Below are 57,671 nucleotides of genomic sequence, written 5' to 3' on the forward strand. Positions count from 1 at the left end.
AAATCAAACATCCCAAGTGGCTCAATTTGCTCCGAAATGCTGGCTCAGTTTGTACCGAAATAGTGGCTCAGTTTACTCCGGAATATACATTTTAGAGGCCGTAGAGAGACTTTTAGCTCTTGGCAAGGTAGATCCTCGTTCTTTTTCTTTTAGCGGTCTTAAAGCCTCAGAAAAGGCAAAAGATGGTATAAAGATCATTAAAGTTAGAAAGCTCCAAAACCCAGCCCTTAGCCAATATGTAGTCCACAGAGGTATATCAATAGAGCTAGCTAATCATTATCTGAAAGAAGTTACCTATGAGAGCAAAGGGAAAAGCTATTTTGCAGTAGGCTTCCAGAATGATCTAGGAGGCTTTGAGCTGCGAAGCAAGTACTTCAAGGGAGGTACTTCCCCTAAATGGCTTTCAGTAGTACCAGGAGAAGAACCAGACCATATCAATCTCTTTGAAGGCTTCTTTGACTTTCTTTCCTGCTGTCAGCATCATAAGGTTCTTAGGCTACCTGGCTCAGCACTTGTGTTGAACTCTCTCTCACTACTGCATAGGGCACTTCCTATCCTATCTCGCTACAGGTATATCAATGCCTTTCTTGATAATGATTCAGCAGGAGCCAAAGCTATCGCTAGTATAAAGCAGCAAGGAATGCAAGTTGAAGATTACTCCTACCTATATGCTTCTTACAAGGATTATAGCGATTTCCTTATAGCGAAGTGATTTTACCAGTGATTTAGATAGTGATTTATCCACCGATTTAGACACCGATCTACTACCTATAACGAGTGATTAGTAAAGCATTAACACAACTTTAACGCGTACAAAAATGGACAAGAAAGAACTAAGGGAGGGCAAGAATGGCTTACGAAACTTTGCATTTGAGAAAGTACAGAAGGATAAGGTCATCCACCACTACGACCCCAGGTGGGGCAGTTCGAGAGAGCATATAATAGGGATGTTCTATACAAAGAAGTGTCTATTCTGTAAGAAGCAGTATGAAGCTAGAAGAATCGATTCAACTTTTTGTAGTCAAGGGTGCCAAAAGGCTCATAAAAGGATGAGAAACACCTCAGAGTAAGGTTATATTATAACTATTCATAAATAGTTTCGTACAATTTCAAATCAAACTTTCTGCATCTTTTTTATACCTTCATCCAGATCTCTACATTTTGCACATATCTTATTTAAATCAAAATTATTAATAAGGCCTTCCACTCTCCTACCCTTTTGATAGCACTTGCCAAATTGCTTAAATAAAAGGGAAAGATGCCTATTGTTAAAGTTCTCAAAATTAGCATACTTATTAGGGTTCCTCTTGGAGATTGGAGCCTTTAAGAACTTATATATATTATCAATATCGCTAAAGAACCAGCTCTCTATATCTTGTGTAGCGATTATTAAATCTATACTCTTTAAATATTTACCAAATTTTGACTTTATAAGGTCAGGGCTTATATTGGGCTCAACATCTCTACCACCCTCTCTATCCAAAGCTACAAATACAAATAAATAACAATTTTTATGATTACTTAAAAAGCTACTTATAGCATCTCCAACTTTTGCATTTAAGTTAAAGTTCCCCCCCAAACACTTCATTTTGATCTTGACACCCTTGTCTCTAAGGTCTCCACGCTTATCACGAAGAATCGGCGGGTAGAACTCCCCCTCAGTTTCACCTTCATATAGAAATAATATTGCTTTATCCGGCATTTTATCAGGATTTTAGCTAAAAAAGGTCTTTCATTTCCTCAGTCTCATCCATATTATGGAGAAGAATATCTCCAAAGCTCAAAAAGTTTCTATTTAACTTTTGCTTAAGCTCCTTAATATTTCTTATAGCTTCAATTTCAGCCATTCCGTCAGCATCTATATGTGAGACAAACACTTCCTCTGGTTTAGTTAAATTCAAAAGAGTGACAGAATGTGTGCTTATTAAAAATTGCTTAGTTATACTTGATGCCCTAATAAATTGCATTAAGTCTTGAAGCGCCTTGGGATGAATTGAGTTTTCTGGTTCTTCAATGAATATGATGCAATTATCATTTGTCAATATTTTAGTAATCAAAGCAATTATTAATAACATACCATCTGACAAACTAAAAATCATTTCAATTTTACCATGTATTCTAAATACTAGGTATTTCTTTTCATTTTCGTCACCAGATGAACGGATAGCAACATCATCAATATTAGCAATAGACTTTAGCACTTCCTTAAAATACCCCCACTTATCTGTATCACCAATCTTAATTATTGAATCTACTAAATCAAAGTTCACTAGTCTATGCTCAAAATCGTACTTAGGGTCATAGTCGTTAAACCGTAAAGCATGACTAGACAAATAATATACATCTGTATTCAATAAGGAGATTATTGCTCCTTGGGCTTTTATATATTTATCATACAAATCTTTATCATCTAACAACTCATTTGAGAATAATTCAAGAATTTTAAGAGCACTTGTGTATTTGGACACCTTATTTAAAGAAACAACCCTTTTAAGATCTGCATTGAAAGTAACCTTATCGAGTTCTCGAGTAAAAATCTTAGCTGGCGCTCCTTTCATAGATCTCTTTTTAAAGAAAAAAGATTCTCTTCCTATATTTAACTCCATTCTTGACTTCCCCTTATCGGATCCAGAGATCTTTGCCTTATGTAATTCAATTGAATAGAAGTATAGTGTATTGCTCTTAGTATCCATAAAGTCAATATCTATCCTAAGGCTGGCACTTTCATCTACTATTAAATCATTAGGAAGTAGAAGTCCGAAACGCGCTTTGAACCCATCTATAAGCATACTCGTAACGGATTCGCTTGGTCCTGTAACGAGGTAATGTACAAAGGATAAGACTCTCATAAAGTTGCTTTTACCTGAGCCATTAGGCCCCACAAGCACATTTATATCCCTGAAGGTTACATCAGCTAGCCTAATATTCTTAAAGTTCGATATGGCAATTCTATTCAGCTTTATCATAATGAAGGTCGATTTTCAAGGCAATAAACAAAAAAGCAATTGTATTTCCGCATTTTTTAAGCTAATAACCCTTATTTTATATACTAATTAGAAATTCTAGCCTTTACCAGAACCAGCTCCTGAATGTTTTTTTCGTGTTTGTCACATCTCTTGCCCCTTGAAGTTTCAAAGCAGCCTCTATAGAAACTACCAATTATCATTTCACTATCAGGCAGATCTAAGCCTGTTGAAGATGTTAAATTTTAGAAGTGTGTTGAAAAAGAGGGAAGATATACACACTAGCCATACAGGTGTGAACAAAAAAAGCCTGGTAATCTACTGATTACCAGGCTTTTGCCCTTTATTGGCTCCCGAAGCTGGGCTCGAACCAGCGACCCTCTGATTAACAGTCAGATGCTCTAACCGACTGAGCTATTCGGGAGTTTCGCAACCCAGATTGTTCATCTGAATTGTGGTGCAAATTTAGGCACTCTTTAGGTACAGCGCAATACCTGGCCAAAAAAAAATCTTAGTTTCTGACGTGCTGCAGGATTAACTCTTTGACTCTCTTGGCATCTGCCTTGCTAAAATTGTTCATAATAATTTCAGGACGCATGCGGGGAATGATCCGAATGGTAGCAAACATAACACCGGTCTCGAGTTCTACCCCCGATATATCATTATAAAAAACAAAGTTGTCGGTACTGCTGAACATCTTGCGGACCTTGAAGGTAACCCCCTTCTCACCGAAGATGACCTCATCCGGAAACATAGGATTTTTAAGACTGCTAGCTTTGAAACGTTCGTTCATGCTGGTTGCTTAGTTTAGTAGTAGTTAGGGCCGCAAATATAGAAGACAACCTGATATGCTGCCATGCGTACCTCTATAAAACATCAGTGCCAGTCCCGACGGACTGGCACTGAGGCAAAGACTACTGTTAGGTTGATAGTGTGTGTGTTACTCTTGATAGTGTGTGTTACTTACAATACGTGTGTGCTTGTGTACTTTGAAAAATAGAGTGTGTATAGTGTGTGTAGGTTAAATCGAGCACTTTCCTGATATATTCTGTCAAGAACCTGGATAAAGCCAGATGCCGATTGTTTGTTTTCCTCTGATGCTTCAAAATTACCCTATCTATAGGAGCAGAGGGTAATGTTTCGATAAATGGTAGGCAAGTAGAGATAAACTGCATTAATCACCGATTTTGTGGTAACCACGATGTAGCTTATGCAGGAGGTGTGGTGGTAGTGGGGCTTGCAGTAGCAGCCCCTTATAGGTACCTGTTCAGACCAGAGGTACGTGCAGGACTTTCTTGGTAGTAAAGAATTCTTCATTGAAATAGTCCGACAGCTCGTAGGTATGTACCCTGCGTCCCAGCTCCTGGATCTCTTCGTCCAAATCGCCGCCTTTGAGGTACAGAATGCCGTTTTTGAGGCCATGGAAGGAGTTGCGGCTGATGCTCTTTCGTACCCAGCCCACAAAGGGCGTTAGACGTGTAACCGCCCGGCTTACCACAAACTCGTAGGTATCGTCGAGCTTCTCAGCCCGTACCTGCTGGGCTCTTACATTTTTCAGTCCCAGGGCCAATACTACTTCCTGTACTACCTTTATCTTCTTGCCGATACTATCCACCAGGTGAAACTGTGTATCCGGGAACATCACCGCCAGGGGGACGCCCGGAAATCCACCGCCCGTACCTACATCCAGCACCGTAGTACCCGGGTTGAACTGGATGACCTTGGCTATACCCAGCGAATGCAGAATATGACGCTCGTACAGCGTATCGATGTCTTGTCGGGAGATGACGTTGATCTGAGAGTTCCAGAACCGGTATACCTCGTCCATCTGCGCAAACTGGCTGCGTTGCGTGTCGGTCAGGTCCGGAAAATATTGCAGTATTTGTTCCATGTAGTATTGTGTACTTGTAAAACTATATGATCAGCGCCACTTCGTCTCTTTCTTGGGCTTCCTGAACATCATTAAGCTCATGAATATGTAGTAGATAAAAAACGCCAGATCCATAAATATAAAGGTATGCGCCCCGACGGTGCGGTCAAGCCTCCTGTTGATGCCCCCCAGTACGATCAGCTGCACCAGCCATCTGAAAGCGAATGCCCCTCCCAGTATCTGTAGCAGTAGTAAGTCCTGATTAAGGAGGCCATGGACCAGGCAGGCGATACCCGCCAGCCACAACCCGACGTGTGAGCCAGACAGCAGGCCCAGCAGCGTTTTGTACTTGGGCTTGTAGAGCTTGCCTACGGAAAGATGTCTCCGTTTCTGGGTGAACCAACTGCCCCAGCTGGTCTTGGGCACTGAGTACATAAATGACTCCGGGTCCAGGTTGATTACGGTATTATCAGGGGTGGCGGCCTGATTCATAAACAGATCATCGTCTCCACCGACTACTCCCTTATGGGTATAGAATCCCTTGTGCTCAAAGAACAGAGACTTTTTGTACATCAGATTACGACCGACGCCCATATAAGGCCAGCCAACCCGCGCAAACGACAGGTACTGTACGGCTGTGTAGAAAGTCTCACAACGAATAAACCAGTTGAGTAGCCCCCCTTTTTTCATATACGGTGAGAAGCCAAGTACGATATCCTTCCCGTTGGTAAGCTGCGCTACCATGCTACTGATCCAGTTGTTACCAACCGGTCGGCAGTCCGCATCGGTCATCAGTGCTATCGGGTACTGGGCGTGCTTCATCCCTACGGATAGCGCGTATTTCTTGGGAGTAATGTGCTTGACTTCAGTATCAATCCGGATAAACCGGACATGATCCCAGCCAAAAACGTGCTTTTTCAGGAAGTCGTGGCTACCGTCCGTCGAGCGGTCATCCAGGACCAGTACTTCGAAGGTAGGGTACTCCTGAGCATCAAGTAACGGCAGAAGCTCCTGTAGATTTTCGAGCTCGTTCCAGGCACACACCAGTACGGTTACAGCCGGTGCATCGGGACCGGGTTCAGAGTACTGCTTATACCCGATAAGACGGGTAAACACAAACAGATAATAGAAGAGCTGAATCAGAATAAAAAATCCAAGAATCGCAAGTAGAAGTTCGGCCACGCAGTAGATAGTTAGTCTTCAAGTTTAGGACAAATATACAGTCATTGTCAGGATTCTTTAAGAGCATCCTTTTATTTTTGCGGGCACATCAATAAGTTACTTAATGAATTTTTCACTTGAAGCTCAGGATGCCTCTACGAAGGCTCGCGCTGGACGCATTGAAACCGATCACGGCACCATCCTGACACCTATCTTTATGCCGGTAGGCACGGCCGGCTCGGTCAAAGCTGTACACCAGCGCGAACTCAAAGACGATATTAAAGCCCAGATCATACTCGGTAACACCTATCATCTCTACTTACGTCCGGGCCTGGACATTATCCAGAAAGCAGGAGGTCTGCACAAATTCAATGGCTGGGATCGCCCTATACTGACCGACAGCGGGGGATATCAAGTGTATTCTCTGGCAGGAACGGGGAGAAAAATCAACGAAGAAGGTGTGGCATTTAAGTCACACATTGACGGGTCGCTCCACACTTTTACGCCTGAGCGGGTTATGGACATACAACGGGTCATTGGTGCGGATATCATCATGGCCTTTGATGAGTGCACTCCTTACCCCTGTGAGTACGGCTACGCCCGCCAATCGATGGAGATGACACACCGCTGGTTACGAAGGTGTTGCAACCAGTTTGACAGCACCGAGCCTCTGTACGGATATAACCAAACGTTGTTCCCCATCGTACAGGGAAGCGTTTATAAAGATCTGAGGCAGCAGTCAGCCGAAACCATTGCTTCTATGGATCGTGAAGGTAACGCTATCGGTGGCTTATCAGTAGGTGAACCAGCAGAGATGATGTACGAACTCACTGAGGTCGTGTGTGATATTTTACCAAAGGACAAACCTCGCTACCTAATGGGGGTTGGTACACCTGCCAACATCCTGGAAGGCATCGCACTGGGTGTAGATATGTTCGACTGTGTCATGCCAACCCGCAATGCCCGCAATGGCATGATTTTTACCACAGAAGGGATAATCAATATTCGGAACGAAAAGTGGAAGGATGATTTGTCGCCCATTGATGAAAATCTGGGTGGCTATGTGAGTACCTTTTACTCAAAAGCATACCTTCGTCACCTGATTAAGTCCGATGAAATGCTCGGTGCCCAGATTGCCAGTGTACACAATTTAACATTCTATTTGTGGCTGGTCAAACAGGCCAGAGAAAAAATTATCACCGGAGAATTTCGGAATTGGAAAAGTGAAATTGAAAAAAAAGTAATGCAACGTCTTTGAAAGTTCAGAAAAGGACTTTTTTTTCGGGCTAAAATTGCGCTAATTTAGGTTTTTGAAGCATTTAGGCTAATTTTAACACCAAATCAAAGTTGGTTAACTCAAAGGGTTAACCTACTTTTGCGGCAATTAGTATTCGGTTAAATAAACTGTTGCGCATTGCGGTTGTTAATATTTAGCAGAATCCATGTTCATCTCATAACGCTAACTTGTATAGTATGAAAAAAGTATCCCTGTTGATTAGTTCGCTTGCTTTGGGATCAATACTGGCTTTGCCTCTGAGCGCACAGCCTGCGAGCTCACAGCAACCGCCTCTAACGCAGCCCACACAGCCAAATTCACCGGACTATAATCCAAAGGCTGCTTACGAAGGCCCTTATAAGCTGAATACGTGGTCTATTTCTATTCACGGAGGTCCTTCTCAATTTTTTGGAGACCTGAGAGAATATGACTTCATGCCAGTAACCGAAAACTCGGCTGATAGCTACAGCGAGTGGGGAACATTTCAGGGAGGCTTGACGCTAAACAAACAGCTAACTTATCTTTTTGGCTTACGTGCTGACGTTTCGACTGGTGCTCTGCGTGGTATGAAGCGCCGTTTCTACTATCGCTACTTCCGCGGAACTTACACGGACTTCTCCATTGCAGGTACTGTAAACCTGAAAGGGATCTTCTTCGGTCCTAACAAGATGAAGCACTGGAAGATCGATGGTTACGTGGGAGCCGGTCAGGTATGGTACAACTCTACCGCCTACGAACTGGGTACCGGACGTACTATTCGCAGCACCGATGGCACTACCAACGACTGGATCATACCTTTGGGTCTGAACATCAACTACGAACTGAGCCCACGCTTTGACCTCGGTCTTGATTTCCGTATCAACCACGTTAACTCTGATATCGTAGACGCTACCTTTGGTGGTGACTATTCAAGAGACCCAAGCGATGGAATAAATATCAGTAACATGACGTCGCACCGTCGTGGTAACTCGGCTCTTGATAAGTACGGCTACGGTTCACTGATGCTTACTTACAAGTTCGGAAAGAACGCACTACGTGTACGTAAGACTGACGGAAAATATGAGTACACTCCTGAAGAAGGTTTCTACCACCTGCGCTATACCGACCCACGGGTGCTCGTGAAGCCACCAAAGATCCTGACTCTGGAAGAAATGGACTCAGTTGCTAAGGCTAACCGTCCACCAGATATCGATCCCCGCCTGTTGCTTGATACTGACGGTGACGGTGTATCTGACTTCTTCGATAAAGAGCCTAACTCACCTGCCGGTAGCGTAGTAGACGGTAGCGGTCGTGTGATTGACTTTGATCGTTACGTGAAAGATGCCATTGCCTCAGGTGCTACCTGTAGCGAAATCTTCACTAACGTGATGTTCGACACCGATAAGAGTGTGATCAAACCTGAGTACCGCGAAATGCTGACAAACGTCGCTACCCTGATGAACCGCTCAGGCTGTCGTCTGCAACTGGCTGGTCACGCTGACCGTCGTGCTTCTGACCGCTACAACATGGCTCTGTCACGCCGCCGCGTAGAAGCCGTTAGAGAGTTTATGGTTAACGAGGCTGGTCTGCAGGATGCAAGCAAGATCATTGTTGACTACTTCGGTTCGTTCAAGCCAATAGCTAATGGTGCTACTCGCGAAGGTCTGCAGAGAAACCGCCGCGTAGAACTGAAACTGCTGCCTTAATGAAGGCTTCAGGAATATATTAAAACGAAAAAGGCTCCCCAAAAGGGAGCCTTTTTTCAGTCACTCCATTAAAAGAACAACGCTGTGCGCCCTCGGGGCATGGCCTCCTAAACATAAACTCTGTGTACGACTTACTACTAGCCAAAGAAAAAAAAATAGCGGTTATCGGCCTGGGGTACGTTGGTCTTCCCATAGCCCTTGAATTAGCCAAGAAGTTTAGTGTGCTTGGTTTTGATATCAACCAGGATCGGGTCGAGAAAATGCACCGGGGTATCGATCCTTCCCGCGAGATTCCCTCCGAAGACTTTCAGGATAAAGATATCCTCTTCACCAGCGATGCCGACGACCTGCGGCAGGCTCACTTCTTCATCGTAGCAGTACCTACCCCCGTCGACTCCTACAAAGTGCCGGATCTGAAGCCCCTGCAAAAGGCGTCTGAACTGGTGGGGAGGGCGCTCAAAGAAGGAGACTACGTCATATTTGAATCTACTGTATATCCGGGCTGTACCGAAGATGACTGCCTCCCACTACTGGAAGAACACTCGGGCCTGAAAGTAGGTCAGCACTTCAAGATTGGCTACTCTCCCGAGCGCATCAACCCCGGGGACAAAAACAGGGCGCTCCCTGATATTTTGAAAATAGTTTCGGGAAGTGATGCCGAAGCACTGGAAGAGATCGCTGCTGTATATGGTAGCGTGATCACGGCTGGTATTTATAAAGCCCCCACCATTAAGGTAGCCGAAGCTGCTAAGGTCATCGAAAATACCCAGCGCGACCTGAACATCTCACTGATGAATGAGCTGGCCATCATTTTTGACCGGATGGGTATAGACACGCAGGAAGTGATTAAAGCCGCGGGCACCAAGTGGAACTTCCTCAAATTCTACCCCGGCCTGGTGGGCGGGCACTGCATCGGTGTAGATCCTTACTACCTGCTGCATAAGTCAAAGCAACTGGGTTACGATCCGCAGGTTATTAATAGCGGACGCCGCGTTAATGATACCATGCCGGCCTTTGTCGCCAAGAAGCTGGTACAGATGCTCATTCAGAAGAATAAAAGCCCGCAGAGTGTACGGGTACTGGTCATGGGCATCACTTTCAAAGAAAATGTAGCCGATATTCGTAACTCTAAGGTAGCAGATCTGGTTAAAGAGCTGATGCAGTACTCCGTTCATGTACATATTGTGGATCCGCAAGCTTCTCCCAATGAAGTAGCCCACGAGTACAACCTGACTTTAGTAGATGGCCCATCTAAACGCTATGATGCAGTCATTGTGGCTGTAGCCCATGATGAGTACCGTAACCTTGGAAACGAATATTTTGAAGAAATTTGTCAGCCCGACGCTATCCTGATGGACCTGAAAGGATTATATCCCGAACAGGGCCAGCACCTTACGTACTGGCGTCTGTAACTTTCACCAACAAATAACCTAAAACCTTACAATTAACATTATCTAGATTTATGAAAGAATTCGACTATCTGGTAGTTGGAGCCGGACTTTGGGGATGTGTGTTTGCTCACGAAGCTACCAAGAGGGGAAAGAAGTGTCTGGTTATTGATCGTCGCAACCATATTGGCGGCAATACCTACTGCGAAAATGTTGAAGGCATCAACGTACACAAGTACGGAGCCCATATATTCCATACCAACGACAAAGAGATCTGGGATTACGTCAATTCCTTTGTGGAATTTAACCGGTATACCAATTCACCGGTAGCCAACTACAACGGCGAGCTTTACAACCTCCCATTCAACATGAATACCTTCTATCAGCTGTGGAAAGTAAAAACACCGGTGGAAGCCAAGGCCAAAATAGCCCAGCAGGTAGAGGAGGCTGGTATCAAAGAGCCTAAAAACCTGGAAGAGCAGGCCATTTCGCTGGTAGGGGTAGATATGTACGAGAAGCTTATCAAAGCCTATACCGAGAAGCAGTGGGGGCGTAAAGCTACCGAGTTACCAGCCTTTATCATCAAGCGCCTGCCCGTCCGATTTACCTTTGACAACAACTACTTCAACGACCGCTACCAGGGTATACCCATCGGGGGCTACAATAAGCTGAGCGAAGGGCTGCTGGAAGGTTCAGAAGTACGTCTGGGAGTCGATTTTTTTGCCCGTCGGGAGGAGCTTACCGAGCTGGCCGATACTGTAGTATATACTGGTAAGATAGACGAATACTTTGACTTCCGCTTTGGAGCTCTGGAGTACCGCAGTCTGCGTTTTGATGATGAATTACTAAATATTGATAACTATCAGGGCAACGCCGTAGTTAACTATACTGACTCCGAAACGCCCTATACGCGCATCATTGAGCATAAGCATTTTGAGTTTGGTACGCAGCCCAAGACAGTAGTTACGCGCGAATATCCGCAGGAGTGGACGCCGGGTGCTGAGCCTTACTATCCGATCAATGACGATAAAAACGATCAGCTATTCCGGCAGTACAAAGCCCTGGCTGAGCAGGAACAACATGTGATTTTCGGAGGAAGACTGGCCGAATACCGCTACTATGATATGCATCAGGTGATAGGCTCGGCACTGAAGAAAGTAAGAGTCCATTTTGGTGACTAATCCATACAAAACAACATGATAAAAAGCGTGGGTGGAGTGATTCTGGCGCTGCTGCTACTGAGTGCCTGTCGTACTCAGCAGGCAGGGCCTCCCCGGATCACTTCCCAACAGCTTACACCTCCGTCTATAACGGTCAATAAAGGTGCTTACCTGATCAAGCCAGGTGACAGGCTTCGTATCCGCAACCTGAACTGGCTCACCGACCTGTTTCCGGATCCCAACCTGGTAAAAGATACTCCCGCCGGAGGTGGAAACGAAGGGGGATTTGCGGTATCAGTCAGCTCGGAGGGGCTGATAAGTATGCCCGAAATCGGAAGAGTAAGAGTAGAGGGTTTAACCCGTAAGCAGCTAACCGATACGCTGTCGGTACTGTACCGTGACGTAGTACGCGATCCGCTCTTCGAAGTAGAGATTACTAACCTGCGCGTAAAAGTGCTGGGGGCAGTCAATAACCAGGGACTGATTCCGTTAGAAAAGGAGTACCAGTCGCTGGGCGATGTATTGGCCAAAGCCGGTGGTATCCGGTACGCCGAGGCGGGTAATACCATCCAGATTATCCGGGGCGAAGGTACCGAGCAGCAAGTCGTGCAGTATGACTTTCAGCAACTGGGCAATCCGCTTATTGTAAATCAGTATATTTATGATAATGACATTGTCTACGTTCCGCCTTCCACCGAAAGCTTACGTACAGTCCGAAATCAGCGTACCCTGATACTAGTACAGCCAATGCTGGCAGCACTTAACCTCACCGTGCTCATTATTAACCTCCTCACCCGTTAGTTTAGAAGTTATATGTACCTATGCAAATTTCTCCTGACGAATTACTGGCCAAGGTTGGAAGTGACCTCCATATTCATGTATTACCGGGTATTGATGACGGTGCCGCTACTCTAGATGACAGTCTGGCCCTGCTGGACCTACACTACAAGGCAGGTATACGACGGATTGTGGCTACTCCGCATATCCGTTCTGATTTCTTTCCCAATACGACCGACACGATCCGGGAAGCCTACGCCAAGCTTCAGACCGTAGCCGCGCAACACTGGCCTGACCTGGAGCTCACCTACGCGGCCGAATACTATGCTGACGACTACCTCATGACCCTGATTGAGGCGGATGAGCTGCTTCCCCTGTTTGACCGCTATGTACTAGTCGAGACCTCCATGCGCTCCGAGCAGCCTTACTTCACCCATATCCTGAGGGCACTAATCGACAAAGGCTGGAAGCCGGTACTGGCTCATCCGGAACGGTACCGCCCCTGGCATCAGCGCCCCGAGCGGTATGCCGAACTTTACGAAATGAATGTTATATTTCAAATAAATTTACTGTCGCTGGGCGGGCTGTACGGGTCGGCAGAGCAAGCAGTGGCCGAAAGACTGATTCAGCAAGGCTGGGTAGGTGCCGTAGGATCGGATCTGCACCATGCGACTCAGTACCGCTACATACACCGGGCTACTCAGCATCCTGACTTTGCAATAGTAAGTAGCCAACTCCTGCTAAACCACACCATACTCCAAGCTGATAAAGCATGAAAAACGAAAACGACAGCGCGTTTTTTGAGCAGCTTCTTACTAATACCGACTCTATCAACTTCCAGAAGGTAGTAAAGGTATTTGCTAGTCGCTGGTACTGGATTGTAGGAGCGCTTCTTTTCGCCGGCATACTCTGTTTTCTTTACCTTAAACTGGCTACTCCCAAGTATGTGGTTTCGGTCACCATCAAGTACCTGGACAAGCAGTCCCAGCTGGATGAATTTGCTACTTCGCAGCCTACCTACCTGTTCAACACCGGCAATACTGATTACCTGACCGAAAAGTATAACGTAAAGTCGCAGGAGGTAGTCCAGAATGCTATTACGAAACTGGATTATCCCTTTACCTTCTACCGATTAAAAGACCTACGGCGCGTAGACGTATATCCTAACCGACCACTGGACCTGGAAGTGATCAGCTACGATCCCGAGACCTACGAGCATGGTACTTTCATTCTGGAAGATGACCTCTCACTGACCTACCAGACCGAAACCAACGAGATCCCTATCCGGCTGGTAGAGCGCTCGGTAGTGTCCCTGCGGGGGCTGGTATTCCGCGTCAAGCAGATCAACACCACCAAGGGGTACCGCTTTGAGTTCAAGTTCAATCATCCGGCCCGTATGGTCAACAGCCTGGTGGAGCACATCGACATGAAGGAAGTAGAACAGAACATGCCCGTCATGGATCTATCCTTCCGTTACCACAACCCGGCCTTCACCAAGGACTTCCTCGATAAATTACTGGAAGCCTACCGTGAGTATGACCTGAAGCAAAAGCAGCAGTCATCGGACCTGACCATCCGGTTTATCAACGATCAGGTAGATATCTATTCAGCATCGCTCAAAGAAGCTGCCCGCGAACTCGAACTGTTTAAGCAGCGGAACCAGGTACTGGATATCAGCTCATCCGCCACCGAGATTACCTCCAAGGTACGTGAACTGGAACAGCGTAAGAATGAGCTCGAGATTCAGAAGGCGTACATCAATATGCTCGAGAGTAATCTGGGTAACACCTTTGAGCACATTGACTACCTCTCCATTGGATTAGATGGAACGACGGATGTGGTACTGGTAGAGCTGCTGGAACGCTTTAATACCCTTATCAGGCAACGCAAGGAGCTACTGGTCAAATACAGTCCAAACTCTCCCACCGTTCGTAACCTGGACGAAGAACTGAACAAGTACCGCAGTCAGATCCTGGACAACATACGCCTGCAAAAGCAGAAGAACAACGGTACTATCCGCATTCTGAACGACAACATCGCTGTATTCAGGAGGAGGTTTAATCAGATACCGGCGCTGGAAAAGAACTATATATACCTGCAGAGTAACTTCGAAGTCAACAAGAACATCTACTCCCTGCTGCTGAATAAAGAGATTGAGTCATCCATTGAGCGGGCGGGTATGCTGCCCTCCTTCCTGATAGTGACCAGGCCTGATCTGGACAAAGTTTCGCCTAAACCCTGGCAAATCATAGCCTTGTCCATATTCCTTGGGCTGGGGTTGGGCCTAGGCTCGGTACTGGCAGTTCGCTCCTTCAACCACACCTTTACGGATATCGCGCAGGTTGACAAGCACCCGCGCGTAAGCCTCCTGGGCATCCTGCACCATTTCCCGGGCAGGGTAACCAACAGCAGCCGTGACCTTAACAACTTTCTCAACGACCGCACTGTATTTACGGAATCCATGAGTGCAGTCCGTACGCGGCTGAGCTTTGCAAAAAGTCAGTTGGTGGATAAGAAGGAACCTGGCAAGCAGATCATGATCACATCCGAAAAATCCGGAGAAGGCAAATCCTTTGTAACCGTAAACCTGGCCCTCTCTCTGACCAAGATCGGAAAGAAGGTTGTTGTGATCGGTGGAGACCTTCGGAAGTCTCGTCTGCACCTGTTCTTTGATGAGCACAACCGGTACGGACTCAGCAATCTGCTGCAGGAAGAGAGCCCTGAGAGCCCTGACTTTACTAAATTTATTTACTCATCTACTACCAAAAATCTCGACTATATACCGGCTGGTCCGGCTCCGTTTAACCCCGGCGAACTTCTACAAAAGCCTGTGTTTGAGGAGCTACTGGCTTACTGCCGCACCCACTACGACTATGTACTTCTGGATACCGCTCCGGTAGGATTAGTGGCTGATAACGTGCCACTTCTAAACCAAAGCGATCATGTATTGTTTATAATCAGGTGGCTCTACTCCGAGAAGGAGGCCTACCGCCTGCCGGCACAGTTAGCCGATGAATATGATATCCGAGAAGTTAAAGTAATCGTCAATGATTTTTACCCCGACAACCTGTACAGCAGCCTTACTTCCGGCTCTTACTACGGCTCCGGGTATAGCCATTATCGCTATGACTACGCTTACCGAGACAACGGCTACCTATCAGACTCAAAACCCGGCTGGAAAAAAAGAATCAGGAATATATTCAGTATCCGTTAGGAATAGCTCACCGCTAAATTACTAGGTATGTATTCATTCAACTACAAGAAGCCACGGGCTATATCCGAAATAGGATGTAATCATATGGGGAACTTTGAGATTGCCAAGGAGCTGATTCAGCTATCCAAAGACTGTAAGGCCGACTACGCCAAGTTTCAGAAGCGTCACTCCCGCGAGCTGCTGACAGAAGAGCAGTACAATGCTCCTCATCCAGTTCCTTACAACGCCTACGGTACTACGTACGGTGCCCATCGTGAGTATCTGGAGTTCAGCCTGGAGCAGCACGCCGATCTCAAAAAATATGCCGAGTCCATTGGTATTGGCTATGCCACCTCCGTCTGGGATGTTACTTCGGCCCGCGAGATTATCGAACTGCAGCCCGACTTTATCAAGGTACCTTCGGCCTGCAACAACCACTTTGATATGCTGCATCTGCTGCGTGATACGTACGCGGGTGATGTACATATATCCGTGGGTATGACTACTCAGGACGAAGAAGCCAGCGTAGTGGAATTTTTTGAAGCTACCAGACAGGCCGACCGGCTTGTGATCTATTCCTGCACCTCAGGATACCCTGTCCGGTTTGGCGATATATGTCTGCTAGAGATCCCCCGCCTGCGTGAGCGCTACGAAGGGCGGGTCAAGGAGATAGGCTTTTCGGGACATCACCTGGGCATAGCGGTAGACATTGCCGCTTATACCCTTGGAGCCTGCTGGGTTGAGCGACATTTCACCAAAGACCGCACCTGGAAAGGGACCGACCACGCCGCTTCGCTGGAAGTACCGGGTCTGCAAAAGCTCATCCGGGACCTCCATCATACCTACGATGCACTCCAGTGTAAGTCTACTGAGATCCTGGACGTAGAAGCAGTACAGCGTGAAAAACTTAAGTACCGGAAAAAAGTAGCCTGATGGAAGTACTGGCTATGATACCCGCTCGGGGAGGGAGCAAAGGCCTTCCGGATAAAAATATACTCTCTCTGGCAGGCCATCCGCTAATAGCCTACAGCATCCGGGCCGCGCTGACTACTCCTTCCGTTACGCGTACCATAGTCTCAACTGACTCTCCACGCATAGCCGAAGTAGCGCTCCGTTACGGAGCGGAGGTACCCTTTATGAGGCCCGATGCCCTCGCGCAGGACCTCAGTACCGACTGGGAGGTTTTTGACCACGCGCTGCGCTGGCTGCGCGACCAGCAGGGCTACCAGCCCGACCTTGTGGTACAGCTACGACCTACCTCACCGGTACGCCAGGTCACGTTGCTAGAAAAAGCAATTCAACGTATGGCTCAGGAACCTAAAGCGGATAGCTTGCGGATAGTGACGCCCGCTCCCGTCACACCTTACAAGATGTGGACCCTACCAGTGGGAGAAGACGGCCCCATGCAACCGCTGCTGGAGGCTCCAAGCATAAAGGAACCCTATAATCAGCCCCGGCAGATCCTGCCCCAGGTATACTGGCAGATCGGTACCCTGGATGTCATAAGGCCCCACATAATACTGAATAACCACTCCATGTCCGGCCAAACGATCCTGCCACTGGTAGTACCCAACGAACTCGCGGTTGACATAGACGATCTGGCAAGTTTTGAACGGGCGGAAGCAAGCATCCGGAGTTATGACTGCGTCAAATTTGATGATTAAGTATACAGACGACATACTGGTACTGGGCGGTGGCTCCATTGGTGAGCGGCATATCGGCATCCTGTGGGAGCTGGGCTACCGCAATATACACCTGTACCGGCAGCGCAACCTGCCTTTTCGTACCCTTGATCCGGCACGGGTGCAGGTATTTACTGATTTTGAAAGGGTAGCCGATATAGCCCCCAAAGTTGCCATTATTTGTACCCCTACGGCTCTGCATGTAAGCCAGACGCTGGCCTGCGTGGAGCGGGGAATGCACGTACTGGTCGAGAAGCCGCTGTCGCATACGTCTGAAGGCATTCAGGAACTCCGGCAGGCGGCTCTGAAACAACAGGTGCTGGTACAGGTGGCCTACATGCTCCGCTACCACCCCCTTCTGCAGCGCGTGAAGCATATCATAGAAGATGGTACCTGGGGAAAGCTCCTTTCCATGCAGAGTTACTGGGGCGAGTACCTACCCGACTGGCATCCCTGGGAAGACTACCGTACCTCCTACGCCGCCCGTAAAGAGCTGGGCGGCGGCGCGGCCCTTACCCTCAGCCACGACCTGGACCTCCTCAACTGGCTGGCAGGTTGCGCCTTAGATAGCTGGCAAACTGTAAAGAACTATCGCTCCTCACTGGAAGTAGACGTTGAGGCCGGAGCGGATATACTCCTGTCCTACCAGAGTGGTACTACGGCCCACTGCCACCTCAACTTCTATGAGCGCATACCCAGGCGATACTACCGGTTTGTGCTGGAAGAGGGTACCCTCGAACTGGACTACTACGCAGCAACACTCCGGCTGCTACGTCCTACCAGTTCTGACGTCGAGCGAATAGAGGGCTTTGACCGGAACCAGCTATTTGTAGCACAGACGCGCCATTTTTTTGATACCCTACAAAATGGAAACCTAACTAGCCACACGCAGGAGCAGTTGGACGAATCAGAAACCATCCTGAAAATCTGTAATCAGTAATTTGTATTTATGGATATACCTCAACTACATGCCTCACTCTCCGTTGCTGATAAAGTTGTAATTATCACCGGTGGCTACGGCCTCATCGGGCGTACCATAGCTGAGGCCTTCCTACAGCAGGGGGCGCGGGTAGTGATAGCTGACATCGATGCGTCCCATCACGATACAGTACAGCAGCAGTTGGCGGAGCATTTCGCCCCAGACCGGTTTCTGCTCCACCACCTCGACATTACCAACGAAGCCAGCTGCCGGGCCGTGGTGGAAGCAACTGTGGAGAAATTCAGAAAGTTAGATGTACTTATCAATAACGCCGCTATCGACGCTAAGTTTGACAAAGAAAATACAGGCAAAGTGAATCAAAGTCGCTTTGAGCACTACCCGGTAGACCTGCTGCGCAAGTCGGTAGATGTTAACCTGATGGGTACTGTCATTATGACCCAGCAGGCATGCCGACAGATGCTCGCGCAGGGCCAGGGTAATATTATCAATGTAGCCTCTACCTACTCTATGGTGGCCCCAAACCAGAGCCTGTATGACTTCGGGCAGGGTGTGCAGCAGTACAAACCTATTGACTACATTGCCTCCAAATCATTTATTCCTAATTTCACCCGGTATATCGCTACCTTCTATGCACAGGAAGGTATCCGGTGCAATGCCATTGTGCCGCACGCTATTTTTAACAACCACAGCGAGGCGTTCCTGACTAATTTTAGTCGGCTATCACCGCTGGGGCGCATGTGCGAGCGGGAGGAGCTGATTGGTCCGTTTACCTTTCTGGCTTCGGAGGCATCCAGCTACATGACGGGTTCGGTACTTACCGTAGACGGAGGATGGACGGCATGGTAGCTATAAAACTGTTTCTGACTGACGTTGACGGCGTCTTGACCGACGGCGGTATGTACTATACCGAAAGCGGCGACGAGTTTAAGAAGTTCAACACCCGCGACGGCATGGGCTTTGAACTACTGCGGAAGGCAGGCATCAAAACCGGCATCATTACCTCCGAAAATACGCAGATCGTAGCCCGCCGAGCCGCCAAAATTAAAGCCGACTACCTGCACCAGGGCCAGCGCGACGGAGGCAAGCTGGCCGCTGCTCTGGAAATCTGTAAGCAAGAAGGTATAAGTCTTCAGGAAGTAGCTTACATTGGAGATGACCTTAATTGTATAGAGCTCTTGAAAAAAGCAGGGTTGGCCGCCTGCCCGGCCGATGCCGTAGCCCAGGTCAAAGCTTTACCCAATATTCATGTACTTAAAACCAAAGGAGGCGAAGGCTGCGTGCGCGAACTGGTGGAAATGATCGTTGAAAATACAGAGCAGAAGACCCCTGGATTCATCTGTTGAATCAGCTATTGGCTTTCACTAGTATAGGCAACAGGAGTGATGACATTTAATAATTCCACACTTGAAGAAGCAGATTCTACTAAATACAGTAAGTGCCGTGCTCACGAAAGCCGGTAAGCTGGCAGTGGGCCTGCTTACGGTACCTCTTTTCCTGAATACACTGGGGAAGGAAGGCTATGGTTTTGTGATACTTCTGTCGGTAGTGATATCGCTATCGGCCCTGCTGGAGTTTGGAATACGGGCCGGTCTGGTACGCTACTACACCAAGTCCCTGGTCAACAAAGCCTATGATGAATTTAACAGGTACATGTCTACCGCGCTGGTCATGTACTTCTTAGTGTGGCTTACCATAGCCTTAGTCTTACTGGCGGCCGGCGACCGGCTATTGATTGAAACATTTAATATCTCCGCCGAGTACCAGGATGACGTCATGGACCTGATCCTGTTCTATATTCTGCCAATCGTTTACATCAATTTTACCATACCTATTTTGGGGGCAGTACTATCGAGCCTCCATCGATTTGATATCGTCAACTACCGCGATCTGGTCGTCACCATCCTTACTTTTCCGGCCTACTACATTGCCCTGGTCACGCTGGATACTGGCGTTTGGGGCTGGGTATGGGTGTCGCTGGGGCTTCAGCTACTGCACTTGGTTATCCTTCTTTTTGTGGTAAAGCGCCTGGTACCTTCGACTGCTATTAACCTGCGGGGGCTCCGTTCCTCCTATTTCAAAGATATCTTTTCGTTCGGGGTCATCACCTTTATCGGAAGCATGTCAAGGCGGATGAAGATCGATGCTGACCCGCTCCTGATCTCTGCCTTCAGTGCTCCCGCCGCCGTTTCGCTCTATCGCTCCGGCGTATCTATGCCGGGCCACACCCGACCCATTATCAGCTCCTTTTCCGGCCAGATCTATACGTTTGCTACTGCCGTCCACGAAAGAGGCGAAACAGAAAAGCTAAACCGCTTATTTGACAAGGGAACCAAGTATACCCTGCTCCTGGGCGTGGTAATGCTATGCTTCTTCCTGTTTCTGAGCGATGCTATCGTGTACGTGTGGCTACACAATTCGTTAAGCCCGGCCGACCTGGAACTGGTCTCGCTGTGTATGAAAGGAATGGCAATCATTGACTTCTGCTTCTATCTGGAAGGTACCAGCTACTCTATCCTGTATGGGATCAACCGGCTAAAAAAAATGGCCTATACAGACTTTTTCCTGGGCCTGCTCAACATCGCTTCCACGGCCCTGCTGCTGTACTATTCGGGAGGATTTATTCCACTGGCCCTCCTCCCTACCATCATTCTGGAGGCCATTGCCCGCCCTATCTACCTGTACTATACGGCAGGTGTCATCGGATACAGCAGGAAAGGTGTCTGGACGAATATCTACCTGCCCGTTAGCCTGTGTCTGGGTACCTGCGCCGGTACCATGTACCTTTTCTTCCTGATAGCACCGGGTAACGATAGTACCTACTGGACGGTCCTCCTCACCGGTACAGCTCTGCTCGTGGTGGTATGGACTATATCATGCTATCTGCTGGCCTTTAACCAGAATGAAAAGAGGGAAGTACAAAAGGCGTTGGTTAGCTCTACCAGTTATATCAGGCACCTGTGGGCATAAGTACTTGGTAAGTAAGTTTTATATCCATGATCTAATAGTAAATCTGAATATGAAAATCGGTTTCGTAGTTTCATTCTTTGACTTCAGAAATGATGTAAGGCGTGTTATCACCGAGGTAGCCCGACAACACCAGGTGGTAGTGTTTGGCAAACCCCAACAGGCTGAGGCTATACTACGTCACCTGCCGGAAGGTGTAGAGTTCAGATTCATTGAAGAACAAAAACCTACTGTCTGGAACTCGCTGTGGGAGCGCCTATACCTTCTATTAAAAGCCATTCCGCGTAGCCGTAATAACTATTTCTTGATGGAGCTGTTCAAGGCTTCAATCACTACTAATCCCACCCAACGAAAAAAAGCCTACCAGATCCTTAGCTGGAGTCGCCGGTTACCCAAAGTAGTCTCATACGATACGTACCTCGACCACCTGCAGATCAAGCAACAGACGAAGATTGATGACATTGACAAGTTTGTCTTTTTTACAGCCATTGGTGACGACTACCTGCTGGCCCGCCTCATCAGGGAACAACACCCCAACCTGAGAGTGTACGTCTACAGTTGGGACCATCCTTGCAAACACACTTGCTTCTCCCGACGCGTCAACTACTTTATCTGGACCGAGCCGCTCCGGCAGGACGTCATTGAACTACAAAACATACCAGCCTCCAAAGTACAGGTCATAGGAGCCAGCCAGTTTGGGTATATCGAAGAATTTAACCGCGAATACCGCCACCGCCTCCCCCGCTCCTACCCTTTTCGCTACATCTATATAGGGTGTGCTATTGGTCCGGCCGATCTGGTACCCGATGAGGTAAATGTAATTGAGCAGGTAGCCCACTTTATGGCCCAAACCCACCCAGACCTGAAACTGGTGGTAAGGCCTTACCCACTGGTAGCTAACTGGAGCCTGTATAGCCCGATCCGGTCATTACCTAATGTTGTTATTGACGACGGCTTCCAAAGCCTTGATTTGTCGGTAACGGAAGCTCATCTTATGGAGAAATTCGAAAAGATCCATAATGCCGAAGCCTTTTTCCACTTAGGTACCACTATGGGATTAGAAGCCTGCTTTACGGACACCCCATCCTTTATTCTGGACTTTGGATACACATCCAGGCAGGGACTTAGTCTCTATAACTTTATTCATCAGTACCAGAACGACCGGCACCTGATAGATCTGGCTCCACAAAATGCAATTACTTCGCTGGATGAACTACGGAAAGTACTGGATAATTTGGATAACCCTACGTATCAGGTACTAAACCAACGGGTACAGCAGCAATACACTCTGAAGTCGTTTGCTGCCTTTGCCGACGATCTGACTGAAGGTAGCAAAGAGAAGATGACCAACCCCATATAAAGTAGATTAATTCAGCATGGAATACTACGAGGCAAAAAAGGCGTATCAGAAAGTACGGAACATTTCTGGCTGGTTTTCCGAAGAAGCTGCTTTAGTACTCGCCCTGACCGATACCGTTCAGAAGCAGCACCAGTTCAGCGGAGATATATTTGAGATTGGAGTACACCATGGAAAAAGCGCACTCTATCTGCACCATCTACTTTCAGGACAGGAAAACCTCAAGGTCTGTGATCTTTTTGGTAATCAATCCGGAAATGTTTCCGATTCCGGATCAGGTGACAAACAGATATTTCTCAGTAATTGTAGCCGAGTAATCGGCAATGTAGCTATACCTGTTTTTGAGAAGCTGTCCGGCGAGCTTTCCGTTTCAGAAATAGGGCGTACCTATCGTATGTTTCATATTGATGGTGGTCACTCCTGTGAAGAGGCTCTGGCTGATCTGTACCTCGCTAAACAAGCTACCAAAGAGTACGGTATTATTATACTGGATGACCCATTCCGCCACGAATGGCCGGGAGTGACTGAGGCGGCTATTGAGTTTTTGAAGGAATCGCCTGATTATTCAGCTCTCCTGGTTGGATTTAATAAGCTACTAATCGTTCACAATAGCTTCTGGAAAGTATACACACAGGCGTTTGATAACCTGGCATTACGGTCGCAGTATGGTCTAGAAGATAGGTTGTCTTTTAAAACAATGCGTTTTGTGGGGCATGAACTCCGCTGTATCTACAGGCCTACTTACCTCCAAAATCCAACTCTTAAAGTAAGAATGTACCAGTGGCTAAAACGACTTGGTCTAAGATAAAAGTTATAAAATGCCTATGAGGTCAGCTTGGATTGCTCTGCATGCCTTCGGAAACTATCTATTTAGGGAGTGGATCATGTATATTCCATTTTACACTATTCGAAAGTTCTTTCTGAAGAATACCTTAAACCACCTGGGCAGGCAGTGCTTTATAGCGATGGGAGTAGAAATCAGACATGGAAAGAATATCCTGATTAACGATGGCTCTATTATTAACAAAAAGGTGCTACTGGATGGCCGGGGGGGTAAAGTTGTGATAGGTAGCCATGTTGATATAGCTCAGGAAGTAAATATCTGGACTCTGTCGCACGATCCACAGGATGATTACTATGGTGATAAGGGGGGCGGAGTTACCATTGAAGACTTTGTATGGATAGCATCAAGAGCTACCATACTACCCAATGTTACCCTGGGGAGAGGGTGCGTAGTGGCTAGTGGAAGTGTAGTAACTAAGGATGTCCCGCCCATGACTATTGTGGCTGGTGTACCTGCCCAGCAGATTGGGCTGCGAAAGAGCCAGCTTAAGTACCGATTTAACCACCAGCCATGGTTCAGATAAGTAAGAAGACAACCATCGCCTGCCTGCCGGTAGCCGGTCGTAAAAACCCCTACCAGTGGCTGATGATGCAGGGACTGAACCAGAACCACGCGCTGAAAGCTTTCAACGGTATAGATGATCGTTTTTTGGGCATCATAAGAACAGTAGTACGTGATCGGCCCGATTATCTGCACTTTGATTGGATCATATCCTACTACTATCGGCGGTGGCGGTGGCTAACGGCCTTAAGCGTCCCCCTGTTCTTCATTCAGATCATTATAGCCCGGCACCTGTTCCGTACCCGCATTGTATGGACCCTGCACAACGTACTCCCTCATGATATGAAGCAGGTCGGCCTTCACAGTTGGTGCCAGCGATTCATGGCCAGGCAGTGTGACTGGATACGGGTATTCTCGTTGGACACGGTAGCGCGTGCCGCCCAGGAACTGCAAGTACCCCCAGACAAACTACGGGTAGTGCCGGAGGGAGATTATACCTCCTGTTATCCCAATACTACGGATCGGCTACAAGCCCGGCAGTACCTTAAGCTATCAGCTTCATCAAACATATTACTGTACTTAGGCCTTATCAAGCCCTACAAAGGCGTTTTAGAACTAATCCACCATTTCAAGCAACTCCAACTGGCAGATACCTATCTGATTATAGCCGGTAAGGTCATGGATAAGGCTTATGGCGAAGCGATTCGTTGCACATTAGATGAGTCGGTTGTGCTGGAAGATCAGTTTATACCGGAAGATGTCCTGCAGTACTACTACCACGCAGCCGACGCCGTAGTACTTCCATTCAAAAACATTGAGAACTCCGGGTCAGTTATTATGGCAATGGGATTTGCCAAACCAATTATAGCTCCTGCCATAGGAGTAGTCAAAGACAGGCTTAGCCAGCAGAGTGAGTTACTATTCAGATCAGAAGAGGAACTACCAGAAAAGATATATCAGGTACTACAATGGCCCGATGAAAAGAGAAATGCCATAGGTACCAGGAATTACGAAGCGCTCCGAAATTGCCGCTGGGAAGACCTAAGCCTCCTTTTCGTATGAAGATATTGTTTTGTACAAATACATTCGAGAATGTGCAAAATGGCCCCTCCAAGTTCGCCAATCACTTACTGGAAATTAATCAACAATTTGAAGGAGTAGAGATACGTATACTAACTGAGGACATCAGTACCAGCCGATTGGCTGCCTATGGGGGGCAGGTTATCAAGGTAGAATTTAATATAACTCCATTGACTAAGCCGTGGGGATTTCTGTACCGGATGCTCCCTTACTACCGGGCCTGCGCTAATTTACGGGCTGAATATTCGTATGATATCGTCATTTTTAACAATGCAATCACGGGTATCTGGGCAGCTCGTAATCTACATGTACCCGTCATTGGCATGATCAACGACTATACCAGCCTGACCAATTCCTGGAGTAGCTTTGACGCCAGCTGGCAGTGGTACAGGCGTTGTATCTTTAAGTGGAGTGAGCGCCTGGCCTGCTCTGTGGAGGATGGCATCATCGTCAATTCAGAGTACCTGTTCAATAAAGTTAAAGTTGCCTATAAAGTCCCTACCGCTAAGCTTAGCATTGTTTACAAAGGCTTGAAATTAGCTCCCCTGCCCATCAGGCAGGATACCCTTGGTCAGAGCTCTATCAAGGTGCTATTTGTAAAGTCAGATTATAAATTAGGGGGGTTGTATGATGTAATCAATGCACTGAGCAGGGTGGCAGAGTATAGGTTTGAGCTATATGTTGTAGGTCCTGCCCTGCGTTTCAAAGAAGATATAGTAAAGGCGAATAACTCGGCTCATGTACAGATCCGTTTTGTAGGCCCGGCCTCACAGCAGGAAGTCTATGGCTATATGCAGAATTGTGACCTTTTTGTGGTACCTTCCTACAAGGAAGCCCTGGGAGTAGCTAACCTGGAGGCGCTTATGAACGGTATTCCAGTCATTACAAGTCAGGTTGGAGGTATACCCGAGACCATGAACCATGGGGAGAATGGCTGGATGGTTCCTCCGGGACATGTTGAGGACTTAACTACTACCATACGCCATGTAATTTCTAATCCGGCGGAGCGACAGGAGAAGCAGCGGAAAGGTTATGATTATGTGAGTCGAAAATTTGCATTCGAAAAGGTACTTGAGCGATTTGTTGAGGTGCTACAACAGTATCATGAAGATTATTTTCGTATCAAATAATTGGGCTGATGCCCATCAGCAAGTACGTATGCAGGCACTCCTCGAGCTATGCCCCTCTCTGGTATGCCTTACCTTTACCCGCACGTACTATCCCGCTACCTCTACCATTGAGCCTCTCTGGAAGGGCCAGATGGAGCACGCTTCTTATCTGAAGAGATGGAGGACATATATTCAATTCTTTAAACAACTACTTAATACAACCAGGGATGGTGATATTCTGTATATCTATGGATTTGATCTGGCGGCTATCGCCTTACTCTTCCGCACACTCTCCCGACGCTCGGTATACCTGGTACACGAGGTACCTGATATCCGGGAAATGTTCTTCCGGAAAGGGGTACTGGGGAAGCTGCTGCGGCGTATAGAGAAAGCAGTAATTCCTCAAATGGAACTACTGATCGTTACGTCTCCTGAGTACGTAACGGAGTACTACCAAAAGCTTCGAAGGCTCTCTATTCGCAAATACCTGGTAATTGAAAATAAAATTCACGCCGGGTTACATCAACTGCCAGGTACTTCCAGACAAATGACCAGCAGCCCCCGGATACGGATAGGCTACTTTGGACTGCTGCGCTGTAAGGCCTCTCTTGATTGCCTCATGCTACTAGCCCAAACCAATCGTTTTGACATAGACTTACGAGGTATCTTTATGCCTGATACCCGACACTATGAAAGCAAGATAAAGGATACGCCCAACATGCAGTACCTGGGCCCCTACAATGCTTCCAGGGAGTTACAGGCACTATATGATTCTGTGGATATTGTATGGGCTGCCTATCCTTATTCTCCTCTGAGCACAACCGGTAACCACCTCTGGGCCCGTACCAACCGGTTTTATGAGAGCCTTTATTTCCGGAAACCAATAGTCGTACAGAAAAATACCAGTGACGCAGGCCGAGCCAGAATGTTAGGTAATATAGCCCTGGAGGTAGACCTTGAAGCCCCCCATCGGGCTGCCCGGTTCATTGAAGAGCAACTAACATCCGATCACCTGAAAGAGCTCCAAGTAGCACTTGCAGCTATACCTGATCGTGAATATACTATTAAGGATGAATATCAAACACTAGCGCATTGCTTACAGCTAAAGAAATAGTAACCCGAAGGATAAGCAGACACATTATGCTGCCCATCATCCTTTTCTTCCTATTGACCATAGGAAACTATTCCTTTTTCCGGTATTCGATCTTTGGGAATGGTAGTGCTCCCGCTATGCTACAACTGATTTCCCAGCTACGATTCCTGCTACCTGTATGGATCATACTATATGCCTTCCGGTTTAGCTATAGCCTTTCTACCAGGATTATCAAAGACAACATTGATGTGCTGCTGCTAGGACTAAGCTGGCTCCTCTCATCACTGATCAGTATGGATAGTAACAGCTATCTACTTTATGGTACCTGGTCGCTGTTCTGCTTTCTGGCGGTATTACTATTTATAAGTTATACTGCGATAATTTCGCGTAAGACAGAATTCTTTTACAACAACATTCAACGTACCATCTGGATAGGGAACAGCATCGTCCTTGTACTTGGAGTAAGTAGTCTCTTTATAATCAAGCCCGGTGCCGGCCCGTACAACATCATCTTCTCGTCGAATACATTCTGGGCTTATCCTACTATGGCCTTTGGCATTCTTTCAGCAATTCAGATGAGGCTTCATAGGGAGAAAAAACGGAAGCTACTCTACCTGTTTATATACTGTGTAGCTTTATATCTGGTATATCTGTCGGCTCGCCGAACCCCTCTGTTCATTCTGCTGATTTCCCCTTTCCTGCTTTACATCCCCCTGCGGCTGCCCTACATACTACTCTTTTCATTTCTACTTACAACTACGGCCGCACTTATGAGTGCAGTTGATCTTAGAACTTTTACTAACCTTCTGCCCGAGTCCTACGCCAAGTACAGGATAGAGCGTATGCTGGGACTGATAAAAGGGAGAGAGGAAACATCCTATAACGACCGGCAGAAAATATGGGATATATACCTGGACTCGTTTTATGAAAACCCTGTAATGGGCGCCGGACTAGCTGCTAACGAACGTATTACTGAGCAGTACAACCAGGATCTGGATGGATACTCAGCTCACAATACTTTTATAGGGTTAGTCGCTGAGACCGGCCTGCTGGGGACGCTTTTATTTATAACTTTCCTGTTAAGGAGCTTAGGAAAGCTAGTTCAACTGAGAAATCCTCTTTTTCTGCAGGTATACATTGTGCTGTTCCTGCCAACCCTGCTAATCAACTGGGTAGAGTACAATCTAATACCAGGTCAAATCTTCTTTCTGTACAGTGTAGTAATCTGGATGCTACCGCGGGGCTTACCCTACTTAAGCAGCAATCGCGCTGCGAGCCTGATCTAAAAAAACAGAGGCATGGAAAAAATCCATGCCCTGTTCCACACTATACACACACTATATTTCCACTATCTTTATAACCAATGTTCGGCCCTTCTTATTGTGTAACGCTCTCAACAATTGTCTAAAGGTTACAAATACATCTTCACTTTTACCTCTAACTCCCACTGTCCTGACTCCTCAGCACACACATTGGATCACACTACTTGTAATGTTGTAAAAGAAAGAAACAAAGGCTGTACCAAAAATCTTCCTTTGTGACTATTTGACAAATTTAAAACAAAAATAGTTCTCCTGATTAAGAACATTAATTGAATTATACCAATATCGGAACAAAAGCACTCTAGGAACGACGGGTCTACTATTTTAGTATTATCAGCCATACACTTTTGTGCATCTCCCCCTCTACATCAACAAATATATTCTATTTTTCTCAAAATAATTGCAGGCCTGTCAACTCCTGTAATTTCTACACAAACGGGATTACTTTTTACCCCATTCGCAGGGAATAGCTTCTTACAGCTAACGCTACAATTAGGCTCCTGACTATGACGCTCTTAGAAGTAGGGGCGGGTATCAACACTATTATTTTTATTACAGTTGTAACGGGTAAGTTGCCGCAGAGTAGGCCAGCAAAAAAAGCATGAATCATGATCTGGTAATTACAATGTTGCTTTGGGTTGCACTTCTTGTTTGCTACTATGTGGAAGACTGACTTGACGGAAGATTGCCTCCCTTGTTCGGACACAGGTTTAGCGGCTGTGATATGATTCTGCCGGGAGGTGGATTATTTCTAGTGAACAGCACTACCCACGAAACTCATATAAAGATAAAGACAAAAAAGAGCATCCGTCCTCCGCAGAGGGTGGCTCCACCAGGAGTGGCATGTTCTTTGATAGGGGCTGCCCCAGCTTTCTTTTCTGACTACTATTTTCTCCTTCAACCAGGTACTAACAGCGGTAGAGTTGGTCCCAAAAGCAAACATCATGGATATCGTGGTATCAGCTTATCTCCTGATTATGAACGTGTTCAGGAGCTACAGTGGCCACTTAGCTTATAGAAATCCATCTATCCGGATCATAGCGCTGGCTTTAATGCTCATGATTGGCACGCTGATGATGGCTGAGGCCATCTACTGCTATGCCAAAGTGCTACCCTTACATCACGATGGCCTTCTCGTACCGTGGGGAGCTCTTCAACATGCGGTAGACAACGAATAAAGCTCCTGCTTACCTTTACGGCAAAGCCGAATGAATATTAACAGAACATTATAGAGCAAGCTACCTCAGACGAGGCGGCTTTTTCTTTACTTTTGTTTCTCAGACGAACGAAGCACAGCTGATGCGTATAAATCCGGAAACCATTGAACGTATAAAACAGGCCGCTGATATTGTGGAGGTGGTGGGGGATTATGTATCACTCAAAAAGCGAGGATCCAACTACCAGGCCTGTTGTCCGTTTCACAACGAAAAAACGCCTTCATTTAACGTCAATCCGGCGCGCCAGATATTTAAATGCTTTGGCTGCGGAGCGGCGGGCGATCCCATCAAGTTTGTGATGGATATTGACGGAGTCGGATACGGAGAGGCGCTGCGCTACCTGGCCAACAAGTATCAGATAGAGATACAGGAAGAGGAGATCACCGATGAGCAGGCCATGCGTCAGAACGAGCGCGAGAGTCTGTACATCGTATTGAACTTTGCCAAGAACTTCTACCAGGAGCACCTCCACCAGACCGACGAAGGCCGGGCCATTGGCTTGAGCTATTTCCGGGAGCGGGGTTTTAATGATCCTACCCTTAAGAAATTTGAACTGGGATACAGTCCGGATATATGGGATGCCTTTACCCAGGCGGCACTTGCCAAAGGATACCAGGCTGAGATACTCGAAAAAGCAGGCTTACTCATCCATAAAGAAGGAAGTACTACCGCCGGGTATGATCGCTTCCGGGGACGGGTTATCTTCCCTATTCATAACGTAGCGGGCAAGGTCATTGCTTTTGGAGCCCGTATCCTGAAGGCGGATAAGAAACAGCCTAAGTACATCAACTCACCCGAAACGGCAGTATACCATAAGAGCGATGTACTATATGGCATTTACCAGGCCAAAAACGCCATCCGCCAGCATGATGTATGTTACCTGGTGGAAGGCTATACCGATGTCATATCGCTGCACCAGGCAGGGATCGAAAACGTAGTAGCCTCGTCGGGTACTTCACTGACCATCGAGCAGATCCGTCTGATCGGGCGGTTTACCCCTAACGTTACCATCCTATACGATGGGGATCAGGCCGGTATCAAGGCTGCTCTACGCGGACTGGACATGGTGCTGGAAGAAGGCCTGAATGTAAGCATCGTCACATTCCCCGACAACGACGACCCCGATAGCTATGTACAGCGCGTAGGAGCCGAAGCCTTCAAGGAGTACCTGCGTACCTCCGCCCGCGACTTTATCAGCTTCAAAACCGACACCTTACTCAGGGAAGCAGGTAACGATCCGTTTAAACGGGCTGAGGTGATCAGTGACGTAGTCAATAGCATCACGAAGATACCCGATGCCATCAAACGGCAGGTGTTCTTCCGGCGTACGGCCGAGATGATGAAGGTAGATGAGCAGATGCTGATCTCGGAGGGAAATAAACTACTCCGCAAGCAGTACGAAAAACCTCAGAAGGAGCCCCGACGCGATGCAGCCAGACCAGGTACATCTGCAAGAGGTACGTCCGGTCCCTCCTCATTGGGGCTCCCGACCGGAGTAGTTCCGCCCGAGATTCCGGATGATCTGTTTTTTGATGACAGCATGATGGCTCCTCCGGGAAGCGCGCCCACGACAGGAGCCCCTGCCGATGACACCCCCCGCCGAAGCAAACTGTACTACCAGGAAGAAGCCTTTGTGCGCCTGCTGGTACTGTTTGGAAGCTATGAGCTGGAGCCGGATATTACAGTATGCGCCTACGTACTTAGTGAGATACCGGGTATTGATTTTACTGATCCAGTGTTTAATCATATTCTGACTCTGTTCAGAGAGAATTACAGCCGGAGCGTCCAGCTTTCAACAGACTACTTCCTGCATCATCGCGAACCGGAAGTACGGGACCTGGCTATCGGTTGGGCAACTTACAAGCACGAATTGAGTGACCTGTGGACCAGCAAATACGAGATTTACGTTCCTAGCGAGCAGGACATGCTGGATAAGAGCAGCTTCAAGAACATCCTTCGCTTAAAGAAAGCCTTCATTGAGGAGAAGATGAACCAGTGTCTGGAAAGGTTGAAAACGATCGCAGACCCCGAAGAAGAAGCCCAGTGCCTGAAAGAGTTTATGGAATTTAAAAAAATAAGTATGGCGGCTGCCCGTGAGTTGGGCAGTGTCGTCGGCTAAATAAGAGTACCCAATTCTATTTTTTTCACTATACCAATTTATGAAAACAAATTTATTGAAAATTGCCAGCCTTAGTCTTCTGTTAAGTACAGCGGCTCTCACCACCCAGGCTCAGATTCAGGTTCCACAGGCTAGCCCCGCGGCTACTGTTTCGCAGACGATTGGTCTGGCTAAGGCGACTCTTGAGTACAGCCGTCCCGCGCTGAAAGGTCGTAAGATGTTCGGTGCCCAAGTACCCTATGGCAAAGTATGGCGGACCGGTGCCAACAAGATTACAAACCTGGTGCTATCTGAAGAAATGCTGGTAAACGGGCAGAAGGTAGCCGCTGGCGCATATGGCTTATTCACCATACCTAATCCCAATGAGTGGACGATTATCCTGAGCAAAGATGCTAATGTATGGGGCGCCTATACCTATAATCCTGCCAATGATGTCTTGAAATTTACTGTAAAGCCTCAGAAACTGGCCAAGGCTGAAGAGTACTTCACCATTGAGTTTACAGATTTCAACGCCAGTGAGGCCAATGTGGCTATTCGTTGGGAGAATACGCAGGTAAAGTTCAGCCTCAAGAATGACGCCGATGCCAAAATCATGGCCGAAATTAAAGAGAAAACTTCCGCTACTGACGTAAGCCCTGCTACCTACTCCGCCGCCGCTAACTACTACTACGATACCAACCGCGACCTAAAGCAGGCTCTTGCGTGGGCTAGCAAAGTAGTGGAGAAAGATCAAAAGTACTGGACGTACTACCTGCGTGGTAAAATAGCCGCTCAACTGGGACAGTGCGACGTAGCCGTATCCGATGCACAGAAGGGGCTACAACTGGCCAAAGAAGCGAATGATGATGCTTATATTATGAATCATCAGAAGCTGCTGAAGCAGTGCAACAGCAAGTAAGAAAATAGCAACTGGATTCATAAAAGAGCCCGATGGTATACCATCGGGCTCTTTTTATATACTATATAGCTACTAGCTAATTATGAATTCTTGTTGAATTTATCGGTAGTTCCGGTAGTCGACATCCCACCTGGAGTAGTTGATGAACTACCTGGTGTTGTAGACCCAGTACGAGAAGCCGTAGAACTGCTACCCAGGTTTGAACCTGTGCCAGAAGTACCTGCACCCATACCAGTTCCGGTAGTAGTATCAGTCATTTTTCTGCTGGTTCCAACACTTTTATCATTACCCATTACATTATCACCACTACGGCCGGCAGTTGTGCCGTTATTCATAGAGTTGAACTGTGTTTTTACTTTATCAGTAAGGCCATTCACTTTCTCTGAAAGACCACTGAAAGCATCTTTGCCTTTTGAGTAATTTTCATCAAATGTTTTCTTAGCAGTTGACGACAGGTCATTTGCTTTATCTTTAATCATTCTGCGGGTTTCGGTTCCTTTTTTTGGAGCCAGCAAAACACCAACAGCTAAACCGGCTAACGTCGCTCCCAACGTACCCATTACAAATCGCTGATTACTTGTCATAATATTAGTTAGATTAGTTTATTTAGTTATTAAAAATTTTGGTCTTATTTGAGACTATACGTATTTCTACAAAAAAATCAGACCAAACCTATTAGGCCTTATTTATGAGAGCAACAGTCTCTTTTCTGGTACTCGTCCTGTGTTTCCTACTCGCCCCACATTTACAAGCCCAGTGGCATATACTAGATGTAAAAACCAATGCCAGCTTCAGGTCCGTACACGCCTCCAGCCCGCTAACCTGTTGGATAGGAGGCACTAACGGTACCATATTGCGTACTACTAATGGTGGTGAATCGTGGGAGGTACTGCGGGTACCGGAGGCCGATTCGCTGGATTTTCGGGACGTGCACGCGTTCGACCAGAACACCGCAGTTATCATGAGTGCTGGTGAATCTGAGAAGGGAAAAGCCCGGATCTATCGGACCGAGGACGGTGGCCAATCCTGGCAGTTAGTGTATCAAACTACCCAAAAAGGGATTTTTTTGGACGGGCTGGATTTCTGGAACAGCCGCAGAGGCATCTGCTTTGGCGATCCGGTGGACGGACGCTTCTTCATCCTGACGACGCAGGACGGCGGGCGCAGCTGGCAGGAGTTACCAATGGCCAATCGACCCGAGGCACTTTCCGGAGAAGCGGCTTTCGCCGCCAGCGGTACATCGCTGATCACAACGGGCAAAAGTGCTGCTTATATAGGGACGGGCGGTAGCCAGGCAGCCCGTATACTCCGCTCTACTGACTACGGTACTACCTGGCAGAGCATCACAACCCGTCTTCAGGCCGGACCTAGTAGCGGTATATTTGGTATGCGCTTCTGGACTAAGAAAAAAGGAATAGCTGTAGGTGGCGACTACCGAACATTCACCGAAGATACACCCAACGTACTGCTCACGAAAGATGGCGGCAAGAGCTGGCAACTGACACCAGGTACCTTACCGCCCGGCCTCAAAGAGGCTGTGGGGCTGTACTACCCGCCCCCATTCGGAAAGAAGAACTTGTTGCTAATGGCAGTAGGGGCCTCCGGTAGCGGGTACTCAGCCGACCAGGGCCGCACCTGGATTGCTCTGGACCAGCATCCGTTTCATGCGGTCAGCTTTTCCGGAAGCGTGGGCTACGCCGTGGGTGGAAAAGGACTGGTGGCGAAGTGGGGAGAGTAGGTAAATGAATAATTAAAAATGAAGAATGTAGAATTGAAAGCGGCGTGAGCTACTAACGTAGAGACGCAACATCTTGCGTCTCTACGAATTGCCTAAAGCCTATTGCCTACAGCCGCGCGGCGGACCGCATAAAGCTCTATATCCGCTCGATCAGCTCCTTTACCTTCCGGACGGGGCGACCTGTGAGGTGATCGGCGATAGCGGCAGCGTGATCGCGACCGTTTTCGATGAAAACTTTCTCGGTAAATACCCCCGCCATGACTGTACCGCATAAATAGAGCCCTTCAACAGTAGTTTCAAAAGTTTCACGATCGTAGACCGGTACTTTACTCACCGGGTCCAGCTCTACGCCACAGCGACTGAGCAGGTGCTCGTCCGGGATGTACCCTACCAGCAGGAATACAAAATCCGCCGGCAGCCACTCCTCTTCGTTGGTTTCACTATTATATATAAATACCCGCCCCGGCTCAATGGCCCTGGTTACGCTATTGAAGCGGGTATAGATCTTCCCTTCTTTTACACGATTCTTGACATCAGGGACCAGCCAGTATTTCACCGTTTTGCGAAAGTCTTCCCCTTTATGTACAATAGTCACGTGGGCGTCGTGCCGGTACAACTCCATGGCCGCCTCAACGGCTGAGTTGGAGCCACCCACTATCACTACATTGGTATAAGAGTATTTAAAAGGCTCGTCGTAGTAGTTGGTTACGTGCGGCAGGTCTTCGCCTGGAATACCCAACTTGCGGGGTACATCAAAGTAGCCCGTAGCCAGCACCACCTTCTTACTGTAGAATATTTCGCCCGTTGTCGTTTCGGTCAGGAAGGTACCATCGGCCTGCTTTTCGGTTTTAGCTACTTCTGTAAATAGCTTGAAGTTAAGGTCGTAGTAGCCCGCTACCTTACGATAGTACTGCAGGGCTTCGTTCCGATTCGCCTTGACGCTCGAGATAGCGAAGGGTATACCACCGATCTCAATATTCTCGGCTGTCGAGAAGAAGCGCATATTGCGGGGGTAGTTCCGGATAGACTCGGTAAGGTTACCTTTTTCGAGAATCAGGTGGTCCAGTCCGCTTTTGGCGGCTTCGATACCCATCGCCAGACCGCAGGGACCGCCCCCTATGATAATAACATCGTACAAATGCATGTGATACTGTATGGTTGACATTCTTGTGCCTCTTTTTGCCTACCTTTCCAACGTCCCGCGTAATGGATTGGTTTCTGAACTTTGTAAATGCTCCTACTGTTAGAGAACCGTCGTATACGTGCTTCTATCTGTGTCAGACCTGCTTTTACATACCGACCCTCAATTTATCCGGAATCTCAACGACTTCGGACGCAGACGGAGCCCCTTTGTATTCCTTATAGACTTTCTGGGGCAGCAGCCACGCTTCTGGCCACTCGCTGAGGCCGATCCCTCGGAGGTAGCTTTCAGTCTGAATGGATTCACCAACACCAGCCACCAGGAGGTAGCCGTACCTGACTTCTATTTTCACAAATATCCTATCTCTCTCGCAGAGTACCAATCCCGCTTTGACCACGTAGTCAGGAATATTAAGGCCGGCAACTCGTTTCTGGTCAATCTGTCGGCACCTACCCCGATTCAGACTAGCCTCAGCCTCCGGGATATCTATGAGTACAGCCGGGCGCCGTATCGCTTCTGGCTGCGGGACCAGTTCGTGTGCTTTTCGCCCGAGATATTTATCCGGGTGCAGGGAAAACAGATTTCGTCGTTTCCGATGAAGGGTACCATCGACGCCTCACTCCCCGATGCCGCGCAGTCTATACTTAATGATCCCAAGGAAGCCGCCGAGCACGCCACCATTGTAGACCTGATCCGGAATGACCTGAGTATAGTCGCCCGGCGGGTGTGGGTGGAGCGCTACCGTTACCTCGACCAGATTCAGACGCACGGCAAAACGCTGCTGCAAGTTAGCTCGGAAATAGCGGGGCTACTCCCCGATGAGTTTGATGGCTCATTTGGCGACCTGCTGGTAAAGCTGCTGCCGGCCGGCTCCATCAGCGGTGCACCCAAGCCCAGTACGGTGCAGATCATCCGCGAGGCAGAAGGCTACGACCGGGGGTACTACACGGGTATCATGGGCTACTTTGACGGCTCCACCTTTGAGAGCGCCGTTATGATCCGGTACATCGAGAATCAGAACGGACAACTCCTCTTTAAAAGCGGCGGCGGTATCACAGCTCGCAGCCAGGCTCACGCCGAATACCAGGAACTGATTGATAAAGTATACTTACCTTTTGCCCATGCCAGCTCCCCTTTGCTTCGAGACGATCTGCGTCAGGAACCGCAGACTACTTAACCTGTCCTACCACCAGGCCCGTCTCCACCGCACCCGCACTACCCTCTGGGGAAGCAGGGATGAATGGTATTTGGCTGATCTCTTATCTGTACCTGACTCTCTGAGCACAGGTACCTATAAGTGCCGCCTGACCTACGGCGAACAGGTGGAGAGTATAGAATGGGAGCCGTACACCCCGCGCCCGATCCGGAGCCTCCAGGTGGTCCATGACGTCTCTATTGACTATGGCCATAAGTACCGCGACCGCCAGCAGCTCAATGCCCTGGCCGAACAACGGGGTACCTGCGATGATGTACTCATAGTACAACAGGGGCTGGTTACGGATACGTCCTATTGCAACGTGGCCTTTTATGATGGTGAGCAGTGGCTCACTCCTTCTACCCCTCTGCTACCGGGTACCCAGCGGGCCTTTCTGCTAGATCAGGGCATCATAGAGGAAGCTCCCATTAGGGTTGAGGAATTGGATCGTTATTCTGAGGTAAAGCTCTTCAACGCTATGCTCTCCTGGGAGGAGGGACCGGTGCTATCAACTAGTCAGATAATGAGGTAGTTGCAGCATAAAAATACTGTATTTACAGTATTGACAAAGGGTTTAAATCATATCACCTTTACCCCGCTTTCTAGTTACATCTAAACCCTTTACCACCATGCAAACCCAAACTACCCAATCCATTACTGGACAGATTCGCCGGTGCAACGATGCCTTTGAAGCGGCTTTCACTCAGCAGGACAGCACCAGTCTGGCCGCCCTCTACACCCCTGATGCCTCACTACTTCCTCCCGGTGCCGGAGAGCAGAAAGGCCCACAGGCCATCCGGGACTTCTGGATGGGAGCGATGCAAATGGGTATCGCTAAGGCCAGACTCACTACCATTGAGGCCGAAGAACTCGGTGACACCGCAACCGAAATCGGGAATTACGAACTCAGCAGCGCCACGGGCGACGCCATCGACCAGGGCAAGTACCTGGTGATCTGGAAGCGGCAAGGCGACCGCTGGCTGCTGCACCGCGACATCTGGAACAGCAACAAGTAAGCTACCCGTCCTGCCGCTATACGTAAACCCTCCTCTCAGATTTCTGTCCTAACCATCCTGCTACTTTCACCAAAGCCGCTGGAAAAAGCGTAAATTGCCGCCTGATTGATGAGTAATGTAACAGAGCCGCATGACGCTTCCCCTATCTTCTTCCTTATTTGACGACGAGGTAACTACTTTTGCCGATTTGATCCTTCCCGTACCTATCCCGAAGCTCTTTACCTATAGAGTTCCGCGGAATATGAGCGAGATGATCAAGGTAGGCGCGAGGGTTATTGTCCAATTTGGGAAAAATAGGGTGACCACGGCTATTGTCGCCAAACTACACCCCCACCCGCCTACCGACTACCAGGCCAAGTACATCCTGGAACTCCTGGACGAAGAGCCGATTGTGACGCCCCATCAGCTGGAGCTGTTCAGCTGGATGGCCGACTACTACCTGTGCAACATCGGGGAAGTAATGAACGTGGCGCTCCCTTCGGGCCTCAAGATCACGAGCCAGTCAAAGGTACAGTACAACCCGGACTTTGACCATCCCCAACTTCTGACCGAGCAGGAAGCAGTAATCCTGGAAGAGATCAAGAAGCATCAGGCCTTGTCGTACGAGGAGGTAGCCCGACTGATAGAGCAGACCAATGTAACGGCTATCATCAAATCGCTGGTGGGGAAGCGGGCTGTAATCATATTTGAAGAAGTAAAAGAAAAATATACGCCTAAAGTAGCCCGGAACGTACGCCTGTCGGCGCAGTATGCTACTCCCGACGCCATAAACGCCCTGGTATCGGCACTAGAAAAGCAGCCCAAACAGCAGGAAGTCTTACTGAAGTACCTCAGCTACGTACCGGTCCTGAACAACCCGGACCTCAACCAGAAGGGGCTGGACAAAGCCATATTTAGGCAGGATGATGGTCTGTCGGATTCGGCCCTGCAGACCCTGCTCAAGAAAGGCGTATTTGAGCAGTTCGAAACCATCATATCCCGCTTTGCCGATCTGCCCGCTACTCCGGGCAAGGAAATCAAGCTCACCGAAACCCAGCAACTGGCCAGCAACCAGATCCAGGAGCACTTTCAGGACAAAGAGGTCGTACTGCTGCACGGTATCACCGGTAGTGGTAAGACCGAGGTATTTATCAGCCTTATCAAACAAGCCCTCGAAAGTGGTACGCAGGTACTGTACCTGCTGCCCGAGATCGCCCTTACGACCCAGATCGTGGTACGTCTCCGGAAGGTATTCGGCGACAGCATGGGTATCTACCACTCTAAGTTTTCGGACAACGAACGGGTAGAGGTCTGGAAGGGTATTCTGGACGGGAAGTTCCAGTTTGTGGTGGGGGTACGCTCTGCGGTATTTCTGCCCTTCGACAACCTGGGACTGATCATCGTGGACGAAGAGCACGAAACGTCTTATAAACAGCAGGACCCCGCTCCGCGCTACCACGCCCGCGACGTAGCCGTAGTAATGGCCTACATGCACAAGGCCAAGGTGCTGCTGGGTTCGGCAACGCCTTCGCTCGAGAGCTACTACCACGCCCAGAACGGCAAATACGGCCTGGTCGAGATGTTTCAGCGCTTCGGCGATGCCGCTCTGCCTGAATTTGTACTAATCGATACCAAGCTGGAGAAGAAGCAGCGCAAGATGAAGGACGAGTTTTCGTCGGTGCTGCTGGAGTACCTGGCTCATAACCTCAAGAATAGTGAGCAGACCATCCTGTTCCAGAACCGCCGTGGCTACTCGCCCTATCTCCAGTGCGAAGAGTGCGGCTGGATATCGGAGTGTCACAACTGCGCCGTAAGCCTCACCTACCACATGCGGGCTGCCGAGCTACGTTGCCACTACTGCGGCCATAAGGAAGAGGTTCCCCGCACCTGTCCGGCCTGCGGCTCTACCAAAGTCAAGACCATCGGCTTTGGGACCGAGAAGATCGAAGACCAGCTCAACCTGATCTTCCCGCAGGCGCGTATCCAGCGCATGGACCTCGACACTACCCGGGCCAAGAACGCCTACCAGCAGATCATCCAGGACTTCGAAGCGGAGCAAATCGACATCCTGGTAGGTACCCAGATGATCTCCAAAGGCCTCGACTTCGACAACGTAAGCGTAGTAGGCATTTTCGACGCCGACCGCATCATCAACTTCCCGGAATTCCGGGCTTCGGAGCGGGCCTTCCAGATGCTCACCCAGGTCAGCGGGCGCGCCGGCCGCCGGGCCGGTAAGCCGGGGAAGGTACTTATACAGACGGCCAACCCGCACCAGTCCCTTCTCAATAAGATTATTGAAGGCGATTACAAAGGGATGTACGACAACGAAATCCTGGAACGGGAGCAGTACGGCTATCCACCCTTCACACGACTTATCAAGCTGATAGTCAAGCACGCAGACCACGATACATCACACCGGGCGGCCGAGCAACTGGCTGAAAAACTAGTCGCTCAACTGGGCCGAAGCCGGGTACTGGGGCCCGAACCTCCACTGGTCGAGCGGGTACGGAATCAGTTTTTGTTTGATATTCTCATCAAACTTGAAAGAGAAAAGATTAATTTTAAGGCCGCAAAGTCATTCATTCAGGAAAAAGTAACAGATATTCTGACCGACAAGACCCTGAAGAATATCAATGTAGTGATTGACGTAGACTGTACATAGGTCTTGAAACTCACTCAACCAACTTATTCATTGCGCATCTCAAATTGCTATATTAAACTGTATGTCTTCTAAAAAAACGAAAATAGTTGCTACCGTCGGCCCAACGTCGGAGTCAAAGGAAATGCTGTTCGCTTTGGCGAAGGCTGGTGTTAACGTATTTCGCCTTAATTTTTCGCACGGTACTCATCAGGACCACCTGCAGCGCCTCAACCTGATCCGGGAAATAAATGAAGAACACGGACTGAATCTCTGCGTTCTGCAGGACTTGCAGGGACCTAAGATCCGGATTGGTAATGTAGCCGAGAAAGAAGGTGTAGTTATCGAAGCCGGCAACAGACTGGTATTTACCAATGCCGACGTTATCGGTACTGCTGAGCGTGTAAGTACTCCTTACGATGGGATGTACAACGACGTGAAGATAGGTGACCGTATCCTGCTGGATGACGGAAAGCTGGAAGTACGCGTAACCGGTACAGAGGGCACCGACGTAGTAACAGAAGTAGTATATGGTGGCTACCTGAAGTCAAAAAAAGGGGTAAACCTGCCTAACACGAAGGTATCAATGCCATCGGTAACCGAGAAAGATTTTGAAGATCTTGAATTTGGACTGGCTAATGATGTAGAGTGGATCGCGCTATCGTTCGTTCGTGAAGCTTCGGACATCGTGAAGGTGAAGGACTACATCCGTATGAAAGGTAAGGAGACCCGCGTAGTAGCTAAGATCGAAAAACCCGAAGCCGTAGCTAACATTGACGAGATCATTGAAGCTACCGATGGAGTAATGGTAGCCCGTGGTGACCTCGGGGTGGAGCTTCCGGCCGAAGAGGTACCTATGATCCAGAAGATGATCGTAGAAAAATGTAACAAGGCTGGTAAGCCGGTAATCGTAGCTACCCAGATGCTCGAGAGCATGATCGAGAGCCCCCGCCCTACCCGTGCGGAGGTAAACGACGTAGCTAACTCAGTACTTGACGGAGCCGACGCGGTAATGCTAAGCGCCGAGACTGCCTCTGGTAAGTATCCCCAGCTGGCCGTTGAGAACATGACACGGACTATCGAGCAGGTTGAGCTTAATTCAACCAGCATCTACTTCCGCTACCACGCTTTCGTTAACGAAAAGCCTGGTATAGATCAGCTCAACGATAACGTAGTAATGAGCGCCTGCCGCCTGGCCCGCGATACCAAGGCGAAAGCTGTGATCGGTATCACCCGCTCTGGCTACACAGCCTTCCGGTTGTCACACCACCGTCCCAAGGCCAACCTGCTCATCTTTACTTCTGACAAGAAACTGATGAACATCCTGGGACTGTACTGGGGTACCAAGGTATTCTACTACGACCGCGACGAGAACGTATCTACTGACGACCTGATCGATGATATCAAGCGTATCCTGATCGAAAAGGGCGAGCTTCAGAAAGGCGATATCTTCATCAATACGCTGAGCATGCCTATCGCGAAGAATCGTAAGACCAATGCGCTTAAGCTGAGCGTAGTCGAGTAGCTGTTTGAGATTAGGGCCAATGTTTGCGACTAACCGCAGAATAGCCTTATTTTTTAGCTAGAAATTCTTCATAAATATATAGAACAAAGGCCGCAGAACCCGATTCTGCGGCCTTTATTATTTTTGAATCTAAAATAACTAATATTATAGTTGTAAAACTAAAACAATAGTCATATCTTCACGTTAGTACATTGTAATAGTATTACCAACCTGAACTATACAAATGGAAATTAGATCATTAACACGCGCCGAAGAAGAAGTCATGCTCATCCTGTGGCAACTGGAGAAGGGCTTCGTCAAGGATGTACTGGCTGAGATGCCTGAGCCAAAGCCTGCTTATAATACAGTATCCACCATTGTCCGTATTCTGGAAAAGAAGGGCTTTGTGGGCTATACCGCTTACGGCAAAACCCACGAATACTACCCGCTCATCAGCCAGGCGGAGTACAAGCGCCACGAGACGCAGCAGCTTCTGGAAAACTACTTCGATAATTCGCTCCCCCAACTGGTATCTTTTTTCATGAAGGACAACCAGCTCAATACAAAAGACCTGGACGAGATCATTAAGCTGATCCAAAGCAAAAAGCCGGAGTAGCGGCTCTAACCTAAACCTGATACCCTATGGAAACGCTCATCTATATTGGTCAGGTAAGTCTGTACTGGCTCCTGTTGTATGCCTGCTACTGGCTTTTCCTGCGCCACCATACGTTCTTCCGCTGCAACCGTGCCTACCTGCTGGGCTCGCTGCTGACGGCATTTCTACTGCCTCTGGTACAATACCCCGAAGCAGCACCCGCCCTGCCCGTTGTGTATACGGTATCGGCTCCGGTGCTGGTAGTACAGGCAACAGCGCCCTCCCCTTCCCTCTTTACCTGGATGAACCTGCTGTGGCTCGCCTACGCCGGTGGAGTCCTGGTTATGGGCTGGAAGCTGAGCCGCTACCTGATTGAACTGATCCGGTTTATGCGACGTAGCGAAGCTATCGAGATGGAGGGATACACGCTGGTACTATTGGATGATGACGGGCGATCCGGCGTTCCGGTTGGCTCTTTTTCGTTTCTGAACTGGGTGGTACTGAGCCGCAGCGACTATGAGCACCACTTTGATACCATCCTTACTCATGAGCTGGCGCACGTACAACAGCGCCATAGTCTGGATATTCTGCTGGTAGAGGTACTTCGGGTCTTGTTCTGGTTCAACCCGGTACTACTACTCTACAAGCAGTCCCTGCAGCAGGTACACGAGTACCTGGCCGACCAGCAGGCGCCCAACCGCGACCGCTACGCTGGCTTCCTTGTCTCTTACGCGCTGGGAACACCTGCCGCTCCCCTCGTTAATCAGTTCTTTAATTCTTCACTCCTAAAAGACCGAATCAAGATGCTATACAAAAATCCTAATTCGCGCTGGTCGCTGGGCAAGTACGTTGCCGTGGCCACTTTGACCGTTTTTGCGTCACTACTGGCTGCTAGTTGCGAACGCGACGCCAGCAAAGTAGAAGAGACCATACAGAAAGCACCCGCACAGGACGCGGCTACGGATAAGTCCTCCACAGAAGCCAACTCTGAAGTAAACGGCCCTATTTATACGGTCGTTGAAGAGCATCCCAAGTTTCCAGGTGGACTTGAAGCTATGTACAAATTCCTTGGCGAAAATATAAAGTATCCTGAGGCGGCCGTCAAAGCCAATGTTCAGGGAAAAGTATTCCTGGCTTTTGTAGTGTCGACAGAGGGAGAAATAAAGAATATACAAGTCCTGAAGGGATTAGGCTACGGAGCTGACGCGGAGGCGGTCCGGGTGGTTTCACAAATGCCTCGCTGGATCCCCGGTAAGCAAAGCGGCCAGCCGGTGAATGTAAAGTATAATCTGCCAATCAACTTCCAATTGGAGGATAAGACTAATCAGGCTCCCGCAATTCCAAAAGCGGATCAGTCTTCATCGGCCATCCAGGGAGACCAGCAGGGGGAGCCCCCTCTCTATGTCCTCAATGGAGTAATTCTGGAAAGTTTTGAAGACGTACAAGCCATTAATCCTAATGACATTGACGCGATGAATATCTTAAAAGATAAACACGCTACTGACAAATACGGGGAACGAGGCAAAGACGGAGTAATAGAGATCACTACCAGAAAAGCTAAATAGGTAGCATCGGGGACGAGGGAGCCGCTCACTGGTACAAAGCCACGCGTATGTGGAATCCAGGCAAGCAAAAGGGGCAGCTACCATTAGTAAACTGGCTAATAAGCCAGTACGCATTGAAGCATAGTTAGTGGCATCTACTATTCTAGTCTTCAATAAAAGGCGAGTTGTAAATGCTTTGAGAAGTTATACTATCCACACCACTACCTAAACTCAAGATCTATGGAAGCTATTGTATATATAGAGCAGGTGAGCCTGTACTGGCTCCTGCTGTATGCCTGCTACTGGCTTTTCCTGCGCCACCACACCTTCTTCCGCTGGAACCGCGCCTACCTGCTGGGCTCACTGCTAGCGGCCTTCCTACTGCCCCTGGTACAATACCCCGAAGCAGTTCCTGTCATACCCGCTGCTGTATATGAGGTATATCAGCTACCTATGGCGGTACCAGGTGAAATGACCGCTGCGACAACATCTACTAAGATAGCGCCTACTCCCCCCGCCGTACTAAGCTGGGAGGATGTGCTGTGGGCACTGTACGCGATGGGATTCGTATTTATGGGCATTCGCCTGTTCCGCCACCTGCGTAGCCTCTTCCAGTTTGTCCGGGAGGGTACCTCCATTCACATGGATGATTACACGCTGGTACTTAGTTCGAATAAGTCCGTCGGCTCCTTTTCCTTTCTAAAATGGATCGTTGTCAACCCCAACGATTACGAAAACCACTTAGATACCATCCTCAACCACGAGCTGGTACACGTCCGGCAGCGGCACAGCCTGGACGTGCTGCTGGTAGAGGTACTACGGGTCTTGTTCTGGTTCAACCCGGTGCTGCTCTTGTACAAGCGCTCGCTGCAGCAGGTACACGAGTACCTGGCCGATCAGCAGGCTCCCAACCGTGATCGCTACGCCGAGTTTCTGGTAGCCTACGCCCTGGATGCTCCCGTGACAGCTCTCAGCCATCACTTCTTTAACTCCTCCCTTCTGAAAAACCGGGTCAGAATGCTGTATAAGCATCGCAACTCCCGCTGGTCACTGGGTAAGTATGTGGTAGCCGTAGTACTGGTAGGAGCAACCGCTGTAGTAGCGAGTGGCTTCCGGTCTAACGATGGGTCCGGTAAAACCACAACCGATGAGCGCGTGCAGATTGAGGGTATTGTGGTAGGTACAGATGGCAGTAGGTTGGAAAGCGTTACGATCAAATCTGAGAACAAACGATTCAGGACCTTTACCGATGAAGAAGGCCAGTACCTCATCCAAGTACCTGTCGGTAGTAAACTGACCTTTGAAGCAGAAGGCTATAAAGCTGTAACCGTTCAGGTAGCCAGCTGGCAGATCATCAATACTACGCTGGCGCAGATTGGGACCACTGTTCCCTCCACCATAGAGCTTTCCCCTTCGATAAAGCGAGTGGAGGTATACGCCGATCCCGTTACGACTGGAGTGTTCAGGCTAATACCTACTCGTGGGCAAAGCGACAACTCCGCCTCCTCCAGCACAATCAGTGCAGATGAGGAATCACCACGATTTCCGGGCGGAGCCGAGGCACTTAGCGCCTACTTCAGCCAGCATGCCAACTACCCTAGCCAAGCACTAAACCCCAACGCTCAGGGCAAAGTATTGGTAAACTTTCTGGTTTCTTCCAACGGAGAAATTAGCGACGTAGAAGTGGTAAAAGGTCCCGGTTTCGGTCTTGAGGAAGAATCAGCTCGTTTAGTTGCATCTATGCCGACCTGGATACCCGGCCAAAGTGGGGGTAAGCGGGTAGCTATGCACTACCACCTATCCATTGACTGGCAGCTAGACCTCGATCCTGACAAAACCGGAACCAAGGAGGTACAGGTAAATGTGGGACAGGATAAGGCCAGCTATATTACTGTAAAATACTACAAATCTGGCGCCCGGAAAAGGTTTATGGGGTACTTCTGGATGTACGGTAAAGATACTCTATCCGAGAATGCACTCTATGTACTGAACGGCACTCCTATGAAGAGTAAAGATTTCATGAAAGAGATACCTATAGATGAATTTAGAGCGATCAATGTATTAAATAGCACCGTGGCCAGGGCGCTTTACGGAGAAAAAGGCGCGAACGGTGCAGTGCTTGTCATGACGACGAAGAACACAGAAAAAAAGCCATAACTCTATTCTACGCTATCCACACATCCACACCACCTACCTAAACTCTGCACGTATGGAAGCACTCTTATACATCGGCTAGGTGAGCCTGTACTGGCTCCTGCTGCAACCGTGATCGCTACGCCGAGTTTCTGGTCAGCTACGCGCTGGGAACACCTACCGCCCCACTAACTAATCACTTCTTCAATGCTTCACTCCTAAAAGATCGGATCAAGATGCTGTACAAAAATCCTAACTCCCGCTGGTCACTGAGCACCTACGCTGCCGTGGCTGTAGTAGCCCTGTTTGTGGCCCTGGTGGTCGCTAGTTGCGAACGTGATGTAGTACCTTCTAATAACCAAAAAGGAACAGCCACTAAGCATTCTACAAATGTAGAAGGCTTTGTAAGAGATCCAGAAGGCAAGCCCATACCAGGAGCTGTTGTGGTACTAAAAGGTAGTCAGAAAGGTACTACTACCGATGCCAAAGGGTACTTCAAAATGAGCGCTCCGGCTGGAATTGATGCGGCTGTGAATATCAGCTTTGCAGGTTATAAATCCGTAGAGTTGAAGTTTAATTCGAAATTTGAATTTGTAACATTCACAGTGTCCATGCCCCCAGGGGCCAGTACTGAAACAGTTACACCCACTTCCGTAGCGCAAATGCCTTCACGTACAGGAGATACCCTGAGAACAATAGTTCAGGCCTCCATAATCAATGGCCAGCCTGTTTTCTCCGTAGTTGAAAAAACACCTGAGTTTCCCGGAGGAATTACCGCCATGTATGAGTACCTCAGCCAGAACATGAAGTACCCGTTGGCCGCCACACGGGCCGGAGTACAGGGTAAAGTATTTATAAATTTTGTAGTGACTACCGAAGGCGAAATAAAGGATATCCAGATCCTGAAGGGCCTGGGCTTCGGGACCGACGAAGAAGCCGTACGCATAGTATCCGCTATGCCCCGCTGGCAGCCGGGTTCACAGGATGGTAAGCCCGTCAACGTACGCTTTAACCTGCCGATCAACTTCCAGTTGGGCAGCAAAGCTACTACTGGAGGTAATTAACAGAATCCTATATCTATACCCACACTATCTACCATGGAAGCGCTACTATACCTCGGGGAAGTAAGCCTGTACTGGCTACTACTCTACGCCTGCTACTGGCTGTTGCTGCGTAAGCATACGTTCTTCGGCTGGAACCGCGCCTACCTGCTGGGCTCACTGCTGACAGCCTTCCTATTGCCCCTGGTGCAGTATCCCGAGGCCGCTCCCGCCCTGCCCATTGTGTATACGGTATCGGCCCCGGCAGTGGTGGTACAGGCAACAGCCCCCTCCCCTTTCCTCTTTACCTGGCTGAACCTGCTGTGGGCCGTGTACACCAGCGGAGTCCTGGTTATAGGCTGGAAGCTGAGCCATCACATCCGGGAGTTGTTCCAATTCATCCGGGGCGGTGAAGCCATTGATATGGAAGGATACAAACTAGTACTAATGGACAATGATAGAGTCGGCTCCTTTTCTTTCCTGAAATGGATTGTTGTCAACCGCAGCGACTATGAGCACCACTTTGACGCTATCCTCAGCCACGAGCTGGTACATGTGCAGCAGCGGCACAGCCTGGACGTGCTGCTGGTGGAGGTACTACGAGTCTTGTTCTGGTTCAATCCGGTGCTGCTCTTATACAAGCGCTCGCTGCAGCAGGTACACGAGTACTTGGCCGACCAGCAGGCTCCCAACCGCGACCGCTACGCCGAGTTCCTGGTCAGCTACGCGCTGGGCGCGCCCGTGGCTACGCTCACTAATCATTTCTTCAATGCTTCACTCCTAAAAGACCGGATCAAGATGCTATACAAAAATCCTAACTCCCGCTGGTCGCTGGGCACCTATGCCGTCGTGGCCGTAGTAATCCTGTTTGTGTCTTTACTGGTGGCGAGTTGCGAACGTGATGAGGTAGTACCTCCTACAATGGGTAAGCAGGTCGAGGTCAGGCATAATGTCTGGGTAGAGGGAATTGTAAGAAATTCGGAAGGTAAGCCAATTGCGGGAGCCACCATAACCGTGAAAGGAGGATCCTCCGGTACTACTACTGATACAGAAGGGTACTTCAGAATGAGTGTACCCTCAAGTAGTAAATTAATAGTTGATTACGAAGGCCTCACAAAGATGGAAGTATCTATTGGCGCCAATTATAAGAGCAGCAGACTTAATATTATGCTGTCAGAAGAATTGAGTAGATTAGAGGAAAGAACAGAAGAACCTCCCAGAGAACAGATATCCACAATTGATGGTCAACCCATATTTACGGTAGTTGAAGAGCAGCCTGAGTTTCCGGGCGGAATTACTGCTATGTACGAGTACATAAGCCAGAACATGAAGTACCCCCCAGCTGCCGTCCGGGCCAAAGTACAGGGCATCGTATTTCTGAGCTTTGTGGTCACTACCGAGGGAGAAATAAGAGATATTCAGATACTAAAAAGTATGGGCTTTGGGACCGACGTAGAAGCCAAGCGTATAGTATCATCAATGCCTCTCTGGCAGCCGGGTATACAGAGCGGCCAGCCCGTCAACGTACGCTACAATCTGCCGATAAACTTTCAGTTGGATTAGAAGCCAAACCCCAGGAAACATAAACTGCACCTTTTTTCACACCAACCTACCATGGAAGCACTACAATACTTTGGGGAAGTAAGCTTATACTGGCTCCTGCTCTACGCCTGCTACTGGCTGTTACTGCGCCAGCATACCTTCTTCGGCTGGAACCGCGCCTACCTGCTCGGGGCTTTGCTGGCAGCCTTTCTGCTACCGTTGATTCAATATCCAGAGGCAGCTCCGCCCTTACCCGTCACCTACGCGGTGTCGGCTCCGGTACTGGTTGTGCAGGCAACTGAGCCTTCCCTATTCACCTGGATAGACCTGCTGTGGCTCGTCTACGCCGGTGGCGCTCTGTATACGGCCTGGCGGCTGAGCCGTCACATCCGGGAGTTGTTCCAATTCATCCGGGGCGGCGAAGCCATTGATATGGAAGGATACATATTGGTTCTGATGGATGATGACAGACGGTCCGGCGCTCCGGTTGGCTCCTTTTCATTTCTGAAATGGGTAGTACTGAGCCGCAGCGACTACGAACACCACTTTGATACTATCCTCAGCCACGAGCTGGTACACGTACAACAGCGACATAGTCTGGATATTCTATTAGTGGAGCTACTCCGCGTGTTGTTCTGGTTCAACCCGGTGCTGATCCTGTACAAGCAGTCCCTGCAGCAGGTACACGAGTACCTGGCCGACCAGCAGGCGCCTAACCGCGACCGCTACGCCGAGTTTTTAGTAGCCTATGCACTGGGTGCCCCCGTAGCTACGCTTACCAATCACTTCTTCAATTCATCACTGTTAAAAGACCGGATCAAGATGCTGTACAAAAATCCTAACTCCCGCTGGTCGCTGAGCACCTACGCTGCCGTGGCCGTAGTAACCCTGTTTGTAGCCCTGGCGGTCGCCAGTTGCGAACGTGATGTAGTACCTTCCACAAAGGGCAAGGATGTCGATACCGGAAAGCCTACCATGGTGGAAGGAATTGTAAGAGACGAGGCAGGTAAGCCTATCCCGGGAGCTATGATAGAAATCAAAGGCATGCAATCGGGTACCAGTACTGATTTAGAAGGGTACTTCAAAATCAGGGTTCCAGCGGCCAATGACGCCGCCCTCCACATTGGTTTTGCTGGATATAAAACGCAGGAGGTGAAGCTAAATCCCAAGTACAAAAACGTAACGCTAACTGTCTCTATGACTCCGGGGGCAAGTACCGAGATCAGCACCTCCCCGTCCGCTCAGGTACCATCGCGCACGGGAGACTCCTTAAAAACGGTTGTGCAGTCGTCCACAATCAATGGCCAGCCTGTTTTCTCCGTAGTTGAAAAAACACCTGAGTTTCCCGGAGGTATTACCGCCATGTATGAGTACCTCAGCCAGAACATGAAGTACCCGTTGGCCGCCACACGGGCCGGAGTACAGGGTAAAGTATTTATAAATTTTGTAGTGACTACCGAAGGCGAAATAAAGGATATCCAGATCCTGAAGGGCTTAGGCTTCGGGACTGACGAAGAAGCCATACGCATCGTATCAGGGATGCCTCGCTGGCAGCCGGGTTCACAGGATGGTAAGCCCGTCAACGTACGCTTTAACCTGCCGATCAACTTCCAGTTAGGTGGCAAAGCTACAACTGGGGGTAATTAACAGAATCCTATTTCCATACCCACACCATCTACCATGGAAGCGACTTACCTGCTAACTCAGTCTACCTTTTAAACAAGTTGTAAGCCCTGAACTATACCTATTCCCAATCTTTTCTAACCTACTACATACACTATGAAGTTTTTAGCGATTTGGGCGGCTGCAATACTAATCAGACTTTGTATAGAGCAGCCAACAGCCTTTCAGTCAAAAAACCTAATCAAAGTACAGGGGAGCTGCTATGATGTAGGGACAGGCGTAGACATTAAAGTGAAAGCCTTTGCTGTATTCAGTAAAGGGCAGCAACTGCTTGGCGAGAGTAATGATATAGGTACTTTCGATGTTCAGGTACCCGATTCAGCTCAGTACTTTCGGTTTGAGCGTCAGGGCTTTCAAACAGTGACGTTTCCCGTACATTTTAGCGGTGGAGCCGAAGGCAAGGCTCCATTTAAAATTAGTGTACCTATGAGCTCCGTAGACTCGCAGTCAATCCAGTTGGATAACCGGCTTTACCTGGGTTTTAATTTTCCAGACAGCCTGGATGTACAGGTGAAGGTAGTAAATGCAAGCAATCCATCCCGTTTTACGGAACTTAATTCAGGCCTGGCCAGAAGAATAGCGCCTTCTTTTTATCTACGGAATGTGCAACCAGATAGCTACCTCATCACAGCGTCTACAAAGGACGGACGACAGCTCCTAAGCGAGGAGGTACCAGTAGGTGCCGGATTTACGTTCAAAGAGCTGACTATTAAGGCACCCAATTCTGCTACTAGTACCTCTGCGCCTACCACTTCGTCATGGAAGCCTGTTGGTTCCGAGACACTGTATTTTAGTCAAAGCAGCTACGATCTGAGTACCGAAGTCAAGGAGCGGCTAAATACGATGGCGCGCTACCTGCGCGAGCAACCCGGACAGAAAGCTCAAATCACGGGCTACACAGAAGATGCCGGCCGCGAAGAACTTAACCAGACCCTTTCAGAGTACCGCGCCCGTACGGTAATGAATTATCTTAAGAGCCTGGGCGTGCCGGCCCGGCAGCTCTCAATACGATGGATGGGGTTCAACTCACCCGCTGCACCCAACGATACCGAGGAAAACCGTATGAAAAACCGGCGAGTGGTCGTGCAGTTTGTACAAGAGTAGAGTGCTTCTCTCTTTGTGTTAATGTCTTGTCCTAAAACAAATCGTCTTTACCCACACCATCTACCATGGAAGCGCTACGATACCTCGGGGAAGTAAGCCTGTACTGGCTACTACTCTACACCTGCTACTGGCTATTGCTGCGTAAGCATACCTTCTTCGGTTGGAACCGCGCCTACCTGCTCGGGGCTTTGCTGGCGTCGTTTGCGTTCCCCCTGCTTCAGTACCCCGAAGCCGCACCCGTAGCACCACAGGCAGTGTACGTGATGGCCGCGGTACCGGCAGTAGTCATTCGGCCGGAGGCCTCTGTTGTCAGTACCTCCGCTTCCCCCGACTGGTCCCAGCCCGACTGGACACAGTGGGTATGGATGGCGTACGCTATGGGAGTAGTAGGTATGAGTATGCGGCTATACCGGTACCTGCGTCGGCTGTTTAGGTTTATCCGGCAAGGGGAAACGATTGAGATGGAAGGCTACACGCTGGTCCTGATGAATAATGACTGCGTAGGCTCATTTTCGTTTCTGAACTGGGTGGTAATGAGCCGCAACGACTACGAACACCACTTTGACACGATACTGAGCCACGAGCTGGTACACGTACAACAGCGGCATAGTCTGGATATTCTGCTGGTGGAGCTACTACGGGCCCTGTTCTGGTTCAACCCGATACTGATCCTGTACAAGCGCTCCCTGCAGCAGGTACACGAGTACCTGGCCGACCAGCAAGCCACCAACCGCGACCGCTACGCCAGCTTTCTGGTGGCTTATTCTCTGAATACTCCGGTGGCGGTACTTACCAACCATTTTTTCAACTCATCACTCCTAAAAGACCGCATCCAGATGCTATACAAAAACCGTAATTCCCGCTGGTCGCTGGGTAAGTACCTCACCATACTGCCCCTGATCGGGCTGGTACTGATGCTCTCGGCAGCCCATGAGCGCCTCTCTTACTCTCTTAAAGAAAGTAATCCGGTGAGCATTTCAGCGAATACTCCTGCTGATATTCCCTCCCCGAATCTAAAAAATACCCTCCCGCTTATCTCAGAGCAGGAAGAAAAAACAACGGTAAGAGGTACCGTACTAAGTGCGCAAACTAACCAGCCTCTACGTGGTGCCCTTGTGGCTCTAGCTAGAAGCGGTCTTCCGACAAACGATGAAGGACAGTTTAAATTTGAAGAAGTACCCATACCCACTACCCTTACTATCAGTCATGTTGGATATCAAACAGTAAAGGTAAACGTAACAAAGAAAAACCAGGTACTGCGTGTGGTTCTGAAACGACAGGAGCAACCTCTGGATGAAATTGTGGTGACAACGTATCCAACAACAAAGCCTTACAATCCAATACATAGTAATCGGGAAGGGATACCTGAGCTTGTGGAACAAATGCCGGAGTTCCCGGGTGGAATACAGGAAATGTACAAGTACCTGGCCCAGAATATCCGGTACCCTGCGGAAGCCAAAGAGAAGCGGGTACAGGGCAAAGTACTGGTAAGCTTTGTGGTGGGTGAACGGGGAGCCATTCGTGACCCCAAAATAACGAAAGGCCTCGGCGCGGGTATTGACGAAGAAGCGCTCCGGGTGGTACTGAACATGCCTGCCTGGCAACCAGCCAAACAGGATCGTCGGCCGGTACCGGTAGTATATACATTACCTATTCAATTCACAATTGAAGAAGATGAAATACGGGAAAGCAAGGAAAAGCGGCAGGGCAGTGCTACCGGATTTCTAAATTATAAGCTGGATGATGCGGTGGATTTTATGCTACCAACCCGACTACCGGATAATATACCCATAGGCCTAAGTCCCATACATACTTCCAAAAGCAGCAGTACTATTGTTATCGAATCAGAAAATTTAAAGAAGGAGTAAAGAAGGAAATATGGGTAGTAAGTATATTGCTGCGGTATTACTAACCAAATAAACCACATCCATGAAAAGACAGCTTATGCTGCTGCTAGCCCTGGCCGGGCTCTGGACCCTGGCAGGTACCTCTGCCGCTTATGCTCAGTCGGAAGAAAAGGTATACACCGAGGTAGATAAATCACCAGAGTTTCCGGGAGGAGTACAGGAAATGTATAAGTTTCTGGCCCAAAATATCAAGTACCCAGCTGATGCTGCTCGAAAAAAAAAACAGGGAAAAGTCGTAACCACATTTGTAGTGGGCAAAGATGGTACGATCCGCGATATAAATGTTGAAAGTGGTGTTACCCGGGAGGTTGATCAGGAAGCTGTACGGGTTATTAAGGCAATGCCCAAATGGGTACCCGGTGAGCACGAAGGCCAACGGGTAGCTGTACAGTATACAATACCCATTAACTTCCAGATGCATTGAGATTAATCTTACATTAATGTAAAATAGCCACAGAGTAGAAAGTAGGAGACACAGCGTTATAATGTTCCAGTGGTCTTTCCCCTAGGGCTATTTTACTTTCCTCCTTTCAACCCTTCCTTCTTTCCTCCTTTTCTTCTATCACCCCCTATTCACCAGCTTTTCATAGTGATCAGAAGTCTGTAAGATTCCCGCGCTCTGCTCGTAGAACTCCGGTCCGGTGGGGTACACGCCTTTTACTGTTTTAGTCCAGCTGGCACCGGCTTTAGGGTGGTACGAGACCATCTGGTTCCAGTTCTTGTAGTACTGGTGTCCGTTGGTTTCCTGCAGGCCAATGTCCATGTTCGGGAAGGGAGCCAGTCGAGCGGCTACGCTCTTGTTCCAGTCGACCAGGATGGGATTAACCGTCAGGTCAGCGCAGAAGCAGGGAACTTTCTTCTCGTAGGCGTACTGGGCAATCTTCATAGTCATACTGAGGGTCTTAGCGATGGCTTTGACGGCAATGGCCGAATAGCCCTGCTCGATACGGGTGGCCGCGTCCTCCACGGTATGGGCGCTTTCATCGGCGGCTATCCGCACACCCATATCCCCGACGAAGGTTTCGTTCTCCTCGGCAAAGGGCTCTTCAATCACCGCGATCTGATCAAAGGCACCGATCTTTTTGGCCTGCTCCAGGAAGCGCAGCAGCGCTTCCTTCTTCTCGTAGCGCCCGTTGGCATCGAAGTAGTAGGGGATCTTGCCGCTCTTGGTGTAGGGTGTTTCGTAATGACCAATGGCCTTGTGCAGGGCCGTCATGAAGGCAATATCCTTCTCCAGCATCTCCTGCTGCGTACCCGCCGCGCCAGTTTTAAGCTTCATGATAAAGTACCCCTCGTCGGCCGCAGCCTTAAGCTTGCTCACCTCTGTACCCACGCTGAACGACGGTATACTCGCCACCTTGCTGTGCCGGTGCGACAAGCCGGGCCGATACGCGGCGGGTATCATATCATCAAAGCGCTTTATGCCATTCTGCTGGGCGTACAGCAGCCAGGCCGCGTTATCAACGGCCACGAGGGCATTGAGGGCAAAGGTTTTACGGAGATCAGGAGTACGTGTGATGGCCCGGCCGTAGGCCAGTACCTCGGGCAGGATGTCGTCCAAGAGCTTTACCGGATCGGTAAACGACTGACCGTTGATCAACTGAAGGGCGTGCTCCGTCATGGCATACATCAGGGCATTGCCTCCATTTTCGGAATGTTGCGCAAATACCCTTGAGTCGGACCAAAGTACGCTCTGGGTACCCAGGCCAATCTTACTGATGCCCGAATCGGCTTCCATGAAGGCTATACTCTGCCAGGCTTCGGTGATAGCGCTCCCTTTGAAGCGATAAGGGGTTAGGGGTTCGCGCTCAAAGTTAGAATCAACCCGCTTGATGCGGATCGGAGCAAATGATATCGGATCAGGTACCATTGTATCAGGGGCCATCGAAAGACCAGCCATACCCAGGGCCATCAGAGCCCCGCTGTTTTTGATAAACTCCCGGCGGTTGGTGGTCTGGCCCGTGTGCTGTGGATGGTTCATTGGCTTAGGTTATTGGTTTAGGTAATAGTTTAATCTAGTGTCGCCCCGCTGGGGCTCAATGGATAGATAGTATTGTCGCTCCTGCTACTGAAGTACCGCCCCTACGGGGCTCATGCAGTGGTATTGCAAGTTTTTTTCTACATATCTCATTTCCTTTTACTTCTGAGGTATGCGGTTGAGTGTGTACCAGGCTTCACCAGACCAGAGTGCGCGGCGTCTCTTGCTTTTCATCCAGTCCGGCAATCTGAAGTATACTACGTGCTCCTCTTTAAGTCCGGGTATCTCCAGGTATAGTTTCGTACGGTCCTTCGATAGCTCCATCCGGCTCACCGATAAGGTTTCCAGATCTTTTTTGGGACCGCCGTAGCTGGCCGTAGGCAGGTACCACCACTGCTGCACCAGGATATCGGTGAGTTTCAGCTCCTGTCGACGTGATAGCGGCTCGGTCAGTTCTATCTCGAAGCCCTGTGGTCGGGCCCGTACCGCCAGCATCTCGAAGGTAGGCTTACCGGTGTACTCTATGCGCTGCAGGCCGTACTGCTTTTCTTTCCAGCTCCAGCCTCCTACCATACCTACCCCTCCCACGTACAAGGCTCCGTCGGGTCCCCAGCGCATCCGGTTGATTCCGGCCTCCAGCCCCTGGGTAAAGCGGAATACTGCTCCCTGGTACTGCCCGTCTATCTTTTCCAGAAAGTCGCGCTTGATGCCCCCGTGGGTCACCTCCCCATGCAGCAGTTGTCCCTTGTAGGGGCCATCCCGCATGAGTACAGGTTCGGAGGGTGAGTTGCCAATTTCATCCTCCGGCAACCAGATCGCCGGCATAGCCATAGCAGGAGGATTGGCAGGATCAGAAAGTCCCCAGACCATGCCGTGGTAGTCCCCCCGCTTGACGTGAATGAGCTTATTGGCCGGTAGCCACTGCCCCTGATTATCGGTTACGAACAGTTCGTTGTCGGGCCCCACGCCTATACCATTGGGTGTGCGTAAGCCATAGTTGATCCACTCGTAGGTACCATCCTTGCTGATCTTGAGCGTACGCCCCCGGTCGGGGTGCTGCTTCTGGTCGGCCATAAGCCGCATCGCCATTGACAGCGTCACGTAGAAGTACCCATCCTTGTGTACCAGTCCAAAGGCAAATTCGTGGAAGTCGTCGGTTACGCCCCAGCTATTACACACGGGCCGGTACTCATCTATGACCTCGTCCCCATCATGATCGATCAGTCGGGTAAGCTCATGCTTTTGCAGGACGTATATCTCTCCATCTACCACCTCCATGCCCAGCGGCTCGGCCAGTCCGGAGGCTATCCGTTTTACGGTTACCTTTTTACTGTCACCCGTCTGCACACCACCTAGCAGGTATACCCCTCCAACTGTATCCCATGTAGAGACCAGCAGGCGTCCGTCGGGCAGGAAGGCCATAGCCCCTACCCGCGGCTTGAAGCCCTCCGGACGTATAGTACTCACCTTGTAGCTGGGGTGCAGTCCCGCCAGTGCTTCGCCAAAACCGGGCTTTGTAACGGGCTTAGGTACTTCTGGAGTTTCCTTCGCCCTGGCAGGGACGGTGGTATTGGTAGCTTTAGCTTCTTCCTTAGGCTTCAGCGTAAAGATGTAGTCCAGCATGGACTTTACCTCGTCGTCCGCCAGAGCAGGATGGGCATTCATGGCGGCAGAGCCCCAGGTACCTGAGCCCCCTTGCTTTACCTTACTAATCAGTTGCTGCTGGGTCTCTTTGTTTTTAGTGTAGCGACTGGCTATCTGCTGCAGAGCCGGTCCTACCATCGGCTTTTCCAGCTCATGACAGGTGAAGCAGTCGCTTTTCTCCATCCAGTACCGTCCCAGGTGGTCATACTGGTCCTTCATGCTGGGAGGAGTCTGCGTGGGTAGCTCCTCGAAGTACCGCAGTATTCGCGTAGTACCGTTGGGCTTCATGACAATAGTTTCTCCGGCAGTAGTCAATGTTACCGTGAGCTCCATGGGTATACCCGACGTTCGGATAACCCGCTCCAGGCCGGGCTTTCCTTCATCACTTATAAACTCCGGCCGCTCTTCTATCTTCACGGTGTCGCCACTGGTAAGTATCAGGTAGTAGCCCAGGTAGATCTGCCCCTCTTTGAATCGGTACCCATTGCTTATGATAGTTGCAGGTAGCTCTTTCCTGCCCCGTCGAACAGTCCATCGGCGCTCCCCATCGGTATCGGTAAAGTAGGCGGTGCCCCAGCTGGTAGGCTGCACGTTTTTACGGTCGGTATAGGCCGCGCCATCCATCAGTACGCCGCCCTTCCAGGCTTTATATAGAGTACAGCGGGCCAGATCGTAGGCTACGTACAGTTCC

General features: G+C 49.1%; 48 protein-coding genes and 1 tRNA gene (1 of these 49 running past the window's edge). 39 read left to right on the forward strand and 10 right to left on the reverse strand.

Features of this window, described 5'->3' with window-relative positions; genetic code table 11:
• Positions 1–712 (forward strand): DUF8464 domain-containing protein (locus JUB14_RS15320; protein WP_207507212.1); only part of this gene is annotated, 712 nt, incomplete at its 5' end.
• 402 nt (positions 713–1,114) lie between these two features.
• On the opposite strand, the gene JUB14_RS15325 is transcribed toward JUB14_RS15320, so the two are convergent.
• From JUB14_RS15325 to JUB14_RS15350, 6 genes are all read right to left on the reverse strand, one after another.
• Positions 1,115–1,702: a DUF4276 family protein gene (locus JUB14_RS15325; RefSeq protein ID WP_207507213.1), complete on the reverse strand. Its 588-nt coding sequence runs from the start codon at positions 1,700–1,702 to the stop codon at positions 1,115–1,117.
• Positions 1,703–1,718: 16 nt separating this feature from the next.
• Entirely contained in the window at positions 1,719–2,966 is a 1,248-nt protein-coding gene (locus tag JUB14_RS15330; protein ID WP_207507214.1) for an AAA family ATPase, read from the reverse strand.
• A gap of 344 nt (positions 2,967–3,310) precedes the next feature.
• Positions 3,311–3,387, reverse strand: a tRNA-Asn gene (locus JUB14_RS15335).
• A gap of 87 nt (positions 3,388–3,474) precedes the next feature.
• Positions 3,475–3,756: a hypothetical protein gene (locus JUB14_RS15340; RefSeq protein WP_207507215.1), complete on the reverse strand. Its 282-nt coding sequence runs from the start codon at positions 3,754–3,756 to the stop codon at positions 3,475–3,477.
• Positions 3,757–4,230: 474 nt separating this feature from the next.
• Complete coding sequence (gene rsmG / locus JUB14_RS15345) at positions 4,231–4,854, reverse strand: 16S rRNA (guanine(527)-N(7))-methyltransferase RsmG (RefSeq protein ID WP_207507216.1); 624 nt, start codon at positions 4,852–4,854, stop codon at positions 4,231–4,233.
• A gap of 30 nt (positions 4,855–4,884) precedes the next feature.
• A complete protein-coding gene (locus JUB14_RS15350) occupies positions 4,885–6,015 on the reverse strand; it encodes a glycosyltransferase (RefSeq protein WP_207507217.1) in 1,131 nt (376 codons plus the stop codon).
• A gap of 103 nt (positions 6,016–6,118) precedes the next feature.
• Between JUB14_RS15350 and tgt the strand changes: the two genes are divergently transcribed.
• The 23 genes from tgt (at position 6,119) to JUB14_RS15465 (ending at position 32,599) form a co-directional block, all read left to right on the forward strand.
• A complete protein-coding gene (gene tgt / locus JUB14_RS15355) occupies positions 6,119–7,252 on the forward strand; it encodes a tRNA guanosine(34) transglycosylase Tgt (RefSeq protein WP_207507218.1) in 1,134 nt (377 codons plus the stop codon).
• Positions 7,253–7,467: 215 nt separating this feature from the next.
• Entirely contained in the window at positions 7,468–8,955 is a 1,488-nt protein-coding gene (locus tag JUB14_RS15360) for an OmpA family protein (protein ID WP_207507219.1), read from the forward strand.
• Positions 8,956–9,077: 122 nt separating this feature from the next.
• The gene (locus tag JUB14_RS15365; RefSeq protein WP_207507220.1) at positions 9,078–10,367 is read left to right on the forward strand and encodes a nucleotide sugar dehydrogenase; all 1,290 of its coding nucleotides are present in this window, start codon (positions 9,078–9,080) and stop codon (positions 10,365–10,367) included.
• Between the two features lie 50 nt (positions 10,368–10,417).
• A complete protein-coding gene (gene glf, locus JUB14_RS15370) occupies positions 10,418–11,524 on the forward strand; it encodes a UDP-galactopyranose mutase (protein WP_207507221.1) in 1,107 nt (368 codons plus the stop codon).
• Between the two features lie 15 nt (positions 11,525–11,539).
• Positions 11,540–12,304 (forward strand): polysaccharide biosynthesis/export family protein, encoded by a 765-nt coding sequence (locus JUB14_RS15375; protein WP_207507222.1) that lies wholly within the window; start codon positions 11,540–11,542, stop codon positions 12,302–12,304.
• Positions 12,305–12,324: 20 nt separating this feature from the next.
• Positions 12,325–13,056, forward strand: a complete 732-nt coding sequence (locus JUB14_RS15380; protein WP_207507223.1) for a tyrosine-protein phosphatase — start codon at positions 12,325–12,327, stop codon at positions 13,054–13,056.
• Positions 13,053–15,494, forward strand: coding sequence for a GumC family protein (locus JUB14_RS15385; RefSeq protein WP_207507224.1), 2,442 nt, complete (start codon positions 13,053–13,055; stop codon positions 15,492–15,494). The genes JUB14_RS15380 and JUB14_RS15385 overlap by 4 nt, the downstream gene beginning before the upstream one ends.
• Positions 15,495–15,521: 27 nt before the next feature.
• Positions 15,522–16,406, forward strand: coding sequence for an N-acetylneuraminate synthase family protein (locus JUB14_RS15390; protein WP_207507225.1), 885 nt, complete (start codon positions 15,522–15,524; stop codon positions 16,404–16,406).
• Positions 16,406–17,137 (forward strand): acylneuraminate cytidylyltransferase family protein, encoded by a 732-nt coding sequence (locus JUB14_RS15395; RefSeq protein ID WP_207507226.1) that lies wholly within the window; start codon positions 16,406–16,408, stop codon positions 17,135–17,137. Before JUB14_RS15390 ends, JUB14_RS15395 begins: the two co-directional genes overlap by 1 nt.
• The gene (locus JUB14_RS15400) at positions 17,130–18,095 is read left to right on the forward strand and encodes a Gfo/Idh/MocA family protein (protein ID WP_207507227.1); all 966 of its coding nucleotides are present in this window, start codon (positions 17,130–17,132) and stop codon (positions 18,093–18,095) included. The genes JUB14_RS15395 and JUB14_RS15400 overlap by 8 nt, the downstream gene beginning before the upstream one ends.
• Positions 18,096–18,104: 9 nt before the next feature.
• Positions 18,105–18,941 carry an SDR family oxidoreductase gene (locus JUB14_RS15405; RefSeq protein ID WP_207507228.1) on the forward strand — a complete coding sequence of 279 codons (837 nt, stop codon included), beginning with the start codon at positions 18,105–18,107 and terminating at the stop codon, positions 18,939–18,941.
• Complete coding sequence (locus JUB14_RS15410) at positions 18,935–19,438, forward strand: 3-deoxy-D-glycero-D-galacto-nonulopyranosonate 9-phosphatase (protein WP_207507229.1); 504 nt, start codon at positions 18,935–18,937, stop codon at positions 19,436–19,438. Before JUB14_RS15405 ends, JUB14_RS15410 begins: the two co-directional genes overlap by 7 nt.
• Positions 19,439–19,499: 61 nt before the next feature.
• Complete coding sequence (locus tag JUB14_RS15415; protein ID WP_207507230.1) at positions 19,500–21,062, forward strand: lipopolysaccharide biosynthesis protein; 1,563 nt, start codon at positions 19,500–19,502, stop codon at positions 21,060–21,062.
• Positions 21,063–21,111: 49 nt separating this feature from the next.
• Positions 21,112–22,419, forward strand: a complete 1,308-nt coding sequence (locus JUB14_RS15420) for a glycosyltransferase family protein (RefSeq protein WP_207507231.1) — start codon at positions 21,112–21,114, stop codon at positions 22,417–22,419.
• A 16-nt stretch (positions 22,420–22,435) separates the two neighbouring features.
• Complete coding sequence (locus tag JUB14_RS15425) at positions 22,436–23,224, forward strand: class I SAM-dependent methyltransferase (protein WP_207507232.1); 789 nt, start codon at positions 22,436–22,438, stop codon at positions 23,222–23,224.
• A gap of 16 nt (positions 23,225–23,240) precedes the next feature.
• The gene (locus JUB14_RS15430) at positions 23,241–23,783 is read left to right on the forward strand and encodes an acyltransferase (RefSeq protein WP_229367906.1); all 543 of its coding nucleotides are present in this window, start codon (positions 23,241–23,243) and stop codon (positions 23,781–23,783) included.
• Entirely contained in the window at positions 23,771–24,823 is a 1,053-nt protein-coding gene (locus JUB14_RS15435; protein WP_207507234.1) for a glycosyltransferase, read from the forward strand. Before JUB14_RS15430 ends, JUB14_RS15435 begins: the two co-directional genes overlap by 13 nt.
• A complete protein-coding gene (locus JUB14_RS15440) occupies positions 24,820–25,971 on the forward strand; it encodes a glycosyltransferase family 4 protein (protein WP_207507235.1) in 1,152 nt (383 codons plus the stop codon). The genes JUB14_RS15435 and JUB14_RS15440 overlap by 4 nt, the downstream gene beginning before the upstream one ends.
• Positions 25,946–27,064: a glycosyltransferase family protein gene (locus tag JUB14_RS15445; protein ID WP_207507236.1), complete on the forward strand. Its 1,119-nt coding sequence runs from the start codon at positions 25,946–25,948 to the stop codon at positions 27,062–27,064. Before JUB14_RS15440 ends, JUB14_RS15445 begins: the two co-directional genes overlap by 26 nt.
• Before the next feature lie 26 nt (positions 27,065–27,090).
• A complete protein-coding gene (locus tag JUB14_RS15450; protein ID WP_207507237.1) occupies positions 27,091–28,329 on the forward strand; it encodes an O-antigen ligase family protein in 1,239 nt (412 codons plus the stop codon).
• A 980-nt stretch (positions 28,330–29,309) separates the two neighbouring features.
• Positions 29,310–29,543 (forward strand): hypothetical protein, encoded by a 234-nt coding sequence (locus JUB14_RS15455; RefSeq protein WP_207507238.1) that lies wholly within the window; start codon positions 29,310–29,312, stop codon positions 29,541–29,543.
• 121 nt (positions 29,544–29,664) lie between these two features.
• On the forward strand, positions 29,665–31,701 hold the full coding sequence (gene dnaG / locus JUB14_RS15460; protein WP_207507239.1) for a DNA primase: 2,037 nt from the start codon (positions 29,665–29,667) through the stop codon (positions 31,699–31,701).
• Positions 31,702–31,741: 40 nt separating this feature from the next.
• Positions 31,742–32,599, forward strand: a complete 858-nt coding sequence (locus JUB14_RS15465) for a DUF2911 domain-containing protein (protein WP_207507240.1) — start codon at positions 31,742–31,744, stop codon at positions 32,597–32,599.
• An 80-nt stretch (positions 32,600–32,679) separates the two neighbouring features.
• On the opposite strand, the gene JUB14_RS15470 is transcribed toward JUB14_RS15465, so the two are convergent.
• Positions 32,680–33,183: a YtxH domain-containing protein gene (locus JUB14_RS15470; RefSeq protein WP_207507241.1), complete on the reverse strand. Its 504-nt coding sequence runs from the start codon at positions 33,181–33,183 to the stop codon at positions 32,680–32,682.
• A gap of 269 nt (positions 33,184–33,452) precedes the next feature.
• Between JUB14_RS15470 and JUB14_RS15475 the strand changes: the two genes are divergently transcribed.
• Positions 33,453–34,337 carry a WD40/YVTN/BNR-like repeat-containing protein gene (locus JUB14_RS15475; protein ID WP_229367910.1) on the forward strand — a complete coding sequence of 295 codons (885 nt, stop codon included), beginning with the start codon at positions 33,453–33,455 and terminating at the stop codon, positions 34,335–34,337.
• A gap of 136 nt (positions 34,338–34,473) precedes the next feature.
• Here the strand turns inward: JUB14_RS15475 and JUB14_RS15480 are convergent, their stop codons facing one another.
• Positions 34,474–35,481 carry a YpdA family putative bacillithiol disulfide reductase gene (locus JUB14_RS15480; protein ID WP_207507243.1) on the reverse strand — a complete coding sequence of 336 codons (1,008 nt, stop codon included), beginning with the start codon at positions 35,479–35,481 and terminating at the stop codon, positions 34,474–34,476.
• A 118-nt stretch (positions 35,482–35,599) separates the two neighbouring features.
• Here JUB14_RS15480 and JUB14_RS15485 point away from each other — a divergent pair, with 118 nt between their 5' ends.
• The 14 genes from JUB14_RS15485 to JUB14_RS15550 all read left to right on the forward strand — a co-directional run bounded on the left by JUB14_RS15485 (position 35,600) and on the right by JUB14_RS15550 (position 53,782).
• On the forward strand, positions 35,600–36,655 hold the full coding sequence (locus tag JUB14_RS15485; RefSeq protein ID WP_310586153.1) for an aminodeoxychorismate synthase component I: 1,056 nt from the start codon (positions 35,600–35,602) through the stop codon (positions 36,653–36,655).
• Positions 36,600–37,205 carry an aminotransferase class IV family protein gene (locus tag JUB14_RS15490; protein ID WP_207507244.1) on the forward strand — a complete coding sequence of 202 codons (606 nt, stop codon included), beginning with the start codon at positions 36,600–36,602 and terminating at the stop codon, positions 37,203–37,205. The genes JUB14_RS15485 and JUB14_RS15490 overlap by 56 nt, the downstream gene beginning before the upstream one ends.
• Positions 37,206–37,302: 97 nt before the next feature.
• On the forward strand, positions 37,303–37,689 hold the full coding sequence (locus JUB14_RS15495; RefSeq protein WP_207507245.1) for a YybH family protein: 387 nt from the start codon (positions 37,303–37,305) through the stop codon (positions 37,687–37,689).
• Between the two features lie 130 nt (positions 37,690–37,819).
• Entirely contained in the window at positions 37,820–40,330 is a 2,511-nt protein-coding gene (gene priA, locus JUB14_RS15500; protein WP_207507246.1) for a replication restart helicase PriA, read from the forward strand.
• 61 nt (positions 40,331–40,391) lie between these two features.
• A complete protein-coding gene (gene pyk / locus JUB14_RS15505) occupies positions 40,392–41,831 on the forward strand; it encodes a pyruvate kinase (RefSeq protein WP_207507247.1) in 1,440 nt (479 codons plus the stop codon).
• Positions 41,832–42,054: 223 nt separating this feature from the next.
• Positions 42,055–42,426 carry a BlaI/MecI/CopY family transcriptional regulator gene (locus JUB14_RS15510; protein WP_207507248.1) on the forward strand — a complete coding sequence of 124 codons (372 nt, stop codon included), beginning with the start codon at positions 42,055–42,057 and terminating at the stop codon, positions 42,424–42,426.
• 26 nt (positions 42,427–42,452) lie between these two features.
• Complete coding sequence (locus JUB14_RS15515; protein ID WP_207507249.1) at positions 42,453–43,970, forward strand: M56 family metallopeptidase; 1,518 nt, start codon at positions 42,453–42,455, stop codon at positions 43,968–43,970.
• Between the two features lie 219 nt (positions 43,971–44,189).
• Positions 44,190–46,106, forward strand: a complete 1,917-nt coding sequence (locus JUB14_RS15520) for a M56 family metallopeptidase (protein WP_207507250.1) — start codon at positions 44,190–44,192, stop codon at positions 46,104–46,106.
• Between the two features lie 212 nt (positions 46,107–46,318).
• Positions 46,319–47,146, forward strand: a complete 828-nt coding sequence (locus tag JUB14_RS15525; protein WP_229367913.1) for a TonB family protein — start codon at positions 46,319–46,321, stop codon at positions 47,144–47,146.
• Positions 47,147–47,179: 33 nt separating this feature from the next.
• Entirely contained in the window at positions 47,180–48,685 is a 1,506-nt protein-coding gene (locus tag JUB14_RS15530) for a TonB family protein (protein ID WP_207507251.1), read from the forward strand.
• A gap of 51 nt (positions 48,686–48,736) precedes the next feature.
• Positions 48,737–50,311: a M56 family metallopeptidase gene (locus JUB14_RS15535; RefSeq protein WP_207507252.1), complete on the forward strand. Its 1,575-nt coding sequence runs from the start codon at positions 48,737–48,739 to the stop codon at positions 50,309–50,311.
• A 132-nt stretch (positions 50,312–50,443) separates the two neighbouring features.
• Entirely contained in the window at positions 50,444–51,451 is a 1,008-nt protein-coding gene (locus JUB14_RS15540; protein WP_207507253.1) for an OmpA family protein, read from the forward strand.
• A 65-nt stretch (positions 51,452–51,516) separates the two neighbouring features.
• Positions 51,517–53,319 carry a TonB family protein gene (locus JUB14_RS15545; RefSeq protein WP_207507254.1) on the forward strand — a complete coding sequence of 601 codons (1,803 nt, stop codon included), beginning with the start codon at positions 51,517–51,519 and terminating at the stop codon, positions 53,317–53,319.
• A 61-nt stretch (positions 53,320–53,380) separates the two neighbouring features.
• Positions 53,381–53,782, forward strand: coding sequence for an energy transducer TonB (locus JUB14_RS15550; RefSeq protein WP_207507255.1), 402 nt, complete (start codon positions 53,381–53,383; stop codon positions 53,780–53,782).
• 138 nt (positions 53,783–53,920) lie between these two features.
• Here the strand turns inward: JUB14_RS15550 and JUB14_RS15555 are convergent, their stop codons facing one another.
• Complete coding sequence (locus JUB14_RS15555) at positions 53,921–55,339, reverse strand: mandelate racemase/muconate lactonizing enzyme family protein (protein WP_207507256.1); 1,419 nt, start codon at positions 55,337–55,339, stop codon at positions 53,921–53,923.
• Between the two features lie 156 nt (positions 55,340–55,495).
• On the reverse strand, positions 55,496–57,671 hold the 3' portion of the coding sequence (locus JUB14_RS15560; RefSeq protein ID WP_207507257.1) for a c-type cytochrome. 164 nt of this gene lie beyond the right edge of the window; 2,176 of the gene's 2,340 nt are visible here — the last part of the coding sequence; the start codon falls outside the window, past its right edge; it ends in the stop codon at positions 55,496–55,498.

It is taken from the genome of Telluribacter humicola, from assembly GCF_017355935.1.
In the GTDB taxonomy this organism is placed as follows: Bacteria; Bacteroidota; Bacteroidia; order Cytophagales; family Spirosomataceae; genus Telluribacter; species Telluribacter humicola.

Excerpts from the sequence above, each read along its gene's own strand:
- JUB14_RS15325 (WP_207507213.1), bottom strand. The coding sequence starts at position 1,702 with ATGCCGGATAAAGCAATATTATTTCTATATGAAGGTGAAACTGAGGGG.
- JUB14_RS15330 (WP_207507214.1), bottom strand. The coding sequence starts at position 2,966 with ATGATAAAGCTGAATAGAATTGCCATATCGAACTTTAAGAATATTAGG.
- JUB14_RS15340 (WP_207507215.1), bottom strand. The coding sequence starts at position 3,756 with ATGAACGAACGTTTCAAAGCTAGCAGTCTTAAAAATCCTATGTTTCCG.
- rsmG (WP_207507216.1), bottom strand. The coding sequence starts at position 4,854 with ATGGAACAAATACTGCAATATTTTCCGGACCTGACCGACACGCAACGC.
- tgt (WP_207507218.1), top strand. The coding sequence starts at position 6,119 with ATGAATTTTTCACTTGAAGCTCAGGATGCCTCTACGAAGGCTCGCGCT.
- JUB14_RS15360 (WP_207507219.1), top strand. The coding sequence starts at position 7,468 with ATGAAAAAAGTATCCCTGTTGATTAGTTCGCTTGCTTTGGGATCAATA.
- glf (WP_207507221.1), top strand. The coding sequence starts at position 10,418 with ATGAAAGAATTCGACTATCTGGTAGTTGGAGCCGGACTTTGGGGATGT.
- JUB14_RS15375 (WP_207507222.1), top strand. The coding sequence starts at position 11,540 with ATGATAAAAAGCGTGGGTGGAGTGATTCTGGCGCTGCTGCTACTGAGT.
- JUB14_RS15380 (WP_207507223.1), top strand. The coding sequence starts at position 12,325 with ATGCAAATTTCTCCTGACGAATTACTGGCCAAGGTTGGAAGTGACCTC.
- JUB14_RS15385 (WP_207507224.1), top strand. The coding sequence starts at position 13,053 with ATGAAAAACGAAAACGACAGCGCGTTTTTTGAGCAGCTTCTTACTAAT.
- JUB14_RS15390 (WP_207507225.1), top strand. The coding sequence starts at position 15,522 with ATGTATTCATTCAACTACAAGAAGCCACGGGCTATATCCGAAATAGGA.
- JUB14_RS15395 (WP_207507226.1), top strand. The coding sequence starts at position 16,406 with ATGGAAGTACTGGCTATGATACCCGCTCGGGGAGGGAGCAAAGGCCTT.
- JUB14_RS15400 (WP_207507227.1), top strand. The coding sequence starts at position 17,130 with ATGATTAAGTATACAGACGACATACTGGTACTGGGCGGTGGCTCCATT.
- JUB14_RS15405 (WP_207507228.1), top strand. The coding sequence starts at position 18,105 with ATGGATATACCTCAACTACATGCCTCACTCTCCGTTGCTGATAAAGTT.
- JUB14_RS15410 (WP_207507229.1), top strand. The coding sequence starts at position 18,935 with ATGGTAGCTATAAAACTGTTTCTGACTGACGTTGACGGCGTCTTGACC.
- JUB14_RS15420 (WP_207507231.1), top strand. The coding sequence starts at position 21,112 with ATGAAAATCGGTTTCGTAGTTTCATTCTTTGACTTCAGAAATGATGTA.
- JUB14_RS15425 (WP_207507232.1), top strand. The coding sequence starts at position 22,436 with ATGGAATACTACGAGGCAAAAAAGGCGTATCAGAAAGTACGGAACATT.
- JUB14_RS15430 (WP_229367906.1), top strand. The coding sequence starts at position 23,241 with ATGAGGTCAGCTTGGATTGCTCTGCATGCCTTCGGAAACTATCTATTT.
- JUB14_RS15435 (WP_207507234.1), top strand. The coding sequence starts at position 23,771 with ATGGTTCAGATAAGTAAGAAGACAACCATCGCCTGCCTGCCGGTAGCC.
- JUB14_RS15440 (WP_207507235.1), top strand. The coding sequence starts at position 24,820 with ATGAAGATATTGTTTTGTACAAATACATTCGAGAATGTGCAAAATGGC.
- JUB14_RS15445 (WP_207507236.1), top strand. The coding sequence starts at position 25,946 with ATGAAGATTATTTTCGTATCAAATAATTGGGCTGATGCCCATCAGCAA.
- JUB14_RS15450 (WP_207507237.1), top strand. The coding sequence starts at position 27,091 with ATGCTGCCCATCATCCTTTTCTTCCTATTGACCATAGGAAACTATTCC.
- JUB14_RS15455 (WP_207507238.1), top strand. The coding sequence starts at position 29,310 with ATGGATATCGTGGTATCAGCTTATCTCCTGATTATGAACGTGTTCAGG.
- dnaG (WP_207507239.1), top strand. The coding sequence starts at position 29,665 with ATGCGTATAAATCCGGAAACCATTGAACGTATAAAACAGGCCGCTGAT.
- JUB14_RS15465 (WP_207507240.1), top strand. The coding sequence starts at position 31,742 with ATGAAAACAAATTTATTGAAAATTGCCAGCCTTAGTCTTCTGTTAAGT.
- JUB14_RS15470 (WP_207507241.1), bottom strand. The coding sequence starts at position 33,183 with ATGACAAGTAATCAGCGATTTGTAATGGGTACGTTGGGAGCGACGTTA.
- JUB14_RS15480 (WP_207507243.1), bottom strand. The coding sequence starts at position 35,481 with ATGCATTTGTACGATGTTATTATCATAGGGGGCGGTCCCTGCGGTCTG.
- JUB14_RS15490 (WP_207507244.1), top strand. The coding sequence starts at position 36,600 with ATGCCAGCTCCCCTTTGCTTCGAGACGATCTGCGTCAGGAACCGCAGA.
- JUB14_RS15495 (WP_207507245.1), top strand. The coding sequence starts at position 37,303 with ATGCAAACCCAAACTACCCAATCCATTACTGGACAGATTCGCCGGTGC.
- priA (WP_207507246.1), top strand. The coding sequence starts at position 37,820 with ATGACGCTTCCCCTATCTTCTTCCTTATTTGACGACGAGGTAACTACT.
- pyk (WP_207507247.1), top strand. The coding sequence starts at position 40,392 with ATGTCTTCTAAAAAAACGAAAATAGTTGCTACCGTCGGCCCAACGTCG.
- JUB14_RS15510 (WP_207507248.1), top strand. The coding sequence starts at position 42,055 with ATGGAAATTAGATCATTAACACGCGCCGAAGAAGAAGTCATGCTCATC.
- JUB14_RS15515 (WP_207507249.1), top strand. The coding sequence starts at position 42,453 with ATGGAAACGCTCATCTATATTGGTCAGGTAAGTCTGTACTGGCTCCTG.
- JUB14_RS15520 (WP_207507250.1), top strand. The coding sequence starts at position 44,190 with ATGGAAGCTATTGTATATATAGAGCAGGTGAGCCTGTACTGGCTCCTG.
- JUB14_RS15525 (WP_229367913.1), top strand. The coding sequence starts at position 46,319 with ATGCTGTACAAAAATCCTAACTCCCGCTGGTCACTGAGCACCTACGCT.
- JUB14_RS15530 (WP_207507251.1), top strand. The coding sequence starts at position 47,180 with ATGGAAGCGCTACTATACCTCGGGGAAGTAAGCCTGTACTGGCTACTA.
- JUB14_RS15535 (WP_207507252.1), top strand. The coding sequence starts at position 48,737 with ATGGAAGCACTACAATACTTTGGGGAAGTAAGCTTATACTGGCTCCTG.
- JUB14_RS15540 (WP_207507253.1), top strand. The coding sequence starts at position 50,444 with ATGAAGTTTTTAGCGATTTGGGCGGCTGCAATACTAATCAGACTTTGT.
- JUB14_RS15545 (WP_207507254.1), top strand. The coding sequence starts at position 51,517 with ATGGAAGCGCTACGATACCTCGGGGAAGTAAGCCTGTACTGGCTACTA.
- JUB14_RS15550 (WP_207507255.1), top strand. The coding sequence starts at position 53,381 with ATGAAAAGACAGCTTATGCTGCTGCTAGCCCTGGCCGGGCTCTGGACC.
- JUB14_RS15555 (WP_207507256.1), bottom strand. The coding sequence starts at position 55,339 with ATGAACCATCCACAGCACACGGGCCAGACCACCAACCGCCGGGAGTTT.